This is a genomic window from Streptomyces sp. SD15 (assembly GCF_054462255.1).
This window is the reverse complement of record NZ_JBTLMO010000026.1, coordinates 56,901-113,923: the sequence shown is the minus strand read 5'-3', so window position 1 is coordinate 113,923 and position 57,023 is coordinate 56,901. Positions and strand designations below refer to the sequence as shown.

48 protein-coding genes and 3 pseudogenes (2 of these 51 cut by a window edge) are annotated in these 57,023 nt (G+C 70.4%); 24 read left to right on the top strand and 27 right to left on the bottom strand.

What is annotated here, in order from left to right:
• The 4 genes from ACX28W_RS25205 to ACX28W_RS25190 form a co-directional block, all read right to left on the bottom strand.
• A protein-coding gene (locus ACX28W_RS25205; protein ID WP_459001615.1) for an amidohydrolase crosses the window boundary here: on the bottom strand, positions 1–715 show its 5' end (the start). It extends 1,055 nt beyond the left edge of the window; only the first 715 of its 1,770 coding nucleotides appear in the window; the start codon lies at positions 713–715; its stop codon lies off the left edge, out of view.
• A gap of 315 nt (positions 716–1,030) precedes the next feature.
• Positions 1,031–1,300 (bottom strand): hypothetical protein, encoded by a 270-nt coding sequence (locus ACX28W_RS25200; RefSeq protein WP_362068873.1) that lies wholly within the window; start codon positions 1,298–1,300, stop codon positions 1,031–1,033.
• Between the two features lie 115 nt (positions 1,301–1,415).
• Positions 1,416–2,246, bottom strand: coding sequence for an anti-sigma factor (locus ACX28W_RS25195; protein ID WP_459001614.1), 831 nt, complete (start codon positions 2,244–2,246; stop codon positions 1,416–1,418).
• Positions 2,243–2,785, bottom strand: coding sequence for a sigma-70 family RNA polymerase sigma factor (locus ACX28W_RS25190; RefSeq protein WP_459001613.1), 543 nt, complete (start codon positions 2,783–2,785; stop codon positions 2,243–2,245). Before ACX28W_RS25190 ends, ACX28W_RS25195 begins: the two co-directional genes overlap by 4 nt.
• Positions 2,786–3,038: 253 nt before the next feature.
• Here ACX28W_RS25190 and ACX28W_RS25185 point away from each other — a divergent pair, with 253 nt between their 5' ends.
• The 4 genes from ACX28W_RS25185 to ACX28W_RS25170 all read left to right on the top strand — a co-directional run bounded on the left by ACX28W_RS25185 (position 3,039) and on the right by ACX28W_RS25170 (position 9,699).
• Positions 3,039–4,577 (top strand): DUF4331 domain-containing protein, encoded by a 1,539-nt coding sequence (locus ACX28W_RS25185; RefSeq protein WP_459001612.1) that lies wholly within the window; start codon positions 3,039–3,041, stop codon positions 4,575–4,577.
• A gap of 107 nt (positions 4,578–4,684) precedes the next feature.
• Positions 4,685–6,271, top strand: coding sequence for a tetratricopeptide repeat protein (locus tag ACX28W_RS25180; RefSeq protein WP_459001611.1), 1,587 nt, complete (start codon positions 4,685–4,687; stop codon positions 6,269–6,271).
• On the top strand, positions 6,268–7,980 hold the full coding sequence (locus tag ACX28W_RS25175) for an urease accessory protein UreH domain-containing protein (RefSeq protein WP_459001610.1): 1,713 nt from the start codon (positions 6,268–6,270) through the stop codon (positions 7,978–7,980). Before ACX28W_RS25180 ends, ACX28W_RS25175 begins: the two co-directional genes overlap by 4 nt.
• Before the next feature lie 57 nt (positions 7,981–8,037).
• Positions 8,038–9,699, top strand: coding sequence for a serine/threonine-protein kinase (locus ACX28W_RS25170; protein ID WP_459001609.1), 1,662 nt, complete (start codon positions 8,038–8,040; stop codon positions 9,697–9,699).
• A gap of 45 nt (positions 9,700–9,744) precedes the next feature.
• Here ACX28W_RS25170 and ACX28W_RS25165 read toward each other — a convergent pair whose 3' ends face one another.
• On the bottom strand, positions 9,745–10,551 hold the full coding sequence (locus ACX28W_RS25165) for an SGNH/GDSL hydrolase family protein (protein ID WP_459001608.1): 807 nt from the start codon (positions 10,549–10,551) through the stop codon (positions 9,745–9,747).
• Between the two features lie 316 nt (positions 10,552–10,867).
• On the opposite strand from ACX28W_RS25165, the gene ACX28W_RS25160 reads away from it, so the two are divergent.
• From ACX28W_RS25160 to ACX28W_RS25130, 7 genes are all read left to right on the top strand, one after another.
• The gene (locus tag ACX28W_RS25160; RefSeq protein WP_459001607.1) at positions 10,868–12,073 is read left to right on the top strand and encodes a S8 family peptidase; all 1,206 of its coding nucleotides are present in this window, start codon (positions 10,868–10,870) and stop codon (positions 12,071–12,073) included.
• Between the two features lie 177 nt (positions 12,074–12,250).
• Positions 12,251–12,700, top strand: a complete 450-nt coding sequence (locus ACX28W_RS25155; RefSeq protein WP_459001606.1) for a hypothetical protein — start codon at positions 12,251–12,253, stop codon at positions 12,698–12,700.
• 1 nt (position 12,701) lies between these two features.
• A complete protein-coding gene (locus ACX28W_RS25150) occupies positions 12,702–13,823 on the top strand; it encodes a GNAT family N-acetyltransferase (RefSeq protein WP_459001605.1) in 1,122 nt (373 codons plus the stop codon).
• 340 nt (positions 13,824–14,163) lie between these two features.
• Positions 14,164–14,982, top strand: a complete 819-nt coding sequence (locus ACX28W_RS25145; RefSeq protein WP_459001604.1) for a glycosyltransferase family 2 protein — start codon at positions 14,164–14,166, stop codon at positions 14,980–14,982.
• Positions 14,979–16,028: a glycosyltransferase family 2 protein gene (locus tag ACX28W_RS25140; RefSeq protein WP_459001603.1), complete on the top strand. Its 1,050-nt coding sequence runs from the start codon at positions 14,979–14,981 to the stop codon at positions 16,026–16,028. The genes ACX28W_RS25145 and ACX28W_RS25140 overlap by 4 nt, the downstream gene beginning before the upstream one ends.
• Before the next feature lie 46 nt (positions 16,029–16,074).
• Positions 16,075–16,875: a polysaccharide deacetylase family protein gene (locus ACX28W_RS25135; protein WP_459001602.1), complete on the top strand. Its 801-nt coding sequence runs from the start codon at positions 16,075–16,077 to the stop codon at positions 16,873–16,875.
• On the top strand, positions 16,868–20,680 hold the full coding sequence (locus ACX28W_RS25130; RefSeq protein WP_459001601.1) for a lipopolysaccharide biosynthesis protein: 3,813 nt from the start codon (positions 16,868–16,870) through the stop codon (positions 20,678–20,680). The genes ACX28W_RS25135 and ACX28W_RS25130 overlap by 8 nt, the downstream gene beginning before the upstream one ends.
• A 42-nt stretch (positions 20,681–20,722) precedes the next feature.
• On the opposite strand, the gene ACX28W_RS25125 is transcribed toward ACX28W_RS25130, so the two are convergent.
• Positions 20,723–22,144, bottom strand: coding sequence for a GH39 family glycosyl hydrolase (locus ACX28W_RS25125; protein ID WP_459001600.1), 1,422 nt, complete (start codon positions 22,142–22,144; stop codon positions 20,723–20,725).
• A 145-nt stretch (positions 22,145–22,289) separates the two neighbouring features.
• Here ACX28W_RS25125 and ACX28W_RS25120 point away from each other — a divergent pair, with 145 nt between their 5' ends.
• Together ACX28W_RS25120 and ACX28W_RS25115 are read left to right on the top strand one after the other, a co-directional pair.
• Positions 22,290–23,384, top strand: a complete 1,095-nt coding sequence (locus ACX28W_RS25120; RefSeq protein ID WP_459001599.1) for a DUF5925 domain-containing protein — start codon at positions 22,290–22,292, stop codon at positions 23,382–23,384.
• A gap of 37 nt (positions 23,385–23,421) precedes the next feature.
• Positions 23,422–24,192 (top strand): DUF72 domain-containing protein, encoded by a 771-nt coding sequence (locus ACX28W_RS25115; protein WP_459001598.1) that lies wholly within the window; start codon positions 23,422–23,424, stop codon positions 24,190–24,192.
• A 6-nt stretch (positions 24,193–24,198) separates the two neighbouring features.
• On the opposite strand, the gene ACX28W_RS25110 is transcribed toward ACX28W_RS25115, so the two are convergent.
• Positions 24,199–24,567: a GntR family transcriptional regulator gene (locus ACX28W_RS25110; RefSeq protein WP_459001597.1), complete on the bottom strand. Its 369-nt coding sequence runs from the start codon at positions 24,565–24,567 to the stop codon at positions 24,199–24,201.
• Between the two features lie 71 nt (positions 24,568–24,638).
• Here ACX28W_RS25110 and ACX28W_RS25105 point away from each other — a divergent pair, with 71 nt between their 5' ends.
• Both ACX28W_RS25105 and ACX28W_RS25100 read left to right on the top strand, forming a co-directional pair.
• Positions 24,639–25,568, top strand: coding sequence for a GNAT family N-acetyltransferase (locus tag ACX28W_RS25105; protein ID WP_459001596.1), 930 nt, complete (start codon positions 24,639–24,641; stop codon positions 25,566–25,568).
• A complete protein-coding gene (locus ACX28W_RS25100; protein ID WP_459001595.1) occupies positions 25,549–26,052 on the top strand; it encodes a DUF402 domain-containing protein in 504 nt (167 codons plus the stop codon). Before ACX28W_RS25105 ends, ACX28W_RS25100 begins: the two co-directional genes overlap by 20 nt.
• A gap of 37 nt (positions 26,053–26,089) precedes the next feature.
• On the opposite strand, the gene ACX28W_RS25095 is transcribed toward ACX28W_RS25100, so the two are convergent.
• Positions 26,090–26,728 carry a class I SAM-dependent methyltransferase gene (locus tag ACX28W_RS25095; RefSeq protein WP_459001629.1) on the bottom strand — a complete coding sequence of 213 codons (639 nt, stop codon included), beginning with the start codon at positions 26,726–26,728 and terminating at the stop codon, positions 26,090–26,092.
• A gap of 156 nt (positions 26,729–26,884) precedes the next feature.
• Here ACX28W_RS25095 and ACX28W_RS25090 point away from each other — a divergent pair, with 156 nt between their 5' ends.
• A complete protein-coding gene (locus ACX28W_RS25090; protein WP_362068809.1) occupies positions 26,885–27,019 on the top strand; it encodes a hypothetical protein in 135 nt (44 codons plus the stop codon).
• Between the two features lie 31 nt (positions 27,020–27,050).
• Here ACX28W_RS25090 and ACX28W_RS25085 read toward each other — a convergent pair whose 3' ends face one another.
• Positions 27,051–27,512, bottom strand: a complete 462-nt coding sequence (locus tag ACX28W_RS25085) for a GNAT family N-acetyltransferase (protein WP_459001594.1) — start codon at positions 27,510–27,512, stop codon at positions 27,051–27,053.
• 168 nt (positions 27,513–27,680) lie between these two features.
• Here ACX28W_RS25085 and ACX28W_RS25080 point away from each other — a divergent pair, with 168 nt between their 5' ends.
• The gene (locus ACX28W_RS25080) at positions 27,681–28,736 is read left to right on the top strand and encodes a lytic polysaccharide monooxygenase auxiliary activity family 9 protein (protein WP_459001593.1); all 1,056 of its coding nucleotides are present in this window, start codon (positions 27,681–27,683) and stop codon (positions 28,734–28,736) included.
• A gap of 58 nt (positions 28,737–28,794) precedes the next feature.
• Here the strand turns inward: ACX28W_RS25080 and ACX28W_RS25075 are convergent, their stop codons facing one another.
• Both ACX28W_RS25075 and ACX28W_RS25070 read right to left on the bottom strand, forming a co-directional pair.
• Positions 28,795–29,655 carry an esterase/lipase family protein gene (locus ACX28W_RS25075; RefSeq protein ID WP_459001592.1) on the bottom strand — a complete coding sequence of 287 codons (861 nt, stop codon included), beginning with the start codon at positions 29,653–29,655 and terminating at the stop codon, positions 28,795–28,797.
• Between the two features lie 184 nt (positions 29,656–29,839).
• Positions 29,840–30,286, bottom strand: coding sequence for a MarR family winged helix-turn-helix transcriptional regulator (locus tag ACX28W_RS25070; RefSeq protein ID WP_459001591.1), 447 nt, complete (start codon positions 30,284–30,286; stop codon positions 29,840–29,842).
• Positions 30,287–30,380: 94 nt separating this feature from the next.
• On the opposite strand from ACX28W_RS25070, the gene ACX28W_RS25065 reads away from it, so the two are divergent.
• The 3 genes from ACX28W_RS25065 (at position 30,381) to ACX28W_RS25055 (ending at position 35,344) form a co-directional block, all read left to right on the top strand.
• The gene (locus ACX28W_RS25065; RefSeq protein WP_459001628.1) at positions 30,381–30,755 is read left to right on the top strand and encodes a cupin domain-containing protein; all 375 of its coding nucleotides are present in this window, start codon (positions 30,381–30,383) and stop codon (positions 30,753–30,755) included.
• A gap of 156 nt (positions 30,756–30,911) precedes the next feature.
• Positions 30,912–34,367, top strand: coding sequence for a DNA polymerase III subunit alpha (locus tag ACX28W_RS25060; RefSeq protein ID WP_459001590.1), 3,456 nt, complete (start codon positions 30,912–30,914; stop codon positions 34,365–34,367).
• Positions 34,364–35,344, top strand: a complete 981-nt coding sequence (locus ACX28W_RS25055) for a DNA polymerase Y family protein (RefSeq protein WP_459001589.1) — start codon at positions 34,364–34,366, stop codon at positions 35,342–35,344. Before ACX28W_RS25060 ends, ACX28W_RS25055 begins: the two co-directional genes overlap by 4 nt.
• Positions 35,345–35,503: 159 nt before the next feature.
• Here ACX28W_RS25055 and ACX28W_RS25050 read toward each other — a convergent pair whose 3' ends face one another.
• Both ACX28W_RS25050 and ACX28W_RS25045 read right to left on the bottom strand, forming a co-directional pair.
• Positions 35,504–36,532 (bottom strand): zinc-dependent alcohol dehydrogenase, encoded by a 1,029-nt coding sequence (locus ACX28W_RS25050; RefSeq protein ID WP_459001588.1) that lies wholly within the window; start codon positions 36,530–36,532, stop codon positions 35,504–35,506.
• Positions 36,525–36,956, bottom strand: coding sequence for a tautomerase family protein (locus tag ACX28W_RS25045; RefSeq protein WP_459001587.1), 432 nt, complete (start codon positions 36,954–36,956; stop codon positions 36,525–36,527). Before ACX28W_RS25045 ends, ACX28W_RS25050 begins: the two co-directional genes overlap by 8 nt.
• A gap of 101 nt (positions 36,957–37,057) precedes the next feature.
• Between ACX28W_RS25045 and ACX28W_RS25040 the strand changes: the two genes are divergently transcribed.
• Positions 37,058–37,648 carry a TetR/AcrR family transcriptional regulator gene (locus ACX28W_RS25040; RefSeq protein WP_459001586.1) on the top strand — a complete coding sequence of 197 codons (591 nt, stop codon included), beginning with the start codon at positions 37,058–37,060 and terminating at the stop codon, positions 37,646–37,648.
• A gap of 268 nt (positions 37,649–37,916) precedes the next feature.
• On the opposite strand, the pseudogene ACX28W_RS25035 reads toward ACX28W_RS25040, so the two are convergent.
• From ACX28W_RS25035 to ACX28W_RS24985, 11 genes and pseudogenes are all read right to left on the bottom strand, one after another.
• Positions 37,917–38,969, bottom strand: a pseudogene (locus ACX28W_RS25035) (xanthine dehydrogenase family protein molybdopterin-binding subunit); the annotation flags it as partial.
• Positions 38,966–39,351 (bottom strand): annotated as a pseudogene (locus tag ACX28W_RS25030) (FAD binding domain-containing protein); the annotation flags it as partial. The pseudogenes ACX28W_RS25030 and ACX28W_RS25035, both read right to left, overlap by 4 nt.
• A gap of 128 nt (positions 39,352–39,479) precedes the next feature.
• On the bottom strand, positions 39,480–40,562 hold the full coding sequence (locus ACX28W_RS25025; protein ID WP_459001585.1) for a S1 family peptidase: 1,083 nt from the start codon (positions 40,560–40,562) through the stop codon (positions 39,480–39,482).
• Positions 40,563–40,793: 231 nt separating this feature from the next.
• A complete protein-coding gene (locus ACX28W_RS25020; RefSeq protein ID WP_459001627.1) occupies positions 40,794–41,774 on the bottom strand; it encodes a slipin family protein in 981 nt (326 codons plus the stop codon).
• Between the two features lie 178 nt (positions 41,775–41,952).
• Positions 41,953–42,861, bottom strand: coding sequence for a S1 family peptidase (locus ACX28W_RS25015; protein ID WP_459001584.1), 909 nt, complete (start codon positions 42,859–42,861; stop codon positions 41,953–41,955).
• 226 nt (positions 42,862–43,087) lie between these two features.
• Positions 43,088–43,879: a DUF1684 domain-containing protein gene (locus ACX28W_RS25010; protein WP_459001583.1), complete on the bottom strand. Its 792-nt coding sequence runs from the start codon at positions 43,877–43,879 to the stop codon at positions 43,088–43,090.
• Positions 43,880–43,883: 4 nt separating this feature from the next.
• On the bottom strand, positions 43,884–45,191 hold the full coding sequence (locus ACX28W_RS25005; RefSeq protein WP_459001582.1) for an NtaA/DmoA family FMN-dependent monooxygenase: 1,308 nt from the start codon (positions 45,189–45,191) through the stop codon (positions 43,884–43,886).
• Positions 45,188–46,267, bottom strand: a complete 1,080-nt coding sequence (locus ACX28W_RS25000) for an LLM class flavin-dependent oxidoreductase (protein ID WP_459001581.1) — start codon at positions 46,265–46,267, stop codon at positions 45,188–45,190. The genes ACX28W_RS25005 and ACX28W_RS25000 overlap by 4 nt, the downstream gene beginning before the upstream one ends.
• Positions 46,268–46,366: 99 nt before the next feature.
• Complete coding sequence (locus ACX28W_RS24995; protein WP_459001580.1) at positions 46,367–47,128, bottom strand: amino acid ABC transporter ATP-binding protein; 762 nt, start codon at positions 47,126–47,128, stop codon at positions 46,367–46,369.
• A gap of 62 nt (positions 47,129–47,190) precedes the next feature.
• Complete coding sequence (locus ACX28W_RS24990; RefSeq protein WP_459001579.1) at positions 47,191–48,957, bottom strand: FAD/NAD(P)-binding protein; 1,767 nt, start codon at positions 48,955–48,957, stop codon at positions 47,191–47,193.
• Complete coding sequence (locus ACX28W_RS24985) at positions 48,954–49,805, bottom strand: amino acid ABC transporter permease (RefSeq protein WP_459001578.1); 852 nt, start codon at positions 49,803–49,805, stop codon at positions 48,954–48,956. Before ACX28W_RS24985 ends, ACX28W_RS24990 begins: the two co-directional genes overlap by 4 nt.
• 410 nt (positions 49,806–50,215) lie before the next feature.
• On the opposite strand from ACX28W_RS24985, the gene ACX28W_RS24980 reads away from it, so the two are divergent.
• Positions 50,216–51,172: an ABC transporter substrate-binding protein gene (locus ACX28W_RS24980; protein ID WP_459001577.1), complete on the top strand. Its 957-nt coding sequence runs from the start codon at positions 50,216–50,218 to the stop codon at positions 51,170–51,172.
• A 37-nt stretch (positions 51,173–51,209) separates the two neighbouring features.
• Here the strand turns inward: ACX28W_RS24980 and ACX28W_RS24975 are convergent.
• A pseudogene (locus tag ACX28W_RS24975) lies at positions 51,210–52,077 on the bottom strand (hypothetical protein).
• A gap of 350 nt (positions 52,078–52,427) precedes the next feature.
• On the opposite strand from ACX28W_RS24975, the gene ACX28W_RS24970 reads away from it, so the two are divergent.
• Complete coding sequence (locus ACX28W_RS24970) at positions 52,428–52,868, top strand: cell division protein SepF (RefSeq protein WP_459001576.1); 441 nt, start codon at positions 52,428–52,430, stop codon at positions 52,866–52,868.
• 38 nt (positions 52,869–52,906) lie between these two features.
• Here ACX28W_RS24970 and ACX28W_RS24965 read toward each other — a convergent pair whose 3' ends face one another.
• Entirely contained in the window at positions 52,907–54,097 is a 1,191-nt protein-coding gene (locus ACX28W_RS24965) for an acyl-CoA dehydrogenase family protein (RefSeq protein WP_459001575.1), read from the bottom strand.
• Between the two features lie 179 nt (positions 54,098–54,276).
• Entirely contained in the window at positions 54,277–55,872 is a 1,596-nt protein-coding gene (locus ACX28W_RS24960; protein ID WP_459001574.1) for an MFS transporter, read from the bottom strand.
• 272 nt (positions 55,873–56,144) lie between these two features.
• Here ACX28W_RS24960 and ACX28W_RS24955 point away from each other — a divergent pair, with 272 nt between their 5' ends.
• On the top strand, positions 56,145–57,023 hold the 5' portion of the coding sequence (locus ACX28W_RS24955) for a glycosyltransferase family 39 protein (protein ID WP_459001572.1). Its footprint extends 291 nt past the window's final position; the window shows 879 of its 1,170 coding nt (coding positions 1–879); it begins with the start codon at positions 56,145–56,147; the stop codon falls past the right edge of the window.

Here is a 57,023-nt window from a genome sequence, read left to right as displayed (position 1 = left end):
GGGTCTCCTCGGCGGTGGAGCCGAAGAACTTCACGGTGACCGGGAGTTTGTGCTTCTTGGCGGCCTGGGCGACGGCCGCGGCCGCGGCTGCCGCTGCCGTGCCGAGCGCGCTGTGCCCGCAGCCGTGGCCAGGGCCGTAACTGGGTGCGAACGGGTCGTGGATGTACTCGCGCGGGTCATGGTGGCCGACGCCCTTGTGCTGCGAGAGGCCGGGCAGGGCGTCGTACTCGCCGCTGAAGCCGAGGACGGGGCCGCCGGTGCCGTACGAGAAGGTGGCGGTGAACGCGGTCGGGAAGCCCGCGGTGCCGAACGCGACGTCGAACCCGGCCTTTTCGAGGAAGCCGGCCTCGGCGATCGAGGACTTCCACTCGCGCAGGCTGAGCTCGGCGTTCTCCCAGATCTCGGAGTTGAGACCGGTGATCGCGTCGGAGTGGGAGGAGATCCAGTCCAGGGCCGCGGTCTTGGCGGGGCTGTCCTGGGCGAGGCCCTCAGGAGCGTCGTACGTCTCCGAGACCGCACCGGAATCGGACGACGCCGCCATCACCGGGTCCGCCTCGGCGGTCAGCACAGCCGTCGTGACACCGGCCGCGCCGAGCAACTGCATGATGCGACGGCGGCTGAGCGCCTGACCGTTCGCGGTCGTCGACTCGTGTTCATGCTGATCGTGCAGATCACACACGCGCACCTCCGGGGTGAGGTTGGGTGTATCGGCCAAATGAATCGTGTAAACGATCAGCCACCCTGGCCTCAGAAGATTGCCCCGTCAATATCCGTGCATGACGAAGGTGTTACGCAAGCCATCCGGGACTCGACGACTGCTCAGGGAGCCGGAGTTCACAGCGGAAGGCGGGAGGGAGGACGCACGCACACTGCCGGGCGGGGACGCGGCGCACGGAAAGGGGGGAGCACCCGCGCTCGGGGATCACACCGGAACGCCGCTGCGCGCCGTGGGGATGACGGGCGACGAGAGCGCAATGTGCGCCGGGACGGTGTGGTCACCTGAGCGCGGGTCAGGTACCGCGCGACCGTGCTAGTGGCCGCCGAACAGCGAACGGCGCAGCCGCTTCAGAGGCGCGAAGAGCGAGAGTCGTCGCACACGTGCACGCCTCCCACTGCTCTCGTGCGCACTGTCACGCGCCGTGAGCTCACGCATCAGCGAGGTCGCCTCGACCGTCTCGCGCTGCGGGATGGCAGGGCCACCCAGCACCGCCAGATGGCGGTCGAGCCGCGAACTGGTCGCACTGCTCCCGCAGGTGATCGCAGGGACACGTGCCCTGCTGCGCACTGTTATCTGTTCCATGTCACTCCCCACCCGTACGAGTACACCCAGCCCGGGCAGGCTAACCCTACCGCTCCCTCGTGGCACTCGTGTATCGCGGGAGAAGGATTCACCTTCCTCGTAAGGGTGTTGACGATTACTCTCCGAATCCGACCGTTTTCAGGGTGAGTTGGACAACTGGCTGGGTAGTGGGCTGCGCCGAGCCGCCCTGCGGCTCGACGGTCACAGCGAGTGACGTCGCGGTCGTACTCAGTCCACCGGCGACCAAGGGCGTGTCGGCCTCGAAGAGCCCGAGGGAGCGCGGTTGTACGCCGGGGCGCATGAGCCACAGTTGGTGCACGCGGCCTGCGGACGGGGTGCCGAGTCCGCTCAGTGTCACGACGGCGCGCCGCTCCGACGCGGAGGCGACCACGCCGATGCCGCGCCCCTGTGCGTCCCGGTCGCTGGTCGCCCGGGCGTCGGGCGCGGCGAGAACGTGGGCGATCTCACGTGCCTGGGCCCGCTCCTGGTCCAACTTGTCCTGGGTCTGCGTCGCCTGGACGGCGAAGAGGGAGGCCACGACGAGCGCCGCGGCGGCGGTGGCGGTGGAGAGCGGGGCCAGCAGCGGGCGGAAGCGGGGGGCTCGCGCACGTGCGGGCCCGTGCGCCGCACGGGTGTGTCCGTCTGCCGTACGGGTGTGTCCGTCTGCCGTACGCGCGCGTACGGCGCCGCCCGGCGACGCCTCCTGCGGGGTCGTGCGTACGGCGGTCAGGACCCGCTCCCGCAGTGCGGCCGGAGCCGGTGCCGCGGTGGACCAGGCGAGCCGCACCGCGTCCTCGCTCAGGGCCCGCACCTCGGCCGCGCACCGGGGGCAGCCACGCAGATGACGCTCGAAGCGACGGCGCTCGTCGGGTTCCAGCGCGTCGAGGGCGTAGGGCGCGGCGAGCGAGTGCAGATCGCGGCGCAGCAGACGGTCAAGGGCGCTCATGCGGCACCTCCCAGGCATTCGCGCAGCCGCGTCAGACCGTCGCGCATGCGCGTCTTGACCGTGCCGAGCGGCAGGGAGAGCCGTTCGGCGACTTCACGGTACGTATAGCCGTCGTAGTAGGCGAGGGTGACGGACTGTCGTTGAAGGGCGGTGAGCCGGTCCAGGCAGCGGCGTACCCATTCGCGTTCGAGTCCGGCCTCGACCTCCTCGGCGACCTGGTCGAAGGCGGGGTGGTGGGCGCGCCGGCCCTCGCGCTGCTCGCGCTCGGTGGCCGCGCGGGCGCTGCGGACCCGGTCGACGGCCCGACGGTGCGCGAGGGTGAGAATCCAGGACAGGGCGCTGCCGCGGCCGGGGTCGAACCGCGCGGCGGAGCGCCAGAGCTCGAGCAGCACCTCCTGGGCAACCTCCTCCGACTGGGCCGGGTCCCGCACCACCCGGCGCACCAGGCCGAACACGGGTCCGGACACCAGCCCGTACAGCTCCTCGAATGCCTTCTGGTCGCCTCCGGCCACCAGCACCAGGAGTTCGTCCGCCTCCACCCGTTCCCCCCTCTCCGGCCGCGCGCGGCCTGTCCCTGCACGTACATGTTCGTAGCGAGCGCTGTTTCGGATGGGGTTACGGATCTGCGAGCCCAAAAACGCGGGTCGACCGTCAAAGACGCGCGAATAAACCCGTTCGTCGCTGAAACAAGACGTCACAGCCGCCGTAAGAACGTTTGAGATTCGACCAATCCACCCCGGCGACCGCTCCGAATGGCGTGCGTCAGGCAACTGGAACATGAGGACGGACGGCATGACACCTATCTCCAGGAGTGGCGCGGGGCGCAGGAGTACCGCGACCCTCGTCTGTGGTGCGCTGGCCGCCGGGGGGCTCGTAGCCGCCGGCGTGACCGCGCTGGAACCGGGGGCGGCCTCCGCCTCCAGTCACCGGGAGGCCCCGCTGATCTCGGGCACTCCCCAGTACGACAACACCGACGTGTACGCGTTCGTGAGCCCGGACAAGTCGGATTCGACGACGATCGTGGCGAACTGGATCCCCTTCGAGGAACCGGCCGGCGGACCGAACTTCTACACGTTCGCCGAGGACGCCCAGTACGACATCCACATCGACAACAACGGTGACGCGCAGGGTGACCTGATCTACCGCTACACCTTCAAGACGCACATCAAGAACGGCGACACCTTCCTCTACAACACGGGTCCGGTCGACAGCCTCGACGACCCGGATCTCAACATCACGCAGACCTACGACATCGATCTGCTGAGGCTGCGCAAGCAGAGCATCGTCTCCAAGACCAAGGTCGCGGACGACATCCCGGTGGCGCCGTCGAACGTCGGCAAGGCGTCGATGCCGGACTACGCCAAGCTGCGCAAGCAGGCCGTCTACAAGCTCGCGGGCGACTCGAAGACGTTCGCCGGCCAGGCCGACGACCCGTTCTTCCTGGATCTGCGCGTCTTCGACCTGCTGTACGGCGGCAACCTGACCGAGGTCGGACGGGACACCCTCAAGGGCTACAACGTCAACTCGATAGCCCTCCAGGTGCCCAACGACATGATCCGGGAGTCGTCCGAGCAGCCCGTCGTCGGCATCTGGTCCACCACGCAGCGCAAGGACGCGAGCGGTTACTTCAGGCAGGTCTCCCGGCTCGGGATGCCGCTGGTCAACGAGGTCGTCAACCCGCAGAAGGACAAGGACAAGTTCAACGCGTCCTCGCCGTGGGAGGACGCCCAGTTCCTGAAGAACGTGACCAACCCGGAGCTGCCGAAGCTCATCGAGGCGATCTACAAGATCCCGGCGCCCGCCGAGCCGCGCAACGACCTGGTCGACGTGTTCCTCAAGGGCGTCGAGGGCCTCAACCAGCCGCCCCACGTCACCCCGTCGGAGCAACTGCGGCTCAACACCTCCATCAAGCCCGCCAAGCACCCCAAGCGGCTCGGTGTGCTGGACGGCGACAACGCGGGCTTCCCGAACGGGCGTCGGCTCACCGACGACGTGATCGACGCCTCGCTCCAGGTCGTCGAGGGTGAACTGCTCGGTGCCAAGAACGACTTGGGCGACGCGGTCGACAAGAACGACAAGAAGTTCGAGAAGGCCTTCCCGTACGTGGCCCTGCCGACCTCGGGTTCGCGCGGACCGCTCGCGAAGGGCACGACCAGCGGGACCGACGTCCGCAACTCGCTGGGTGACGCACTGTCGCCCGCGGGCTCGTCCGGCAGCAGCACCGACACCGTCCTGATCGCGGGCTCCGCGGCGGCGGGCGCGGCCGGGGTCCTGCTGATCGGCACCGGCCTGCTGTGGTGGCGCCGGCGCATCTCCCACCGGGCCTACTGACCCGGCTCACCGACTGGCGCGGCCCGCACCCACCATCCCCCACGGCGCGGGCCGCGCCGCCCCATCCCCCACAACGAACGTTCCCCCAAGAACTTTGAGGAGAGGGCATGTCCCCGCGTACGAACGAGAGCACGCCGGAGGGCGAGCCCGGCGAGCGGTCGATCGCCACGCCGGAGGGCGCCGCATCTGAGGCCTCCACGCCGGGGGCCCCGACATCCGAGGCGGACGCGCCGGAGGCCACCGCATCGGAAGCCACCACGCCGGAGACGGCCGTCGCGCCGGCTCCGGGCCCGGCCTCCGACACGGTGGCGGCGGTGGCGGCGGCCGACGAGCGCGTCGCCGCCGTCCGGCGGGTTTCGGCGTCGGCGCGGCGCTGGCGGGCGGCCCAACTCACCTTCTGTGCTGCCTCGTTGGCTGTCGCGCTGACCGCCGGGGCGGTGGTCCTCGGGGCCGTCCGCGACGACTCGGGCGGCCCCGTCACATCCGCAGCCGCGGGCTATTCGCCCCAGCTGCTCGCCAGCGGGGATCTCGACGCGAGCATCACCTCCCTGCAGGCCCATCTCCGCGCGCAGCCGAAGGACTACGGCGGCTGGGCGACGCTCGGGCTCGCGTATGTGGAGCAGGCCCGCACCCAGGGTGACCCCTCCCGGTATCCGCAGGCGCAACAGGCGCTGGACCGGTCCCTGAAGCTGCGCCCCGACAACGACCCGGCGCTCGCGGGACGCGCCGCCCTCGCCGCGGCCCGGCACGACTTCACCGGCGCCCTGAAGTACGCGGACGACGCGCTGAAGCAGAACCCGTACAGCGAGCGCGCCCTGTCCTCCCGGATCGACGCACTCGTCGAACTCGGCCGCTACGCCGACGCGTCGAAGGCCGCCGACCTGGCCGACTCACGCCGCCCGGGCGTACCGGTGTTCACGCGGTACGCCTATGTGCACGAGCTGCGCGGGGACGTGAAGACCGCCCGGCGGGTCCTCGAACAGGCCCTCGACACGGCGACGACCCGCGGCGACATCTCGTACGTGGCGACCGCGCTCGGCCAACTCGCCTGGAACCAGGGCGAGTACGCCGACGCCCTCACCTACTACGCGCGGGCGCTCGCCGCCGACGACGCCTACCTCCCCGCGCTCGAGGGCCGGGCTCGCGCGCAGGACGCGCAGGGCGACCGCGCGGCGGCGATCCGCGGCATGGAACTGGTCGTGGAACGCTACCCACTGCCCCAGCCCCTCGGAGAACTCGGCGAGTTGTACGAGGCTCGCGGCCAGAAGGGTGACGCACAGAAGGCCCGTGACCAGTACGCCCTGGTGGACGCCTGGGTCTCGCTGGCCCGCGCGGGCGGCGTCAACGCCGACCTGGACACCGCGCTGGCCGCCGCCGACCACGGTGATCGCACGACCGCGCTGAAGGCGGCCCGCGCCGAGTGGGACCGCCGCCACACCGTGCACACGGCGGACGCCCTCGCCTGGGCGCTGCACGTCAACGGCCGCGACGCCGAAGCCCTCCCGTACGCCCGCAAGGCCACGGCCACCGGCTACCGCAACGCGTCCTTCCTCTACCACCGCGGCATGATCGAGCGGGCCACCGGCCACGCGAAGGAGGCCCGCGCCTCACTGAAGGCGGCGCTCGACCTGAACGCGGGCTTCTCACCACTGGGCGCCCGCGCGGCCCGCGAGGCGCTGGGGGCGGCCAAGTGAGCTCCCCTCGCCGCCTGTTGGCCTCCTGCGCGGCTGTCTTCACCGCCGCCTGCACCCTAGTTCTGGTCCCCACCGGGTCCGCGAGCGCGCATCCGCTCGGCAACTTCACCGTCAACCGGTACGACGGCCTCGTCGCCGCCCCCGGCCAGCTGCGGGTCGAGCACGTCGAGGATCTCGCGGAGATCCCGGCCACCCAGGCGAAGCCCGACTTCGAGAAGCTGGGGATGACGGAGTGGGCCCGGCAGCGGTGCGCGACGGCCGCGCGGGACAGCGAGGTCACCGTCGGCGGGCGTGAGGTCCCGCTCTCCGTCGGCCGGAGCCAGGCGCGGCTGCGGCCCGGACAGGCCGGGCTCGACACCCTGCGCGTGGAGTGCCGGTTGACGGCCGCGCTCCCGACCGGGGACACGGTGTCCCTGGGCTTCCGCAGTGCCGGGGCCGACCGCGGACCCGGCTGGCGCGAGATCACCGCGCGCGGCGACCGGATGACGCTCGCCGCGTCGGACGTACCGAAGAAATCGGTGTCCCAGGAACTGACCGACTACCCCGAGGCACTGCTCTCCTCGCCCGCCGACACCGCGACCGCGTCCCTGCGGATACGCCCCGGCGGCCCCGCCCTCGTCGAGGACCGGCCGGACGCGCCCGCCGCCTCCGTACTGCCCCGTGGTGCCGACCGCTGGACCCGGGCGCTGGACGACCTGGTGGCCCGGCACGACCTCACCGTCGGCTTCGCCGCGCTGGCTCTGCTCATCGCGGTGGGCCTGGGCGCGATGCACGCGATCGCGCCCGGCCACGGCAAGACGCTGATGGCCGCGACAGCGGCGGCCCGCGGCGGCCGGGCGAAGCTGCGTGACGTCCTGCCCCTCGCCGCCTCCGTCACGGTCACCCACACCCTGGGCGTGGTCGCCCTCGGCCTCCTGGTGACGGCCGGTTCGGCGGCGGCTCCCTCGGTGATCACGTGGCTGGGCATCGCGAGCGGCGTCCTGGTGACGTGCGCGGGCGCGACGCTCGTACGACGCGCGTGGCGCAACCGGGCACACGGGCACGGGCACGGGCACGGGCACGGGCACGGGCACGGGCACACAAACGGACACGGGCACACACACGGCCACTCGCACAATCCTGATCACCCCCACGGACACACGCACGACCACGACCACGCGGACCACCCCCACGACCACGCCGAACAACACGAGCGCCCCCTCGTCCTCGCGCACGCCCACGCGTCTGCGGCAACGGAAACGGCAACCGCCTCGGGCAGCAAGCCCCCCGCACACCGGCCCACACACGAACACGCGCACCCCCACCCGCACCCCCACACCCTCGAACACACCCACGGCGGCTTCACCCACACCCACGCCACCGCCCCCACCCTCCGCGGCACGATCCTGCTCGGCTTCGCCGGCGGCCTGGTGCCCAGCCCCTCCGCCGTGGTCGTCCTCGTGGGCGCCGCGGCGCTGGGAAAGGCGTGGTTCGGACTTCTGCTCGTCCTCGCGTACGGCGTCGGCCTGGCCCTGACGCTCACCGCGGCCGGGTTCGCCGTCGTCAAACTGGGCGACGGGATGACCCGGGTGCTGGACAGGCGTCCCCGGTGGTCCGGGGGCCCGACCGCGGCCCTGATCCGCAGGACCGTGCCGCTGGGATCGGCGTTGGTCGTCGTAGCCCTTGGGGTTGGATTGGTGTTCAAGGGGGCGGCATCCGCACTCGGCTGAGCTACTTTTGGGGAGAAATCGCGCGGATGCGAAGCGGATACGAATGGGGGGACACCCGTGTCCGAAGAGCCGGGCAGTGAACGTGTGATCGCGGGCCGCTACCGCCTCCTCTCCCCGTTGGGTGAGGGCGGCATGGGTACCGTGTGGCGGGCCCATGACGAGGTGCTGCACCGCGAGGTCGCCGTCAAGGAGGTCCGCGCGCCCGCCGGACTCCCGGTGTCCGAGGTCGAGCGGATGTACGCCCGCCTGGAGCGCGAGGCCTGGGCCGCGGCCCGGGTCTCGAACCGCAATGTGGTGACGGTGTACGACGTCGCGGCCCAGGACGGCCGCCCCTGGATCGTGATGGAGCTGGTCCGCGGTGTCGCCCTGTCCGATCTTCTGGACGCCGAGGGCCCGCTGTCCCCGCAGCGTGCCGCGCACATCGGCGCCGAGGTGCTCTCCGCGCTGCGGGCCGCGCACGAGGCCGGAGTGCTGCACCGCGATGTGAAGCCCGGCAACGTGCTGTTGTCGAACGAGGGCCGGGTCGTCCTCACGGACTTCGGCATCGCCATGGTCGAGGGCAGCTCCGCGCTGACCATGACCGGCGAGGTCATCGGCTCGCCCGAGTTCCTGGCCCCGGAGCGGGCGCTGGGCCGCACGCCCGGACCGGAGTCCGACCTGTGGTCGCTCGGGGTGCTGCTGTACGCGGCGGTCGAGGGCAACTCGCCCTTCCGGCAGAACACCCCGCTGAGCACACTGCGGGCCATCGTCGACGAGCCGCTGCCGCCGCCCCACCGCGCGGGGCCGCTCACCCCCGTGATCGAGGGGCTGTTGATGAAGGACCCGGCGCAGCGGCTGAGCGCCGCGCAGGCGGAGTCCGATCTGCGGATCATCGGCGCGGGCGGCTCGCCGACCGCGGCTCCGCCGTCCCCGAGCGCGCAGGCGCCGACGATCTCGGCGTTCACCCAGCCCGCGCCCGCGCCGACACCACCGACACCGGGCCACGCGCCCTACCAGCCGGCCGCCGACGCCGTACGGGCCACCGGCCCCGGCTTCGGCCCCGCGCCGGAGTCGGCCCGCAATCGCCGCGCCGCAGTTGCCCTGGTCGCCGGTGTGGCCGCGCTCGCCCTCGCGCTGGCCGGACTGACGTACGCCCTGGTGAACCGCGACGACGGAGGCGGCACGGGCAACCCCACCAGTAGCGGCAACGGGGGCCCCAACAGCACTTCGAGTGGCGGAAATTCGACGTCGGGCGACAGCGAGAGCGGAAACGAGGACGACGAGGACGACAACGGCGCGCCCGGTGGCGCCGGCCCCTCCACCACCCCGCCCAGCAGCAGTCGTACGACCACCCCGCCCGCTCAGTCCGTGCAGGTGACGGTGACCGGTACGCACACCGAGTACTCCGGTGCCTGTCCGCCGCCGGACGCGCAGGCACCGGCCTTCACCGCGACGTTCTCGGTGGGCCGGGTGCCGGCGGAGGTCGAGTACCGCTGGGTGACGAAGACGGGCCAGGTGTCGGACCCGGGCTGGAAGACCCTGTCGTTCTCGGCGAACGACGAAAGGACCGCGCAGAAGAACGTCATCGTGACGACGTACGACGCGAGTGGGACGTATCAGAACGCGATCGGGGTGGAGGTCCGCAGCCCGGTGCGGACGACGTCCAACTCCGTGCCGTTCACCGTGACATGTGTGACGGAGGCCCCGACGGACGGGGCCTCCGCTTCCACTTCGCCGTGATACGTGGCGAACGGTATCTCGCCGTGAACGGAATGCCGCAGCGGGTCAGGCCACGCTGCTGAAGACCGGCAGATAGCCGCCGGACTGGCCGGACGCGGTCGGGTGGTACGACTCGCCGATGTTCAGCCAGTTGAGGCTGTTCAGCCAGGAGGCGCCGGAGCAGATCTCGTGGCCGGTGAAGGTGGTCCTGACGTCGCCGAAGGTGAAGCCGTGGTCGGCGGCTCGCTTGGCGAGGGCGCTGTTCAGGTGGTCGGCGGCGCCGTTGATCGCGGCGCGCTTGGTGTCGGAGAGACCGACGCAGGTCGCACCGATCTTGTAGAACCGGGGGTAGCCGATCACGACCACGTGGGCGGCGGGTGCCCTTGCGCTGATCGCCGAGTAGACGGTGTCGAGTTGGCCGGGCAGCGTCGAGTCGACGTACGCCTTGGCCGTGGCGATACGGGACAGGCAGCCGCTGTCGGTCTGGAGCACACAGGTCGTCATGACGTCGGCGAAGCCCGCGTCATTGCCGCCGACGCTGATGGAGACGAGGCCGGTGGAGGAGTTGAGCGGGGTCAGTTGGTTCGCCAGGACATCACCCGTACGAGCGCCCGAGCAGGCCGTGAAGCTGAACGACGAGGGCGAGTTGGCGGCGGCCCAGAGGTAGGGATACGCCTTCGTGCTGCGCTTGCAGTCGCCACTGGAGCTGATGTAGCTGCCGGTGCCGACACCCGAGGAGTAGGAGTCACCGAGGGCCACATAACCGGTAGCCGCGGCGGTTTGGGACGCCTGCGCCGTCGCCGCCCCGGTGAGGGCGACGCCGACGGCGAGGAGGAGCGAGGTCACGTATGCCGTAATTCGGGAACGTCTCATGGAACCTCCCTTTAGCAGGATCTCTGCCACAACTTTGGTACCAGCTACGCGTGTTGACAGGAAGTGTTCATGCCAAGACTGTTGGGACTTTCAAGATGTCACCCCAGTACGTTCACGGCATATTTCATTGCGGTTCCATGACAGGCGCATGACAGGCCGTCAACTCTCTTGATCGGCACGCGTAGATGACCCACTCTTTACTCAGCCCTGGACGGAACACGACGTTCCAGGGCCGTGTGCGCGATGACGCGCCCACCCCCCACAGTCGTGCGCCGCACCAACTGGCGCGCCGCTGCCCAGAGGAGGACTCCCTCGCATGGCACAGCTGCGTAGCAAGAAGATCCTGATCGCCGCCATAACCGGCGTGGCGACCGCCGCGCTCGTCGGCGGATTCACCGCACTTCCCGCCCAGGCCGCCCCGGCCGAGGGCACGGTGCTCGCCGCAGGTTCCCCCACCGCGATCAAGGACAGCTACATCATCACGCTCAAGAAGAACGCGGGCTTCAAGGCCGCGTCGAGCGTGGGCAAGAGCCTGATCAGCGAGTACGGCGGCACGGTGAAGCAGACGTTCGGCGCCGCGCTGAACGGCTACACGGCAACCCTCTCCGCGGCCGAGGCCAGGAGACTGGCCGCCGACCCGTCGGTGGCCACGGTCGAGCAGAACCAGACGGTGCAGCTCAACGCCACGCAGTCCAACGCCCCGTGGGGCCTGGACCGCATCGACCAGGCGGCGCTTCCGCTGTCCGGCACGTACACCTACCCGGACACCGCGGGCAGCGGAGTGACGGCGTACGTCATCGACACCGGCGTCCGCATCACGCACACCCAGATCAGCGGCCGGGCCACCAACGGCTACGACGCCGTGGACGGCGACAACGTCGCCCAGGACGGCAACGGCCACGGCACCCATGTCGCCACCACCATCGCGGGCTCGACCTACGGTGTCGCCAAGGCAGCGAAGATCGTGGCGGTCCGGGTGCTGGACAACGCCGGTTCCGGCACCACCGCGGGCGTCATCGCGGGCATCAACTGGGTGACCAGCAACCACAGCGGCCCCTCCGTCGCCAACATGTCGCTCGGCGGCGGCGCCTCCACCACGCTCGACACGGCCGTGTCGAACTCCATCGCGAGCGGCGTGACCTACGCGGTCGCGGCGGGCAACAGCAACGCCAACGCCTCCTCGTACTCCCCCGCCCGGGTCGCCGCGGCGATCACGGTCGGTGCCACCACCAGCACGGACGCCAGGGCCAGCTACTCCAACTACGGCGCCTCCCTGGACCTCTTCGCCCCCGGCTCCTCGATCACGGCGGGCTGGAACACCAGCGACACCGCGACGAGCACCATCTCCGGTACGTCGATGGCCACCCCGCACGTCGCGGGCGCGGCCGCCGTCTACCTGGCCGGCCACACCACGGCCACCCCGGCGCAGGTCGCCACGGCCCTGGTGAACGGCGCCACCACCGGCAGGGTCACCAGCCCGGGGACGAGCTCGCCGAACCGCCTCCTGCGGATCGTCCAGTAACACGTCAACTCGCCTGACATGAACGACGGTTCCCCGGAGGCAGTCGGCGCCTCCGGGGAATTCATGGGTGAAGTCGGCCGGGAAGCACGCGTGAGGGCCTACCGCATCTTGACGCCCCCCAGCCCGCTGCGCGACATTGAAGCCCGGCATCCGGCGCTTCGGGGGGCAAAGTCGCCAATGCAGACCATACGTATCAAGTCACGTTCCTCAGACGGCGAGGAGCCGTCGGGACAGGATCCGGGGTGGGGTCGGCCGAGGGATCCGGGGAAGAACCTGGTCCCGCTGCTCGCGGGCGTGGCGGTGGCCGTCGCCCTGGTCGGCGCGGTGCTCGCACTCGCCGACGTGGACTCGTCCCTGCGTGGCCCGTTCACCCTGTTCTTCCTGCTCGCCGCACCCTCGGCCGCCATCGGGGCCGCGCTGCGCGGGCTGGAACCCTTCGCCCGCACGGTGGTGTCCGTCGCGGGAGCGATCGCCGTCGACCTCCTCGTCGCCCAGGGCATGCTGGCGATGCACCGGTGGTCGATCCGCGGCGGAATCGCGGCCGTGACCGCGATCAGCTCCCTCCTGCTCCTGCTGGTACTGGTACGGCGGCTGCGCGGCCGCACGGCGAGAAGGCAGACCTCCTGACGTGGACATCAGCGTGTACCGCCCCGGCGAGCTGAGCGCCGCCGACCGGGCGGCCTGGACAGCCTTGCAGTCGAAGGCCCACCTCAACGGCTCGCCCGAGCTGGCGAACCCGTTCCTGTCCCCCGAGTTCGCGCTCGCGGTGGGCCGCTGCAGACGCGGCGTACGGATCGCGGTCGTCCGTGAGAACGGCGAAGCCGCAGCCTTCTTCCCGTTCCAGAAATCCACCACCGGCGTCGGCCGGGCCGTCGGCCTCGGCGTCTCCGACTGCCAGGGTCTGGTGCACCGCCCCGGCTTCACCTGGGACGCCCAGGACCTGCTGCGGGCCTGCGGGCTCGCCCTGTGGGAGTTCGACCACCTGGTGGAAGGCCAGGCGCCGTTCGAGGCGGGAGCCTCCGGCACCTTCCCGTCCCCGGTCATGGACGTCGACCAGGGCTACGAAGCGTATCTGGGCCAACTACGCGCCCAGTCCCCGAAGTTCACCCGGTCCACCCTCGCCAAGGAGCGCAAGCTCGGCCGGGACGCCGGCGGGATGCGCTACGTCCACGACGAGCGCGACCCGGCGGCCCTGCGCACGCTGATGGACTGGAAGTCCGCTCAGTACCGCAGGACCGGACGCAGCGACCGCTTCGCGCAGGCCTGGATCAACCACCTGGTCCAACAGCTCTACCACACCCGCTCCGAGTCGTTCTCGGGGATCCTGTCGGTGCTGTACGCCGACGGGAAACCGGTCGCCGCGCACTTCGGGCTGCGCACCGAGCGGGTGCTGGCGTGCTGGTTCCCGGCGTACGATCCGGCGTTCGCGAAGTACTCGCCGGGCCTTGTCCTGCATTTGCGGATGGCCGAGGCGGCCGCCGCCGACGGAATTGCCTATTTGGATCTTGGGCGAGGCCACAAGGAATACAAGGACTCCCTGAAGACACGGGAACTCACCGTCTCCGAGGGGTGGGTGACGCGCCGTCACCCGGTCGCGATCGGACACCGGGCGCGGCGCGCCCCGGTCCGGGCGCTGCGCAACATGGTGGTGTCGAGGCCCGAGTTCTTCGAGCCCGCCGACAAAATTCTCAAACGGATGGGAAAGATCCGTTCGAGTCGTCAGGTAACGGCCAAACCAACAAAAACGTGAGGCCTCGTTCCAGGTCTTGCCATACACGCGCAATCATCAATACCGTCGTACATCTCACCCGCATCGGTCCATCATCGAGCGGCTCTAGGGGAGGGCTCAAGGACCGCGATGGTTCCGGCGCGGGGCGCGGTAGGGGGGTGCCGTACTCGGTGACCAGACCTGTGCCGAGTCGTGCCGCGAGACCGGCTCCCATTTCCGGAGCCGGCCAGCTTTGCCAACTCACCCGGCATGCACGGAGATCGATTTCGTCATGCCGTAAGTGAGAACCCCCCTTTCGAACCGGACAAAGAGCCGGACCGCCCAGGGGCGGGCGGTCCACCGGACGAGAGGGACCAGACTCATGAGCTCAGTCCTGCGCCCAGCGATTTCGGGCGAAGATCCGCAAACGATCGGCAGGTATCGGCCGATCTCCTCTCACCTGGCCATCGCGCCGCCGGTGAGTGTCGTGATTCCCGCCATGAACGAGGCGGAGAATCTCCCGTACGTCTTCAAGACTCTTCCCGACTGGATACACGAAGTCGTTCTTGTCGACGGCAATTCCACGGACAACACCGTCGAGGTGGCCCGGGAGCTGTGGCCCGAGGTCAAGGTCGTCGAGCAGCGCGGCAAGGGCAAGGGCGACGCCCTGATCACCGGGTTCGAGGCGTGCACCGGCGACATCATCGTGATGGTCGACGCGGACGGCTCGGCGGACGGCAACGAGATCGTGTCGTACGTGTCCGCGCTGGTGTCCGGGGCCGACTTCGCCAAGGGGTCGCGGTTCGCCAACGGCGGCGGCACCTCCGACATGACGCCCATCCGCAAGCTCGGCAACAGAGTGCTGTGCGCTGCCGTCAACGCCAAGTTCGGCGCCCGCTACACCGACCTCTGCTACGGCTACAACGCGTTCTGGCGGCACTGCCTGGACCAGATCGACCTCGACTGCACCGGCTTCGAGGTCGAGACCGTGATGAACATCCGGGTGGTCAAGGCGGGGCTCAAGGTCCAGGAGATCCCGAGCCACGAGTATCTGCGGATCCACGGCACGAGCAATCTGCGCGCCGTGCGGGACGGGTTGCGGGTGCTCAAGGTGATCCTCAAGGAGCGCTCCAACCGGCGCGCGCTGCGCCGCACGCCGCACGCCGCTCAGCTCGACTCGGGGCGAGGAGAGGTGTCTTGAGCGAGCCGGACATCTCCGTGGTGGTCTGCGTCTACACCGAGGACCGCTGGGAGGACATCCTCTCGGCGGTCTCCTCGGTGCGGGCGCAGTCGCTGCCCGCCCTGGAGACGCTCCTCGTCGTGGACCACAACGCCACGCTGCTCGAGCGACTGAGCAGGGAGTACAAAGAAGCCGAGGATGTGCGGGTGCTCGCCAACGCGGGCCCCCGCGGTCTGTCCGCGGGCCGCAACACCGGGATCGCCACCGCACGCGGCGAGATCATCGCGTTCCTCGACGACGACGCCGTGGCCGAGCGGGACTGGCTGCGGCACTTCGCCGCGGGGTACGCGGACCCGCGTGTCATGGCCGTCGGCGGCCGTACGATGCCGATCTGGGCGTCGGGCCGCCGCCCGGCCTGGTTCCCCGAGGAGTTCGACTGGGTGGTGGGCTGCACGTACAAGGGGCTGCCGCCGGGCCGCGTCCAGGTCCGCAACGTCCTCGGCGGCAACGCCTCGTTCCGCCGTACGGCGTTCGCCGCGGCGGGCGGCTTCGCGACCGGCATCGGACGCGACGGCGACAAGCGTCCGCTGGGCTGCGAGGAGACGGAGCTGTGCATCCGCCTCACCCGTGCCCGGCCGGACGCGATCCTGCTGATCGACGACCGCGCCGTCATCCACCACCGGGTACCGGAGCCGCGCGAGCACTTCGCGTACTTCCGCACGCGCACCTACGCCGAGGGCCTGTCCAAGGCCCTGGTGGCCCGAAGCGTGGGCTCCGACAAGGGTCTCGAGTCCGAACGCCGGTACACCACCCGTGTGTTGCCCGCCGGAGTGGCGCGCGGCCTGCGCGACGCCCTGCTGGCCCGCCCGGGCGGTGCGGGTCGCGCCGGCGCCATCGTCGCCGGCGTGCTGGCGGCAGCGGGCGGGTACGTACTCGGCACCGTCCGGACCCGCAGGGGCGGCGCCGCGTTCTCCGTGGTGGAGATCGCGGAGAACGCAGAGGACACGGGGAACACGAAGAACACGGAGATCGACGACGGTCCCGAACGCGAGGGGGCGGCAGCATGAGAACAAGACCCGAGCCGACCGCGCCGCGCTGGGGAGGTGTGGTCGTATGAGCACCGCTGCCGTTCCCATCCTCATGTATCACTCGATCGCCACCGCGCCCAACGACGCGACGCGTGAGCTGTCCGTCGCGCCCGAGGCGTTCGCCGAACAGTTGGAGTTGCTCGGGGACCTGGGATTCACTCCGGTCAACACAGCCGATCTGGGAGCGGGTTGGCGCTCCGGTGGCCCGCTGCCCGAGCGTCCCGTGCTCATCACTTTCGACGACGGCTACGAGGGCGTGCACCGGCACGGGCTGCCCGTGCTCGCCAAGCACGGCTTCGCGTCCACGCTGTTCGTCTCGACGGGCTGGCTGCGCGGCGCGTACGACACCGGGGGCAGCCTCGACACCATGCTGGACTGGGACCAGGTGCGCCAACTCGCCGAGGAGCAGGTGGAGATCGGCGGTCACAGCCATACCCACCCGCAGCTGGACCAGCTCGACGACGACGCGCTCCGGTTCGAGGTGCAGCGCTGCCGGGAGATCATCGCCGACGAACTGGGAGTCCACCCCGCCTCGTTCGCGTATCCGTACGGCTACTCCAGCCGCCGGGTGCGCCGCACGGTGCGCGAGGCGGGCTTCGCCCAGTCGCTCGCCGTCGGCAACGCCCTGGCCCGCCGCCGTCAGGGCCCGTACGCCCTGCAACGCGTCACCGTGCGCCGCAGCACCGGTATCGAGGAGTTCGAGCGGCTGGTCGAGGGCCGCGCGATCGCCCGCAACTTCGCCCGGGACCGCGCCCTCACCAAGGGATACGCCATGGTCCGAAGAGCACGACAGGTCCGCCGGAAGGCCATCCGTTCCCGTGTCTGACACGACGACCACAGCCCAGGCTTCATCGCCCACGACCGACGCGCCCGAGCAGCGGTCCGGGCGCCGCCTCCGCCTGCCCGGCAGGGGCCGCAAGAACGGCAGCGGAGGCAACCAACTGTTCCGCAACGCCTACGCCCTGATGCTCAACACCGGCATCTCCGCGGTGCTCGGGCTCGGCTACTGGCTGGTCGCCGCCCGCTACTACACCGAATCGGCGGTCGGCCAGGGCTCCGCCGCCATCGCCGCGATGAAGCTGCTGGCCGGTCTGACCGCGGTGACGCTGACGGGCGCCCTGGCCCGCTTCATCCCCGTCGCCGGGCGCGCCACGGGACGCCTCATCTTCCGTACGTACGCGGGCAGTTCGGTGATCGTGGCGCTGGCCGCCGGCGTCTTCCTGCTCACCCTGAGCATGTGGGGACCCTCGTACCGCTTCCTGAGCAGCCCGCTGACCGGCCTCGGCTTCGTTCTCGCGGTCGTCGCCTGGTCGCTGCTGACGCTGCAGGACGGTGTGCTGACCGGGCTGCGCAGCGCGCTGTGGGTGCCGGTGGGCAACACCGTGTTCTCCGCGGTGAAGCTGGTGCTGCTCATCGTGCTCGCCGCCGCGATCCCCACGACGGGCGTCTTCGTCTCCTGGGTCGCCGCGATCGCCGTGTCGGTGGTGCCGCTCGGGCTGCTGGTCTTCCGGCGACTGGCCCCCCGGCATGTGAAGGCGACCGAGGAGCACGCCAAGCCGCCCTCGCTCAAGGAGATCGGCCGCTTCCTCGCGGGCGACTACACCGGCTCCCTCTTCTCGCTCGCCGTGGTCTACCTGGTCCCGGTGATCGTCGCCTCGCAGGTCAGCTCCACCGACAACGCGTACTTCTACATCACCACGACGATAGGCGGCACGGTCAATCTGCTCGCCATCAACATGGGCGCCTCACTGACCGTCGAGGGCTCGCACGACCCGGCGCGGCTCGCCTCGAACACCCGGGCCGCGCTGAAGCGGATGGCCCGGATCATGCTGCCGGTGTCCGCGCTGCTGTTCCTCGGCGCGCCGTTCATCCTGCGGGTCTTCGGCGACGGATACGCGGACGCGGCCACACCGCTGCTGCGCTGGTTCGCGGTCGGCGCGCTGCTGCGGGTCGTCATGGAGACGTACTTCGCGGTGCTGCGCGCCCAGAGCCGCACCTCCGGACTTGCCTATCTGCAAGGCCTGTTGTGCGCCCTCGTGCTCGGCCTGACGGTGATCCTGCTGCCCCGCATGGGCCTGACCGGGGCGGGCGTCGCCGAGATCTCCAGCCTCGCGGTGATCGTGGCCATCGCCGCGCCCAAGCTGTACAAGATCCTGCGGACCGCGCCGCCCGCCGAACTGCCGCAGGGCGCGGCGCCGGACGGGGACCTCGCCGACCTCGGGGCGCGCGACGTGCCCGCGTCCAAGCCGCGCGAGCCGAAGCGCGGCCCCGCCTGGGCCCTGGACTCCGACACCCTCGCCCTGGGCGTCCACGTCGACTTCGACCACCAGGAACGCAGGCCGGACGTACGCCCGGGACCGGGCACCCCGCCGGCCGGCACACCCAAGGCACGCCCGGACCACCGCCCGACCTGGGCACTACGCCCGCCCGTGGGCCTCCCGGTAGAGGCACGGGAGCCAGGATCGGAAGCCTCCCTGGGCCCGTCCGAGCCCCCGGAGATAGACGCCCCCTTTGAGACGGGCGATCAGGGCAGCGCCCCCTCAGAGGCGCGGGGCGTGACATCGAGCGGCTCCGCCACGTCGGCGCGACCATCCACACCCGACCCGCGCCCGACAAACAAACCGTCCAAACCCGGCGTCATCCTCGCCTGCCTACTGATCTCCGCCCTCCTCCTCTACTGGGTCCCGGCTCTCGACCTCAACGACGCCTCCCTCGCCCGCATGGGCGGCCTCGGCCTCATCTCGGTCCTCCCGCTGCCCACCCTCGTCGGCGCCGCCCTGCTGATCACGGTCTTCGCCTCGCTGCTCTGGATGAACCGCGAGCACAAGGGACTCCTGCTCATCACCCTGCTCGCCACCGTGGTCTCGCTGCACGCGCTCCCCGCGGTGATCGAGACCGAGCCACGGTTCGCGACGGCCTGGCAGCACCTCGGGTTCCTGGACTACATCGACCGCACCGGATCCGCCGTACCCGACCTGGACGCCCGCTGGAGCTGGCCGGGCTTCTTCGCGGCGGCCGCGTTCGTCGCGAAGGCCTGCGGTGTCACCGACCTCACCGAGGTGATCCGCTGGTGGCCGCTGACCATGCAACTCCTCTACCTGGCCCCGATGTTCCTGCTCGTACGTTCGATGAGGGCGAGCTGGCGCGCCAAGTGGACCGGCATCTGGATCTTCGTCCTGAGCGGCTGGGTCGGCCAGGACTACTTCTCGCCGCAGGGCTTCACGTATCTCCTCTATCTCGCCTTCGTGGCGATCCTGCTGGTCTGGTTCCGGGCCCCGCGCGTGCTGTGGGCGAAGGTGCGCCCCGGCGAGGCGGAGGTCGAGCCGACCGACCGACGGCAGCGGGCCGTGCTCCTCATGGTCCTGATCGGACTGTTCGCGGCGACCGTCCCGGCGCACCAGCTCACCCCGTTCATGATGCTGGGCGTCCTCACGCTCCTCGTCCTTGTCGGCCGCTCCGAACTGCGCGGCCTGCCCATCCTGTTCGCCGTCCTGGCCTGCGTGTGGATCGGCTTCATGGCCGAGCCGTACTGGTCGGGACACTTCAACGAACTCTTCGGCGGGGTCGGCGGCGTGGGCAGCAATGTGTCGACCTCCGTCTCCGGCCGTATCGAGGGCGGCAGTTCGACCCACAAACTCGTCCTCTACGCGCGCGTGCTGCTGGCCGGTGGAGTGATGGCGTTCGCCTGCTACGGCTGGTGGCGCCGGCGCGACCACAAGTACCGCGAGCGCTCGCTGCTCGTCCTCACCTTCGTGCCGTTCCTCGGCTTCGGTATGCAGTCGTACGGCGGCGAGATGGCCCTGCGCGTCTTCATGTTCGCCCTGCCGGGCGCGGCGCTGCTCGCCGGGCTCGCCTTCTTCCCGCGCACGGGCGTCACCGCGAAGGAACGGGACAAGGACCGGCTGAGCCTGGCCCCGCTCGCCGCCCTCATGGTGGGACTGCTCCTCATGGGCGGCTTCCTGGTGGCCCGTTGGGGCAACGAGTCCTTCGAGCGGATCCGGCCGGGCGAGGTCGCGGCCATGAACTACGTGTACGCGCACGACGATCCGACCGTACGGCTGCTGTGGCTCAGCAACGACACGGTCAACAACGTGACGCCCGCGATGCCGTGGGGCACCCGGGACATGGAGAAGGTGGAGTACCTGCCGACCCTGGCGCCGACCGATCCGGTCCTGGTGTCGGGGCTGGTCAAGTCCCTCAAGGACGCCGGGCCGAACTCGTACCTGATGATCAACCGCAGCCAGGTGATCTATCTTCAGCTGGACGTGGGCTATTCGGCCAGCTGGGAGTCGCGGCTCATCCGCAACCTCGACCACCGGCAGGACCTGAAGAAGGTCCTCGTCAACGACGACGTGACGATGTACACGCTGCGCACCCAGCCCGAGGGCAGGGTCCCGAAGGCCGATCCGGGACCGATCGGACCCCAGATCACCTGGACGCCGTGGTCGGTGGTCGGCGCTCTGGCGGCCGTGGCGCTCATCGTGCTGCTGACCGCGCGAGAGGTCGTACGGGTCGCGGTGCGGCCCGGCGTACGGCAGCTGCGGTGGCTGCAGAGCAGCTTCTGGTTCGCGCTGCCGCTGCTGGCGGTGTTGCTGGCTTCGCTGGTGCAGCGGTTCTTGACGATGAAGTAGTACCTCCGCACGTCCACGCGGTTGCTGAAGTGGCTCACCGTCTCATCGGGTGAGCCACTTCACGTCGTACGCCTTCATGTCGAACCTCTTGCCGTCCACCTCGGCGCTGAGGGAGCGGTCCAGGGTGTTCACGACCAGGACGGTCCTGTCGGTGGCGAGGACTCGGACGTCGGGCGCGTCGTCCGGGGCGACGGACACCGTCTTGTAGGTGGTGCCGGGCGGGAACTCCGCGCTGAAGCGGGAGAGGAGATCGAGCATGGGCAGGGCCGTGCCCCCGCCGGCGCCGTCGGTCGGCGTCCACAGGCAGCCAGGGCAGTCGGAGCCCTTCTCCTTCTCCGGGTTCCAGTAGAAGCCGGAGGTGGCGCCGCCGCGGGCCATCGCGATCAGTCCGGCGGCCTGGACGGCGCCGCGGTGGGTCTCGGACCAGCCCTTGCGCTCGTCGTTGCCGTCGGCCGGCTCGACGTAGTACTCGGCCCACCACAGCGGCAGGTCGTGGGTCCGCGCGCGCACCCACTCGCCGACGGCCGTGAACTTGTCGGTGGCCGCGAACTCGTCGGGCAGCAGGTCGTCGTCCTTGGTGTAGCTGGAGCCGTCGACCACGACGAAGTCGGCACCCGCCTTGTGTGTGTTCCAGTAGTCGAAGGCGTCGAGAACCCGCTGGTCCATGGCGCCCCAGGTGCCCTTCACCGTCGTGGACGCGTCGTGCTGCTGGCGCGGGTCGACGCTGTCCATGACGAGGTACGGCCCGCCGACCATGATGTCCTCATTGACCTTCTTCAGCGCCTTGTACACCAGGTTGTAGAGCTTGGTGTAACCCTCGTAGTCCCAGCGGCCCTCAGCGTCGTTCCAGAAGCCCTTGAACTCGTTCCAGACAACGAAGTGGCGGACGTCCGGATAGCGCTTGGCGACGGTCGCGGCGAGCGCGGCGAAGTCCTTGAAATGGGCGGGGTCCGGGGCGGTCTCCAGCGCGGCCTGGCTCCAGTTCGTGTTGTCCGCGCCGGACTTGCCGCCCTTCATCCAGTCCGGGGAGCAGCACAGGGTGACGACCGGGGTGCCGCCGGACCTGCGGACGAAGTCGACGCGGCTGTCCATCTCGGAGAAGTCATAACGCCCCTTGGACGGCTCGGGATTGCCGGCGCCCCAGCCCATGATGTGCTGGATCTGCGGCAACGACTGCTGCTCCAGCAGCCCCTGGACGCGCTCGGTGGCGGTGTCGTTGCCGGTATCGGCGCTGAACTGGGTGTGGGTGAAACCCCAGCCCACCTCCGGTTGCGGCGTTTCGGGCGGGGTGATCGGCGTGCCGTGCACCTTGTCCCCGTCGCGGGTCGTGCCCGCGGTGCTCCCGCCGTCCGAGGGCAGGGTGTTGAGCAGGGTCACCAAGAGGGCCAGAGCGGCCGCGCCCACGCCGAGCAGCGCGGTGAGCCGCCACCGCCGTGCCCCCGAATTCCACCCATGACGTCCCATCAAGGGCAACAGTAACGGCGGGGATCGGCCGTGGAACAGACTTTGTCGACGTACAGGCCGGTAATGGGACCGGCCGTCGGCCAACACGCCAGGCACACCCCGGAAACCGGGTGCACGCCGCGCCCGCGTGACCGATCATGGCGACATGTCTGCGAACCCACACGACGCTCTGCCGATCCGGCTCAACGTCGACGACAGCGACTCGCCGTCGGACGTCGTCGACGCGCTGTTCCTCGGCCGCTTCGCGACGGGCGAGCAGCCACACTCGCACGCGGCGAACATCGACCGCGTGCGGTCCGGGGCCACCCTGCTCCCGCCGGGCGCCCGCGTGCTGCGCTCGGCCCGCGACGACGACCGCAGCGCGACGCTCGCCGAGGGCGACGGCTGGACGCTGCTGGTGTCCCGCTGGAACCGGGGAGCCGACGTCACGGTCACCGCGACCACCGCCGAGCTGGCCGCGAAGATCGTCGACCAGGCCACGGACGGCGCGGCCGACGAGCCCGAACCCCAGCCGGAGAACGTGACGATGGGGTTCTGGTACGTGTCCCCGCGCCGGGGCCCGCACCGCACCACCCGCCAGATCTCGGCGGGCACGTGGGAAGAGGTGCGGGCGAACTACACCGCGCCGGTGGCGGACGCCATGGACCACCTGATGAAGACGACCCCGGAGGACATCGCGGGCCGGCTCCTCCTGCTGCACGGCCCGCCCGGCACGGGCAAGACGTCCGCGCTGCGGACCCTGGCCCGCTCCTGGCGCGACTGGTGCCAGGTGGACTGTGTCCTCGACCCGGAGCGGCTCTTCTCCGACGTCGGCTATCTGATGGACATCGCGATCGGCGAGGAGGACGGCACGGGGAAGGGCCGCTGGCGGCTGCTCCTGCTGGAGGACTGCGACGAACTCATCCGCGGCGAGGCCAAGCACACCGCGGGGCAGGCACTCTCGCGTCTGCTCAATCTCACGGACGGGCTGCTGGGCCAGGGCCGCAACGTCCTCGTGGGCGTCACCACGAACGAGGACCTGGAGCGCCTCCACCCCGCGGTGGTCCGCCCCGGCCGCTGCCTCGCCCGCATCGAGGTCGGGCCCCTGACCCGCGGCGAGGCGGTGAGCTGGCTGGGCACGGAGGAGGGCGTCCCCCGCGACGGCGCGACCTTGGCGGAGCTGTACGCACTCCGCCGGGGAACCACTCCGACGTCGGTACCCGATCAGCGGGAGGGTGCGGACGCGGGGCTGTACCTGTAGTTCCCCGGCACCCGCGCTCCGGTGCTTTGATGGAGGTATGACCCTGTTCGTCGGCACGTCGGGGTGGCAGTACAAGGACTGGCGCGACGTCTTGTATCCGGCCGGGGTGCCCATGCGGCTGTGGCTGGAGGAGTACGCGGCGCGGTTCGCCACGGTCGAGATCAACAACGCCTTCTACCGGCTGCCGACGCGGGAGACCTTCGAGGACTGGCGGGAGCGCACCACGCCGGACTTCGTCGTCGCCGTCAAGGCCAGCCGCTACCTGACGCACATCAAACGGCTACGCGACCCCGAGGAGCCGGTGCACCGGCTCCTGAGCCACGCCGCCGGGCTCGGCGACCGGCTCGGACCGATACTGCTCCAGCTCCCGCCCACACTGCGCGCCGACCCCGCTCTCCTCGACGGCTGTCTCGCCTGCTTCCCCGCCGACGTCCGCGTCGCGGTCGAGCCACGCCACGACTCCTGGTGGACACCGCAGGTGCGCAAGGTACTGGAGGCACGGGGCGCCGCCCTGTGCTGGGCCGATGTGCTGTCCCGCCCGGTGACCCCGCTGTGGCGGACCGCCGACTGGGGCTACGTCCGCTTCCACGTGGGCCGCGCCGCCCCGTGGCCGCACTACGGCCGCCGGGCCCTGACCACCTGGGCCCACCGCATCGCCGACACCTGGCCCGACGACCACGAGATCTACGCGTACTTCAACAACGACCCGCACGCGGCAGCGGTCCAGGACGCGGTGACTTTCGCCCGAGCGGCAACGACAACGGGCCTGACGGTGACCCGCACACCGGCCCACGTGCCCGCGACGTGAACCCTCCTACCCCCCGTAAGCCGCCCGCAGGGCATCCCGTACGGCGTCGAGCGCGGCGGACTCCGTCAGGCCGAGGCGGTGTACGCGCTCCGCGTAGACCTGGGCGGCGGTCGCGGCCTCGCGTTCGGCCGCCGAGCCGGCGGCGGCCACGAACGTTCCGTTGCGGCCCCGCGTCTCGATCACCCCGTCCGACTCCAGGGCCCGGTACGCCTTGGCAACCGTGTTCGCGGCGAGACCGAGTTCCTCAGCCAGCCCCCGTACCGTGGGCAGCTTGTAGCCGACCGGCAGCACTCCGGAACGGACCTGCTCGGAGATCTGGGCGCGCACCTGCTCGTAGGGCGCGGCCCCCTCATCGATGTGGATCTTCAGCGTCACGGAGCGATTGTCCCGCACCCGCCGGAAAATGAGAGGCATCGGGACACACCCCACGCGTAGCGTGCGACACCATGACTGTGATCGTTCGCGAACTGCGTCGCGGGGACCCGGCGGACGCCGAGTCCTTCGCCCGCATCCGTCACCTGGCTCTCCCTTTCATGCTCCACACCCCCGAGTCCATCGCCTACGACATGGAGTACGCCCACCCCGACGCCCACTACCAGCCCCTGCTGGCTCTGGAGGACGGCGAGCCCATCGGCACGGCGAACGTGAGCATGGTGTACGACAGCCCGGAACCCGGGCATGCGCTCGTCAACATCTATGTGCACCCGGAGCGGACGGGCCGCGGCGCGGGCTCCCTGCTGGTGCGCACCGCCGAGGAGCGGCTGGGCGCGCTCGGCGCGACGAGGCTCCACGCCTGGGTGCTGGACCAGCCCGCGAACCGTTCCTTCGCCCAGCGGCACGGCTACCGTCCGAGCCGCTCCGCGCACTTCCTCCGCCTCGACCTGGCGAACGGCGTCCTGCCGCCGCGCCAAGAGCCCCCCGCGGGCGTCGAGCTGCGCACGGCCGCGGACTTCGCGGACGACCCGCGCCCGCTGTTCGAGCTGGACGCGGAGACCCTGCTGGACGAACCGAGCGACGTCGAGCGCGAGTTCACGGACTACGAGGCCTGGCTGCGGGAGACCTGGAACCACCCGCTCCTCAGCCACGAGCTGACCTCGGTCGCGGTGGTCGACGGCCGCCCCGCCGCGTTCAGCGCGGCCCGCACCGATGGTGGCACCCGCTACGGCACCGTCATGACCGGCACCGCCCGCGCCCACCGCGGCCGCGGGCTCGCCAAGCTAGCCAAGAACGACTCCTTGCACCGCGCCCGCGCCGCCGGCCTCACAGAGGCGTTCACGGGCAACGACTCCGGCAACGAACCGATGCTGGCGATCAACAAGTGGTTCGGCTACGAGGTCTGCGCGACGGAGGTGCAATATGTCCGCGAACTCGGCTGACGCTCCGGGCCTGGTGGAGGTCGTCCTCGTCAAGTCCGGCCGTACGAAGATCCGCTACCCCGCCGAGCTGCTCGCCGACGACGGCACCCGCGTCACCGTGCGCGCCCCCTGGGCGGGCGACGGCGTCCGCGACTTCGGCTTCGTACGGTTCGAACCGGGCGACGTCTTCACCGAGTACTACTGGCGGGACCGCTGGTACGCGGTGAAGGAGGTCCGTGACGCGCGGGGCGTACGGAAGGGCTGGTACTGCGACATCACCCGCCCGGCCACCGTCTCGGGCGGTGAGCTGGTCGTCGAGGATCTCGACCTGGACCTGTGGCGCTCCGCGGACGGCACGGCCGTACTCCGCCTGGACGAGGACGAGTTCGCGGCGAGCGGTCTCGCCACCACCGACCCTCAGGCCGCGACCGCAGCGCAAGACGCCCTCGACACCCTCGAACGCCTGGCCCGCGAGGGCGGCTTCGAGGCACTGCTCGCCGAGTAGTGCCTCGTCAGGCCCTGTCCTGTCGGTCAGACCTCGGTCAGACCTCGGCCAGCACCGCGTACCGCTCGTCCGCCACCTCCCGCCCCCACAGCCGGGCGTCGTCCGACAGCCGCTCCACGCGCAGGTCCGACACGAAGGGCCGGAGGAGGGTGGTCAGCCGGTCGACAGGTATGCCGAGGGGGCTCACCGTCCCCCACACCCCCTCGACCAGGACGAGCCGCCCTCCGGGGCGCAGCAGCCCACGCCAGTGCCGCAGGACGCGCTCGGGGTCGGGCAGGGCCCACAGGACGTGCCGGACGAGCAGGACGTCGAACCGCTGCTCGCCGACGGGCGGCGCCGTCGCGTCACCCACGAGGAACACCGCGTCACGCCCGGCGAGCTTGGCGCGGGCGAGGTCGACCATGCGCGGCGAGAAATCGATCCCGGTGACGCGGTGTCCCCGCTCGGACGCGAGGAGCGACAGGCTGCCGGTGCCGCAGCCGAGATCGAGCACGTCGGACGGGGACTCGGGCAGCCACGCGCGCAGCCGCGCCGCCCAGGCCTCCCGCACGGCGGTGTCACGCAGCCCGTGGTCCGGCTCGTCGTCGAAGGTGGCCGCCTCGGCGTCCCAGTCGACGTCCACACGCGCATTGACATCGTTCTGACGAAGATTGACCCTGCTCCGACCTGGATTCATGTCGCTGTAACCCGCCATGTGCACCAGGGTGACACCCACCACTGACAGTCGAATCGTGACAGCCGCCACAGACAGATCGCGACCGATGAGGAACTCTCGCCGAAAGGGTCTGCCTCCGTACAACGACGGAATCAGGTAGACGCTAAGGAGGCAGCCATGCGCCGTGTGACCGTGCAGAAGCCCCTGAGGAAGTCGGACTCCCGCCGAGTGCGGGACGAGGCCGACGAGCGCCCTGCCGAGCGCCCGGAGGTCCGAAAGGACATCCACCGCACGTGGTGGCCGGACGGGTGAGCCGCCCGGGCGACCATCACCCGGGCAGCCGTCAGCCGAGCCGTTTGCGGTAGTGGATGCGGTCGTACGGGCCGTCCACGCGGCGCTCCACGACCTCGTACCCGTACTTCGGATAGAGCTCCTGGTTCTCCCACATCATCGCGTTTGTATAGAGCCGGATCTCGGCCAGTCCGAGCGCACGCGCGCGTGCGTCCAGGAACGCCAGCAGCCGTCGCCCCACGCCCTTCCCATGGGCGTCGGGGCGCACGGCGATGCTGTCGAGGAAGAGATGGTCCTCGTAGGCCTCGATCACCACGAGGCCCGTCACGGGCTCCCCCGTGACGAACACCCGCCCCGCGGCCACGTTCGCCGTGTGATCCGCCTCCATGGGTTGGGGCACCACGCCGATGCGCTCGATGTAGTGGTGATACGCGGCGTCGGTCACGGCCTTCACGGCGGCCACGTCGGTGGCGACGGCCGGGCGGATCTCCGGTTCGTTCGAAGCGTTCGTCATGGCCGGAACGGTACCTACCTGATCGCAGTCTCAGCGCTTCCTTAACGCGGCCATAAGGATCTCCCTCACCCGCCTCCAGCAGGCGATTTCGCGGTTTCTTGGGGCTAGTTTGCTGATCACCCCACGGGTTCAGCCCACGCATCCGGGACCGTTTCGAGGAGCTCCCCCATGACTGCACGCCGCAAGGCTGCCTTCGTCGCCGCCGGTGTCGCCCCGCTCGCTCTGACGGCGCTCACCGCCGCGCCGGCCGCCGCGCACGGCACGATGGGCGATCCGGTCAGCCGGGTCTCCCAGTGCTACGCGGAGGGTCCGGAGAGCCCCAGGTCGGCCGCCTGCAAGGCGGTCGTCGCGGCGGGCGGCACCCAGGCGCTCTACGACTGGAACGGCATACGTATCGGCGACGCGAACGGGCAGCATCAGGCGCTGATCCCGGACGGCAAGCTGTGCAGCGCGAACAGCGACGAGTTCAAGGGCCTGGACCTGGCCCGCGAGGACTGGCCGACCACGAGCGTGAGCAGTGGCTCGTACACCTTCAAGTACCGGGTGACCGCGCCGCACAAGGGCACCTTCAAGGTCTACGTCACCAAGTCCGGTTACGACCCGTCCCAGCCGTTGGCCTGGGACGACCTGGACCTCCGGAACCCGGTCGCCACGGCCACCGACCCGACCGCGTCGGGCGGCTTCTACACGTTCTCCGGCACTCTCCCGCAGCGCTCCGGCAAGCAGTTGCTGTATGCGATCTGGCAGCGGTCGGACAGCCCGGAGGCCTTCTACTCCTGCTCGGACATCACGTACGGCGGGAGCGACAGCGGCACCAGCGCCGGCAGCGGCGACAGCGGTGACAGCGGCAGTGGTGACAGCGGCAGTGGTACGACGAGCAGTTCCTCCCCGACCCCGACCGCCCCGACCGCCTCGGCACCCTCCGAGGAGCAGATCGAGGCCGGCGCCGACAAGTCGACCGTCGAGCATCACGGCCACGGCGACAACGACGCCAGTACGTCCGCGGAACCCACCACGGCCGCCCCGGTCGCGGAAACCTCCGCCCCGGCCAACCCGATCCAGGCCCAAGCGGCCGGTGCCTCCGAGAACCTCGCCGAGACCGGCGGCGACGGCACCACCCCGTACCTCGCGGTCGGCGGTGCCGCCGCCCTGGCACTAGGTGCGGCGGCGCTGTTCGCCTCGGTCCGCCGCCGCGCGGTGAGCAGCGGACGCCGCGGCCGCTAGCGCGAGGGAATCCGGGGTCTGTCCGGCGGCTCAGGCCGGACAGACCCCGGCCACGTGCTCAACCGAACACGGACGCACAGGTGGTCGCGGTGGCGTGCGCCGGGTCGAGGGCGTTGGCCACCTCGTGGAAGGCGATCCGGTCCAAGAGCCCGATCGCCGCGTGCTCGGAGAGGTCGAGCGGACACAGGTCCTGCACGAGCACGTTGTGGACGTCGGGTCCGGTGAGGAACTGCGAGCGGTACGGCGTGACCACCTCGTCGTACTTGGTGGCGATGACCGTGTAGTGGACGCCCGGGACGGTGTCTCCACCGGCGTTGAGCTTGGTCAGGAACGCGGAGCCGACGACCTGGTCGGCGAGCGCGGGCGTGGCCGTGGACAGCAGGTCCTCGGCGCCGGGGAAGTACGGCAGCAGGTTGGTGAGGCCGTTGAGGGTGGTGCCGTGATTGTCCGGCGCGATGCCGACGAGGGCGTTCACCTTGGCGGCCCCGCCGAGGAACTTGAGGTAGTAGCGGGGCATCAGGCCGCCCTGCGAGTGGCCGACGAGGTCGGTCTCGGCGGCGCCGGTCGCGGCGAGCACCTTGTCGACGAAGACCTGAAGCTGTTCGGCCGACTTGTCGATGGGCCCGAGGGCGTTGAAGAACGGGACACCGGGCAGTTGCCCGTAGTCGAGGGAGTAGACGCAGTACCCGCGGTTCACCAGGTAGGGCGCGAGGGCCAGCCAGTTGTCCACCGAGTTCGCGAACGTGCCGTGGACGAGGACGACAGGGCGGGGATGGGCGGCGGAGGGCTTGCAGGAGTAGTCGTTCCAGCCACTGCTCGGCGCGGCGGCCTGGGCGGTGGCGGCGGGACCGACGGCGATCGCGCCGGTCAGCAGCAGTGCGGCGAGGAGGGGTCTGAGCAGGCGCTTCCAAGGCAGCATCGAGTGATCTCCTTGCGGCTCAAGGGAGTGACGACGGCGTACGCCCTGTGATCCGGATCACGAGGATGCTGTTCACTCGTCAAGTTACGGACGAGTAGTCCAAGTGTGAAGTTACGCGTCAGTAAAAAATTTCAGTGATGGCCGACAACGCCGATGCGCACCAAAGAAACGTGATAATGGCCCGTCACCAGGTAGGCCTGATCGGCCCGTTGGGCGCGATACGCACCAACTGGTCACGCAACGCGCGCACTTCACCCTCCCCCAGCAGTTCGCCCCACGTCCGCACGGCGTCGGCGGCCGCCGCCTCCGCCGCGCGAGTGCAGGCCCAGCCACGCTCGGTCAGCACGATCAGTCGGGCGCGGGCGTCATCGGGGTGCGGCCGCCGCTCCACGTACCCCTTGCGCACCAGCTCATCGACGAGCTGACTCGCGGCCTGCTTGGTGACCCCGAGATGGGTGGCGAGGTCGGTGACCGTCGCGCCGTCCGGGGCGAGCCGGGTGAACGCGAAGCCGTGCGCGGGCCGCAGCCCCTCGAACCCACGGGCGACGACGCCCTCGTGAATGCGCTGCGTCAGCTCACCGGCGACGGCGAGCAGGGTGGCGGACAGGGCCATGGCGTCGGAGTTCTGCACGCATGAATTGAAACACCCTTGACGGATTGGTCAAGCAACTTGACCATAGACCCGGACATAGTCAAGCTTCTTGACCACTTACCTGGAGGCACCCATGCCCGTCATCCGCTCATCCGAAGCCGTCGTTCACGAGATCCACGGCGCCCGCTTCGTCTCGTACGCCACCCCCCTCAGTGGCAGCAAGGAGTTGTGCGCCTGGCGGGGCGAGATTCCCGCGGGGCACAAGGCTCCGGTGCACACCGTCAACCGCGAGGAGATCTTCCACCTCCTCTCCGGCGAGCTGCTGATCACGCTCGACGGCCGCGCCGAGCGGATCACCGCGGGCGACACGGTGATCATCAACCCCGGCGCGACACTCGGCGTCGTGAACCCGACCCAGGAGACCGCGGTTTCCTGGGTCACCACCTCCATCGGCCTCCAGGCGGAGCTCGCCGACGGCTCGGTCCTCACCCCGCCGTGGGCGAACTGACCTGACAGTCCGCCATCACTCCAGACACTCCATAACCGATCTCACGTTCGAATCATGTCGCTGACCGGGGTCGGTGAGAGTTAGAGTAATCGAACGAGCGTACGAGGAACGTTTCGGGCGAATTATCGAAAAGGGGTGGAGTGATGGAGGTGCGGCATGACGGGCTTCGCCCACGTGCACGTCGCGTCCGGTTACTCCGCGCGGTACGGGGCCTCCCACCCCGAGCAGCTCGTCCGGCGGGCGGCCGAGCGCGGCATGACAGCGCTCGCGCTCACCGACCGGGACACGGTCACCGGCGCCGTGCGGTTCGCCCAGGCCTGCGCGAAGGAAGGGGTCCGGCCGATCTTCGGCGTCGATCTGGCGGTGGAGGCCCTCGCACCCCCTCCCCCGGCGCAGCGGCGCCGCACCCCGGCGCGCGGCGGCGCGCATGTGGTCGAGCCGCCCCTGCGGTTCGTACTGCTCGCACAGAACCGGACCGGATGGGCGCGGCTGTGCCGCATCACCTCGGCCGCCCACGCCGGTACCGCGTCGGGGGCGGCGCCGGTGGTCGTGCCGTGGGAGGCACTGCGCGAATACGGCGGCCCCGGCCTGACCGTGCTGCTCGGACCGCTCTCCGAACCGGTACGGGCACTGGCGGCCGACCGGGAGGACGTCGCCGTACGACTGCTGGCGCCCTGGCAGGAGATCTTCGGGAGCGGGATCCGGCTGGAGGCTGTCGCGCATAAACGTTTCAGCATCGGACCCGGTTCCCTCCGCCTGGCCGCCCGCACCCTGGCGCTGGCCGACCGCACCCGCACCACCGCCGTACTCTCCAACGCCGTCCGCTACGCCGACCCCGACCAGCACCGCCTCGCCGACGTCCTGGACGCCGCGCGACTGCTGCGCCCCATCGACCGGCGCCGCCTCGACACCGGGCAGCGCTGGCTCAAGGACGAAGGAAGGATGGCGGGCATCGCGCGGCTGATCACCGAATGCGCCGGAGTGGACGCCCGGCGGGCGCACCGCCTGCTCGCCGACACCGCTGCCACGGCGGCCGCGTGCACCGTCGACCCCGCGGCCGACCTCGGCCTCGGCACGGCCCACCTCCCGGAACCGGAGATGTTCGGCGCCGAGCCCGGGACGGGCGGCGCGGCCGGGGTGCTGCGCGAGCGGTGCGAGGACGGTATGGCCAGGCGCGGCCTCGACCAGGACCGGACCGCGCGCGACCGGCTGGACGAAGAGCTCTCCGTGATCTCCAAGCTGAACTACTCCTCGTACTTCCTCGCCGTCGGACAGGTCGTCGCCGACATCCGCGCCCAGGGCATCCGGGTCGCGGCCCGCGGCTCGGGCGCGGGCTCGATGGTCTGCCACGCGCTGGACATCGCCACGGCCAACCCGCTCGACCACCGCCTGCTGTTCGAACGCTTCCTCAGCGAACGGCGCGGGAGTCTGCCCGACATCGACATCGACGTGGAGTCCGCCCGACGGCTGGAGTGCTACGACGCGATCTTCGAAAGGTTCGGCAAGGAACGGGTGGCGGTCACCGCGATGCCCGAGACCTACCGGGCCCGCCGCGCCCTGCGCGACACCGGCCTCGCCCTCGGCATCGCACCGGCGGACGTCGACCGGATCGCCAAGAGCTTCCCGCACCTGCGGGCCTCCGACATCACCAGTGCGCTCGCCGAGCTGCCCGAGCTGCGGCAGCTGGCGGCCGAGGCGGGTCGGTACGGGCCGTTGTGGGAGCTGGCCGAAAGCCTCGACTCCCTGGTCCACGGCATGGCCATGCACCCCTGCGGCGTGGTCATCAGCGACGCGACGCTCCTGGACCGGCTGCCGGTGCAGCCGACTCCGCAGGGCGACTACCCGATGGCGATGGCGGCGAAGGAGGAGATCGAGGCGCTGGGCAACATCAAACTGGACGTCCTGGGCGTACGGATGCAGTCCGCGATGGCCCATGCCGTCACCGAGATCGAACGCACGACCGGCAACCGCATCGACCTGGACGATCCACGGCAGGTGCCGCTCGATGACGTCTTCGCCTTCAAGCTCATCCAGGAGAGCCAGACCCTGGGCCTGTTCCAGCTGGAATCGCCCGGCCAGCAGGACCTGTTGTCCCGGCTGCAGCCCCGCGACCCGCAGGACGTCATCGCCGACATCAGCCTCTTCCGCCCCGGACCGGTCGCCGGCGGTATGCCTGAGCGGTACATCGCGGCCCGCCACGGCGGCACACCGCACTACGCCCACCCGGACCTCGAACCCGTGCTCGCCGACACCTACGGCGTGACCATCTGGCACGAGCAGATCATCGAGACCTTGCATGTGATGACCGGGTGCGACCGGGCGATGGCCGAGGTTGCCCGCCGGGCCCTCGGCGACAAGGCCCGACTGCCCCGGATCAAGGACTGGTTCGACCGCCTGGCACGCGCCCGCGGCTACACCGCGGCCGTCCGGGATCAGGTCTGGAAGACCGTCGAGGCCTTCGGCGCCTACGGCTTCTGCCGCGCGCATGCGGTCGCGTTCGCTGTACCGGCTCTGCAGAGCGCCTGGCTCAAGGCCCACTACCCGGCGTTCCTGCTGGCCGGTCTCCTCGAACACGACCCCGGTATGTGGCCCAAGCGCGTCCTGGTCTCCGACGCCCGCCGCCGCGGCGTACCGATCCTGCCCGTCGACGTCAACCACTCCAGGGCGACGCACACCGTGGAGCAGACCGCCGATCGGCAGTGGGGTGTACGGCTCGCGCTGTCCGCGGTGCACGGCATCAGCGAGGAGGAGTGCGCCCGGATCGAGGCGGGGCAGCCGTACGGATCGCTGTCGGACTTCTGGCAGCGGGCCCACCCCAGCAGACCGGTCGCCGAACGCCTCGCCGAGATCGGCGCCCTGAACTGTCTCCACGACGGCCGCCTCACGCGCCGTGACCTGCTGCTGCAGATCGCCGAACTCCACCGGGCCTCCCGCACCCGGTCCGCCGCCAAGGGCCAGCTGCCCCTCGACGCGGGCGCCGTCGGCGGAGCGGAGCCCAGCGGCCTGCCCGAGATGACCGGCCGCGAAGCCCTGAGCGCGGAGCTGAACACGCTCGGCATCGACGTCTCCAAACACCTGATGGAACATCACCACCGGCTGCTGCGGGAGATCGGCGCGACCGACGCGGCCCACCTGGCCGGCCTGCGCGCCGGTCAACAGGTCCTCGTCGCCGGCGTGCGGGCCTCGACCCAGACCCCGCCGATCGCCAGCGGCAAGCGCATCATCTTCGTCACCCTGGAGGACGGCTCCGGCCTGGTCGACCTGGCCTTCTTCGAGGACTCCCACCCGGCCTGCGCGCACACCGTCTTCCACAGCGGGCTGCTGCTGGTCCGCGGCACGGTCCAGGTGCGCGGCACCCGCCGTACCGTCGTCGGCACCATGGCCTGGGACCTGGACGAGATTGCCGCGGCTCGCCGAGACGAGGGTCCCGAGGCTGCACTTGCCCTCCTCGGCGCCAGCCACCCGCACCCGACCCCTGCACAGCCGCAGCGGACCCTGGTCAACGGCACCACAGGCGCTCGGCTGCACCCGTATGCCGACCTGCAGCCCGCCGGTAACCGTTCGGCCGACCTGAAGAAGTTCGGCTACACCAGCCCGGGGAGCGCAGGATGACCACCCGTCAGCGGCACATCGCCCACCTCCATCTGCACGCCACACTGACCGAGGATCAGCATGCTGACATAATCGAACTGATGTCCGGCATCACGCCTCATGTCCAGGCCGTCCCGCCCAACGCTGTCCAGCTCGATCTGACATCGGCACTCAGATACTTCGACCTGTCCCCCTACGACGTGGTCCAGCTGGCGAAGATGAGGCTGAAGGCCCTCTATGGCATCGACAGCAGCGCCGGCCTCGCCGGCAACCGCATGCTGGCCGCCATGGCGGCCGACGCGTCGGCGCCGGGTGACACCACCTGGATCCGTGACGGGCAGGCCGCCGACTGGCTCCGCCCCCGCCCCGTCACCGCACTGCCGGGCATCGGCCGCGCCACGGCGGAAACGCTCAACAGGTATGGGCTGCACGCCATCGGTCAGGTCGCCGACCTGCCCGCGGCAACCCTGCAGCGACTCCTCGGAGCCGGCTCGGCCCGTCTGCTGGCCGAGCGCGCCCGTGGCCATGATCCCCGTCCGGTCACCCCGTCGGAACCGGCAGCGCACCTGGTCGCCGACCTCGTACTGGAACGGGACTGCCTCGACCCGGCGCGGCATCACCGAGCGGTCCTGGGACTCGCCGACCAGATCGGCCAACGCCTGCGCGGAGAAAGGCAGATCGCCAACCGACTCACGCTCACCGTGCGGTACGCCGACCACAGTTCCACCACGCGTACGCGCACGCTGCCGGAACCGACCAACCACTCACCCGCCCTTGCCACAGCCGCTCTGGGGCTGCTGACCGCCCTCGAACTCCAGCGAGCACGAGTCCGCGCCTTCGCGATCCGTGCCGACAGCCTGCTGCCGGCCGGCAGCGCCTACTGGCAGCTCTCACTGGATCCTGGCGATGCTCGTGCCCGCGCAGCCGAAGCCGCCGCAGACCGTGCCCGCCGACGTTTCGGGCCGGGGGCTGTACGTCCGGCCGCTCTGGCGGACTGATCGCTTGTGCCAAGAACCACTGGTTCCTGGTGAAGGCGGTCATGTGGGGCACGGAAGTCCGGATGGGCGTCATAGCACTGCAAATGCCTCTTCCGTTTCACGGAAGGGATTCGGTACTGGGTGTCCTTGCGCCGCGTGCCGCGGCCCGGTGGTGTGGGGTCAGCCTGCGGTGGGGGACGGGACGTTGTCGCGTACGAAGACGGGCTTGAGGCGCTTCTCGGGTAGTGCGTCCGGGAGTTGTTCCCAGTCGAGGACGTGGGAGACGACGCGCTCGGGGGCGACCCTTCCCGAGGAAGCGAGTTCCAGGGCGTCGGGGATGTGGTTGCGGACGTTGTCGCGGGCGATGCGCAGGGTGACGCCGGTGAGGTACATGTCGAGCAGGGGCAGCTCGCCGGGGCGGAAGTGGTTGCCCGCGGACTCGCAGATGCCTTCCGGGGCCAGACACTTGACGGCCAGGGCGAGCTGGTCGACCCGGCCGGTGGCCTCGACGGCGATGTCGAAGCCGTGCCGGACGGGTTCGAGCGCCTCGGCGGTGGTGGCGCCGTAGCCGCGGGCGATCTCGCGGTGTTCGGGGTTGGGGTCGACGTACAGGACTTCGGAGGCGCCGAGCGCGCGGGCGATGTCACACACGTACAGACCGATGCTGCCGCGGGCGACTACCAGGACGCGAGCGCCGGGCTTGTTCTTCAGGTGGGGTGCGACCAGGCGCCACGACAGCGACCAGTTGTCGCTGGCCGAGGCCATGGCGACGGGGTCGAGGCCGGCGGGCAGGGGGACGAGCATGGCGTCCGCCCAAGGGACGCGGACCAGGTCGGAGAACAGGCCGCCCCAACTACCGCCGATCGGCGCGCCGTACATGGCCATGTGCGGTACGGCCGTGCAGTGCGCGGTGAGTCCGGCGCGGCAGTGGTCGCAGGTGCCGCAGTTGATGGACCAGGGGACGACCACGAGGTCACCGGTGGCCACGGCCGTGACGGCGTCGCCGGTCTCTACGACCCGGGCCACGCATTCGTGGCCGAGGGCGAAGGGCGGGTCGATGAAGCCGTGCCCGGCCAGGATCGCGGAGTCGACGTCGCAGGAGGTGGCGGCCACCGGGGCAACGATCGCCTCCTGGTCGGACTGGAGCTTGGGGTCGGGCGCCTCGCGCCATTCGAGGGTATGCCGGGCGACATAGGTCAGCTCACGCATCGGCCTGCTGCCCCTTCGCCAGTGCCACCAGGTCGGCGTAGCGGATCACGGAGCCGCCCGCGCCCCAGGTGCCGTCGGGCTGCTCGTGCACCAGCACCCACACGCGCAGGGCGTCGGCGGGGGAGAGCCCGGCCGCGTCGAGCACGGTCTTGGTGGCGTCCTCGACCAGGCCGGCCTTGCGCCGCTCGGACAGCGCGCCCTGCGGAACCGTCACGTCCACGAGGAAGCGCGGCGTGTCGTCCTCGGCGGTGGTCTGCGCCCCTTCGGGCAGCTCGACGAGGTAGCTCCATGCCTGGGCGCGGAAGAACGTGGTGTCGGGCGCTCCCTCCCAGCGCAGCAGGACGGCGGCCAGGTCGCGCTGGACGGTCTTGCGGCCCTCCTCGGTCAGGGAACCGGACGGGACGGTGAGCCGGATCATCGGCATGACGAAGTCTCCCTTCAGCGGGCGCACGGTCTATGACGACCGTTATAACTGGAGATCACGCTAGACTATGACGAGCGTTATATCCAGAGGGGAGTACGGTCTTGGCCAAAGCCAGCGCGCCGTCACGCGACCGCATCGTGGCCGGTGCGGCCGACCTGATCAGCAGGCGCGGCCTGAACGCCGCGAGCATCCGGAACCTCGCCAAACACGCCGGAGCGCCGCTCGGCTCGACCTACCACTACTTCCCCGAGGGCAAGCAGCAACTGGCCACCGAGGCCGTGCGGTACGCGGGCGGGGCGGTCGCCCGCATCCTGCGCAAGGAATTGGACGCGGGCCCGGTCGCCGGTTTGCGCGCCTTCCTGGCCCTGTGGCGCGGCATCGTCGTCGAGAGTGACTTCCGTGCCGGCTGCCCCGTACTGGCCGTCTCCGTCGAGGAGCCACAGGCCGACGAGATCCCGCCGGCGCTCGTCGCCGCAGCCGAGGTGTTCGAGGACTGGGAGAGACTGCTCGCCCAGGCGCTACGGGACCGGGGCGCCGACCCCGAGCAGGCTACGGGGCTCGCGGCCCTCATCGTGGCATCCGTCGAGGGCGCCATCGCCATGTGCCGCGCGAAGCGCACGATGCGACCCCTGGACCAGGTGGCGCAGCAGCTCGAGGCCCTGATCGACGGCGCGCTCGACCGCTCGGCCTGACGGCGGAGGGCTTCCGGGGTCAGGCCTGTCTCTCTTGGTGCCGGCATCGTCCGGGCGCAGGTCACGGGGCCACCATGCTTCTTCCGTCTCGTGGAGCCACCGCGTGTTTCGCTCAGGACATGGGATGAGTTGAGAGTTTCCTTGGCCCACACGGTTGTTTCGGCTGGGCCGAGGGCTTCCTCGTGGACGGGCAGGCTCGTCCGTGATCACTGGTTCGGTATGGGGCGGACGGTGAGGATCTGTTGTGCGTGTCCGACGGGGCCGTGGCGGCGAAGCCCGGCCCGCGCATGGGAACGGGAGTGTTCACGTCCAGGCGCACCGTCCGGTACGTCTGGCTCACGTCGGGTGTGCTGTAGAGATGTTGCCCCACCGGCAGGATCCCGCCTTCGCCGTACGGCTCGTAGGTCGAAGTCTCGGACCGTATAACGTGGGTCATGGCGCTCACGCGCCCGTTGCGGTCGCTGCCCAATCGCAATCGGTACTCGTACGCAGGCCGGAAGCCTGTCCCGAAGTACTGCTGCCTGCGGCTCAGTGCGACCTTGACCGGCCGTCCCGTCTCGCGGGCGGCCAGGGCCGCGACGGTGACGTGCGGCCAGGTCCGCAGACCGCTGCCGAAAGCGCCGCCGACGAACGGCGAGATGACCCGCACCGACGCCACCGGGATCCCGAACACAGCGGCAAGTTCCGTCTGGGTGCCGCCGATGACCCACTGGGTCTTGTCCCACAAGGTCAGCCGGTCGCCGTCCCAGCGGGCAATGGTGGCGTGTGGCTCCATCGGGTTGTGGTGGTTGCGGGCGAGCCGGTACGTCATCTCCATGCGTACGTCCGCGGCGTCCAGGGCCGCCTGCGCATCGCCGCGCGCGTAGGTGACGGGGGTGTTCGTCGGAGCGTCGTCGTCGCTCAGGTCGGTCGACGGCATCTGGGCGTCGTAGATGACCTCGACCAGGCTCGCCGCGTGCTGTGCGGCCTCCAGCGTGGTGGCCACCGCGACGGCGACGGGTTGGCCGTGGAAGAGAACCTGGTCGTCCTGGAAGACCCGCAGACGCCGCCCGCCCGGAGGGTTGTTCGAGCCAGGGTTGTCCCGGTATGCCAACGTGGGCGCGTTGCGGTGCGAGATGACCTTGAGGACGCCTGGCTGCGCCTCGGCGGCACCGGTGTCGATACCGGTGATCCGCCCGCGACCGATGCTCGCGTCGATGACGGCGTGGACCACGCCCTCGATGTCGTGGTCGGCGGCGTAGTCGGCCCCGCCGGTGACCTTCAGGCGTCCGTCGACCCGGGAGAGCGGTGCGCCGACGGCTGCGTTCGGCTGGGGGCTCATCGGCTTCCTCCTATGATGCGCAGCTGGCGTTCGACGGTGCGTTTGAGCAACTCGACCTTGAAGCGGTTGTGTTCCAGCGGGCGGGCGCCGTCAGCTGCCTGGTCGGCGGCCTCCGTCCACAGGGCGTCGGAGGGCCGCTCGCCGATGAGATGCCGCTCGACTGCGGGCAGCTTCCAGGGGACGGTGCCGACGCCCCCGGCGGCGACCTTCGCCTCCCGGATCACCCCGCCCCGCACATGCAGGGCCACGGCGGCGGAGGTGAGGGCGAACTCGTAGGACTGCCGGTCACGTACCTTCAGGTAGCCCGACTTGAGAGGCGCGGGTGGGCCGGAATCTCCACTGCGGTGATCAACTCGCCCCTACGGAGTGCCTGTTCGCGTTCCTGTCGTCCCCGGGCGAGCGCGCCCTGCGCCCGTTCGGCCCGGATCGCGGTGGAGGCCGGCCAGGCGGGGGGCACGATGTTCGCGCCGCCCCGCCACCCCGCCGCTCCCCGACGGCGGGCGGCCGCCGTCAGCCGATCCCGGCGCCGAAGACCGAAAGCGCCTCGGTGACCGGCTGGAAGAAGGTCTCACCGCCCGAGGTGCAGTCGCCGCTGCCGCCGGAGGTGAGGCCGATGGCGGTGGAGCCCGAGAAGAGCGATCCGCCGCTGTCGCCGGGCTCGGCGCAGACGTCGGTCTGGATGAGTCCGTCGACGATGTCGCCGTTGCCGTAGTTCACCGTGGCGTCCAGGCCGGTGACCGTGCCGCTGTGCACCTGGGTCGTCGAACCGCTGCGGGTCACCGACTGCCCGACGGTCGCGTCGCCCGCCTGGGTGATGGCCTGCGTGGAGCCGTTGTAAAGATTGACCTCGCTCGGGTGGGCGACGTCCGAGGTGTACTTGACCAGGCCGAAGTCGTCGCCGGGGAAGCTGGACTGCTCGTTCGTGCCGATCTCGGTGCCGTCGGCGTCCGACCAGGTGGAGATCTCCTCGGTGCAGTGCCCGGCGGTGATGAAGTACGGCTGACCGTCCTTGACCACGTTGAAGCCGAGCGAGCAGCGCCCGCCGGAACCGGTGATCGCGTCACCGCCCGCGACGAAGGGCTTGAACTCCCCCTTCGTCTGCTTGAGTTCGGCTTTGCCGCCGAGGGCGTCCACGACCTCGGTCAGCCGGGTGAGGGCCGCGCCCTTGACCGTACGGTCCGCGGTGACGACGACTCTGTTGGTCGCCGGGTCGGTCGCCCAGGACGTGCCGGGGATGGTCGCGTCCTTCTTGAGTGCCGTACGGGCGTTCGTCAGCTCGGCGAGGGAGTTCTCGACGATTCGGGCCTTGGCGCCGGCCGCCTCGACGGTGTGCGCCGCGTCCTCGCCGAGCACATTGACGACGAGGTGCTCGGCCTTCGCGTCGTAATACGTTCCCGCCGCGTCGGCGCCCAGGTCCGCGCCGAGCGTCGAGGCGAGCTTTCCGGCCGCCGCGATCGAGAGAGTGTGGGGCGCCGCGGTCTTCGCGCTCTCGCTCGCGTTCGCAGTCTGGAAGGTCACTCCCGCGGCGACCAGGGCGGCGATACCTGCGCCCGCAACGGCTGCACGCCGCTTGGGTATGCGTCGGTGCTTCAACTCGCGTCCTCCTGTGGGGGGCCGGTCGGGGAGGTTGTGGGGACCCCCGGGACCGGAAGGTACGTTGGGCGCCCACTATTCCGAGGCTCACAGGGGACATACAAGGTCGACTTCAGGACGCGCGTGCGCCAAGGGGCGCACGCCCCCGGTGCGTTGACCGTGCGTGGTCACACCACGTGGGTTCGCAGTGCAAACACTGAGCGCGAGTGACCGCTGTGCGGTCTGCGAGGTCTAGTCCTGTCCGAATCTCGACCCTTCGGGGTCCGGGTCCGACGGGGGCGCGAGGGGCGGCAGTTGCTCCTGCACCGGTTGCCGAGCACCCTCGGCCGACCACTGAGGCCCGGTCGCCGCTTCCTCGGGCGCCCTCTGCCCGGCCGTCGCCTGCCCGGCCGTCGCCTGCCCGGCCGACGCCTGCCCGGCCGACGCCTGCCCGGCCGACGCCTGCGCGACCGGCTGCTGCGCCCGCTCCAGGAACCGCAGCAGCTCCACCGGGAAGGGCAGCACAAGCGTCGAGTTCTTCTCCGCCGCGACCGCCACCACCGTCTGCAGCAACCTCAGTTGGAGCGCGGCGGGCTGATCGGACATCACCCCGGCGGCCTCCGCCAGCTTCTTCGACGCCTGGAGCTCCGCGTCGGCGTTGATGACCCGCGCCCGCCGCTCACGGTCGGCCTCCGCCTGTCGCGCCATCGACCGTTTCATCGTCTCCGGCAGCGATACGTCCTTGATCTCCACCCGGTCGATCTGCACACCCCAGCCCATGGCCGGACTGTCGATCATCAACTCGAGCCCTTGGTTGAGCTTCTCGCGGTTGGACAGCAGGTCGTCCAGATCGCTCTTGCCGATGATCGACCGCAGTGAGGTCTGCGCCATCTGCGAGACGGCGAAGCGGTAGTCCTCGACCTGGATGACCGCGTCGGCCGCGTCCACCACCTTGAAGTACACGACCGCGTCCACCCGCACCGTCACGTTGTCCCGGGTGATGCCCTCCTGCCCGGGCACCGGCATCGTCACGATCTGCATGTTGACCTTGCGCAGCCGGTCGACGAAGGGCACGACCATGGTGAAGCCGGGGCCACGCACCTCCGAACGCAGCCTGCCGAGGCGCAACACCACACCGCGTTCGTACTGTTTGACGACGCGAGCCCCGGCCATCACGTAGACCAGCCCCACGGACGCGACGGAGACTCCCGCCACCACCAGTTCCTCGACCATCACGGCCCCCCAGGGTCCGAAGTGGCTCACCAGGCGTGCACAGCGCACACAGCGTGTACTTCGACGGTAACTCCGTCACCCGAACAAGGGCGAGCCCCCGCACGCCGGTTGCGTGCGGGGGCTCGCCTGCTGCTGGCTGCACGTCAGGTCGTGCGGATACCGATGCGGTGCGTGCCGGTCAGAAGACGCTCACGCCGTAGGCGCTCAGGGCCTCGGTCACCGGCTGGAAGAAGGTCGTACCGCCCGAGCTGCAGTTGCCGCTTCCGCCGGAGGTCAGACCGTAGGCGATGCCGCCGTTGGAGTACAGCGGGCCGCCGGAGTCGCCGGGCTCGGCGCAGACCGTGGTCTGGATCATGCCGTAGACGACGTCGCCGCCGCCGTAGTTGACGGTCGCGTTGAGCGCGGTGACCCGGCCGCTGTGGGTGCCGGTGGTGGAACCGCGACGGTAGACCGTGGTGCCCACGGACGGGGTGGCGGCGCTGGTGATGTCGACGCTGCCGACAGTGCCCGAGATCGAACTCGTGGGGTAACTGGTGGAGTACCTGACGATCCCGTAGTCGTTGGTCGGGAAGCTGGAGCCGGACGTGGCGCCGAGCAGCGTCGTACGGCCGGAGTTGGACCACCAGTTGCCCGCACCGTCGGTGCAGTGACCGGCGGTCAGGAAGTAGTACGTGGAGCCACTGCGGACGTTGAAGCCCAGGGAACAGCGCCAGCTACTCGCATAGATTGCGTCGCCGCCGGAGATCAGTTTGCTGAACTTGCCCGGGGTCGACTTGATCTGAAGGGCGCCGGCGTTGCTGCCCGCGGCCTCCTTGATCTTCGCGATCTCCGCCTTGGACACGGTGCTGTCGACGGTGACGACGACCTTGCCGGTCTTGGCGTCGGTCGCCCAAGCGGTGCCCGGCACATCGGCCTTGAGCACCGAGGAGCTGGCGCTCTTCAGCTGGGACGCGCTGAAGGTCTGCACGTCGCTCGCGTTGGCGGTGGGGATGGTGACGGCAGCCGCAGCCACGAGTCCGGTGGTCACGGCGATCAGCCGGGTCCGTCTCGCTATACCGCTACGGGGGGTGGTGCGCTTGATCCTCACTTTTCGTTCCTCCCAGGGGGAAGTAGGGGGCCCGCGTGGGGTCGGGGCCCGTGAGGCGCAGCCGAGGGCCGCCCGTCCGGATTCCGGACAAGCCGTGCCCCTGACAAGCGCTGAGGGGGAGTATTCGGCCGCACGACCGAACGGCGCAAGGGCGCCTTTCGGCCGCGCAACGTTCAACTCACGTACCACCAGCTGAAGTTGATCACACTCCCCACAGCAGACACCACTAGCGCAGCTTGCGCTCCCCCGCGGCAATGGCCACGGCCAACGTATTCCCGGAAGGCGGGAAAGGGCAGATGAAATGGTCGGCGAATGCGCACGGTGGGAGCACGGCCCGGTTGAAGTCCACCGTCGTACGCCCCTCGGCGTCGGGAGCCGCGGGACGCAGGAACCGGAAGCGGTAACTGCTGTCCCCGCTGGTGGCGTCGGCGAGCACCGCCCACAGCGAGCCGTCGCTCTCGACCGACACCTGGAGGGTGAGGTCCGCGCCGTCCAGCGTGAAGGCGAGAACACCACCGAGCCCGAGGCCACGCGTCCGCCCGTCCGCGTTCTCCACGCGTACGGTGCGGCCCTCTCCGTATGGCGTGAAATGCCCCGGCACCGACCAGCGCGGATCGTACGGCGTCGCCTCGATGCCCTTGAAGGCCGCCCGCGCCGCGGCGGCGGGGTCGAAGTCGCGCACACCCCAGACCCCTTCGCGCGCGAGGACGACGAAGCGGCGCTCACCGTGTCCCGCCCGGGCCGTGGCCGCCGATCCCAGGTCGGCCGTCAGACGAACCTCGCCGGTGAAGGGCTCCCCGTCCACGCTCAGACCGTCTTCGGCGGCGGCCGTCAGCACGACCCCCTCCTCCCCCACAGCCCACCGCCCGGGGATGTCCGGAAGTCGCCCGTCCGAATAGTCCTCGAGCCAGTGCGTGCCCAAGAGAGCCAGCGGCCCGTAGGGCGCGGACACCGTCTCGATGCGGTGCTCGTGCCACTGCTTCCAGTCCTCGTCCGCCGAGGATGCGTCCGTCGTCATGTGATCAACCCTTCCATACGGGCTGCGCCAACCCGAGGTGCGAGCGCAGCGTCGTCCCCGTGTATTCCGTGCGGAAGGCGCCCCGCTCCTGGAGCAGCGGCACCACCCGGTCCACGAACTCGTCGAGTCCGCCGGGGGTCAGATGGGGGACGAGGACGAAACCATCGGCGGCGCCGGTGCCCACGAATGCGTCGAGCTCGGCGGCGACCGCCTCCGGGGTGCCGATGAAGGACTGCCGCCCGGACGCCTCGATCACGGTCTGCCGGATGGACAGCCCCTTGGCACGGGACAGCGCCCGCCACTTTTCGGCGACCGCGAGGGGATCGGCGATGCGCACCCGCCCCTGTACGAGGTCCGACTCAGGCTCCGGGTCGATGTCGGGAAGGGGCCCGTCCGGGTCGTACGAGGAGAGGTCGGCGCCCCAGATCTGCTCCAGCACGAGGATCGCGTTCTGCGGCGAGATCTGCTGCCGACGGATCCCGGCGGCCCGCTCCTGCGCCTCGGCCGCGGTGTCGCCGAGCACGACGCTCACCCCGGGCATGATCTTCAGGTCCCCGGGCGCGCGCCCGTACTTCGCGAGCCGCCCCTTCACATCGACGTAGAACTCCCGGCCCGCCTCCAGGGTCCCGTGCCGGCTGAAGATCACGTCCGCCGTGGACGCCGCGAACTCCCGGCCCTCGCCCGAGTCGCCGGCCTGGATGACGACGGGGTGACCCTGCGGCGAGCGCGACAGGGTGAACTCGCCCGCGATGTCGAAGTGCCGGCCCTGGTGCGCGAACGGCCCGGGTAGCCCGTCCGGAGTCCAGGAGTCCCACAACTCTCGTGCCGTGGCAACGAATTCGGCGGCGCGTGTGTATCGGTCGGCCCGGTCGAGGAAGCCGCCGCGCCGGAAGTTCTCCCCGGTGAAGGCGTCGGAGGAGGTGACCACGTTCCAGCCTGCCCGGCCGCCGCTGAGGTGGTCCAACGTCGCGAACCTGCGGGCGAGTTCGTACGGCTCGTTGAAGGTCGCGTTGACCGTGGCGGCGAGCCCGATCCGCTCGGTGACGGCGGCGAGTGCGCCCAGGACGGTGATCGACTCGGGGCGTCCGACGACGTCCAGGTCGTGGACGCGGCCCTTGTGTTCGCGCAGCCGCAGCCCCTCCGCGAGGAAGAAGAAGTCGAACAGCCCGCGCTCGGCGGTGCGGGCGAGATGCTCGAAGGAGGAGAAGTCGATCTGGGACTTCGACCGCGGGTCCGTCCAGACGGTGGTGTTGTTGACACCCGGAAAGTGCGCGGCGAGATGCATGCGTTTGCGTGCGGTCGGTACGGTCATGACGTTCCCCCTGTCACGGCGTACCGGTTGGCGGGCCGGGCCAGCCGCAGGTGCTCCCTGAGCGTGCTGCCCGGATAGAAGGTGCGGAACAGACCACGGTGCTGGAGCAGCGCCACCGTTCCGTTCACGAGCCGCTCCAGGTCGCGGCGCGGCTCGACCGGGGTGAGGTGGAAGCCGTCGACGGCCTCGGACTCGTGCCAGGCGCCGATCAGCTCGGCCAGGTCGACGGGGCCGCCCCGGTACAGCGGGCCCTGTACGGTCTGCCGGGGACCGCCGCCGCCGTGACCGGGCTCGGCCGCATGCTCGCCGCCGCCGAGATCGACGGTGAGCCCGCCGAGAACACGCAGGGTGTCGGGGTCGCGGCCGAACTCCCCTGCGGCTTCCCGGAGTTCCGTCCTGAGGGCAAGGGCCTGCGCGGGTCCCGCGACCCGGACGAGGGCCACATCGGCATACCGGGCGGCGGTCCTCCGGGCGGGTTTCTCGGTGGCGTCGACGATCCGGACCGGGTGCCCCTGCGGGGGCCGCGGCACGATCGAGGGACCCTTGACGGAGAAGGTGGCGCCCTCGAAGTCGACGTAATGCAGCTTGTCCCGGTCGATGAAGCGGCCGGTCGCCTCGTCACGTATCTCGGCGCCGTCCTCCCAGCTGTCCCAGAGCCGGGCGGCCACGTCGGCGACCTCACCGGCCTCCCGCCACAGCGCGTCGGCGGGGGCCGCGTGCCGACGGCCGAAGAGCCGGGCCTCGCCCTCGGTCGTCGACACGTCCAGCTGCCAGCCGGCCCGGCCGCGGCTGACCCAGTCGAGGGTCGCCACGCCCGCCTGGACGTGGAAGGGCTCGGTGTGCGTCGTGGTCACGGTCGGCGCCAGACCGATCCGGCGGGTGGTGGGCGCGATGCGGGCGAGCACGGTGAGCGCGTCGGGCCCGGGGCGCGCGAAGGTGTCGCCGAGCGTCACGAAGTCGAGCGCGCCACGCTCCGCGAGCTGTGCCGACTCGATGTACGAGGCGGCGTCGAAGGCCGCCTGTCGATCGAGGGCGGCGGCCAGGTGCAGCAGCCCCCGGCCGTGCGGTGCGGTCATGTGGGGTGAACCCTTTCTGGGGAAGCTCAGAAGCTCAGAGGAGAATCTGGGGGAGCTCAGGAGAAAATCTGGGGGAGCTCAGAGGAAACCGGGGCGAGTTCAGAGGACCTTGGAGAGGAACGCCCGTGTGCGTTCGTGCCGCGGCCGGTCCAGTACGTCATCGGGCGCGCCCCGCTCCACGATGCGCCCTTCGTCCATGAAGACCACCGTGTCGGCGACCTCGCGGGCGAAGCCGATCTCGTGCGTGACGACGATCATCGTGGTGCCCTGGTGGGCCAAGTCCTTGATGACGTCGAGGACTTCACCCACCAACTCGGGGTCGAGGGCCGAGGTCGGCTCGTCGAAGAGCAGCAGCTTCGGCTCCAGGGCGAGCGCGCGGGCGATGGCGACCCGTTGCTGCTGCCCGCCGGAGAGTTGCTTCGGGTAGGCGTCGGCCTTGTCGGTGAGCCCGACCCGGTCGAGCAGCCTGCGCGCCGCCTCGACGGCGTCCTTGCGCGGGCGTTTCAGCGCGGAGACCGGCGCCTCCACGATGTTGTCCAGCACGGTGAGGTGAGGGAAGAGGTTGAAGTTCTGGAAGACGAAGCCGATCCGGGTGCGCTGCTTGAGGATCTCGCGCTCACGCAGTTCGTACAGCTTGTCCCCGGAGCGCCGGTAGCCGACCAGCGAGCCGTCCACGCTGATCCGGCCCCGGTCCACCTTTTCCAGGTGGTTGATGGTGCGCAGCAACGTGGATTTGCCGGAGCCGGAGGGCCCCAGGACGACCGTGACCTCGCCGGCCCGCACTTCCAGGTCGACGCCCTTGAGCACCTCCAGCGAACCGAAGCTCTTGTGCACGGACTTGATGTCGACCATGACGCTCATCGCGGGGACTCCTTCATACCGTTTCGGTGAAAACTGGGCTCGTGGCTGCAGCGCAACAGGCGTCACGCGGCCGTACGACGGGCGAGCGCGCGCAGGAACGACAGCGCGGACCGTGCCGCCGCGTCGTTCTGCCGGAACGCCGGGCCGCCGGTACGGGGCCGGGTGAACGCGCCCGAGCCCCGGGCGTCGGTGTGCGGGCCGAGCGCGAAGCGCCGGGGGTGCGGGGTGCCGGAGCGGTCCAGGACGCGGCCGTCGGCGGGGTCGACGGCCAGCAGCCCCTCCGGGGTCCCGGCGGCCCCCTCGGCGTACAGCTCGCGCAGCAGGGTGTCGCGGGTGCGCTCGACCGTGGGGTGCGGCAGCCGGGCTTCGACGAGCGCGCGGGCCTGGATCGTCGCGCCGGGCACGGTGGCACTGCCCGCCCGGAAGACCCCGTCCTCGGCGGAGACCGTCATGTCCGCGCCCACGAACTTCAGGATCCCGGCCCGCGACAGGGCGAGCATCTGCCGCAGCCGCGGTCCGGGCGGCCCCGACGCGAGACAGCTGAAGAAGCCGTGCCACCAGGAGCCGATGTCGCCGAGCCGGACCAGCTGGCCGTAGACGGAGAGCAGTCCGAGGAAGACGGCCAGGTCCGAGCTGTGTGAAGGATCGTGACGTCGTCTCAGATCGTCCTCGATGTACGTGCGCAGTCCGGTCTGGAGTTCCTCGTACGAGGTGTGGCGCACCCCGTCCAGCGGCCGGTCCAGCGCGGCGAGGTCGAGCCGGTCGGCGGGGTCGGGCACGGCGGCCGCCACCAGGGCCTGGATCTCGGCACCGCCGTCGGCCGCCGCGTACTTCTCCTCGAAGTCCGTCCAGGCGATCCGGGTCCGCTCGGGGTGCGCGGCGAACAGCCGGTGGTAGTGCGCGAACCCCAACTCCTTCTCGACCAGCGGCCAGACGTCCCGCCGGAAGTCGAAACCGTCCGTGCGCGCGAGCAGCCCGTCGACCTCGCTCGGCCCGAAGAATCGTGGCAGCGGCGGCCGTTCGCCCACCCAGTCGTAGCCGATCTTGGAGTGGTAGGGAACGCCGCGCCGGGAGCCGACGTACAGCACGGGCTCACGCCCGGACGGGAGGTACGTCTCCCCCTCGTAGCGCCCGCCGCGCCCCTCCGTGAGCAGCACCATCAGGTCGACGAAGGCGAGGCCGAAGCCGCGTACCAGTACCGGTTCGCCGGGCGCGAGGGCGGACAGGTCGCTGTCGGCGGTGAAGTCCGGCGGCAGGTGGACGAGGTCGTGTTCGCGCGCGTACGCGGCCAGATGGCGCTGTTCGTCGTCGAGTTCGGCGTCGAGATGGCCGAGCGTGAGGACGACGAGATCGGCGAGGAGCGGCCGGCTACGGCCCTCCAGCCAGACCTGCTGACGGCCCTCGCGCGGGCCGCCGACCCGCAGGGCGCGGCGCGCGTGGTGCCGGACCGTGATGCCCGGCGGCAGGGCGGCCACCGTCCGTTCGTACACCCAGCGCAGATAGGCGCCCTGCCGCTGCCGGTCGGCGAAGGTACGCCCGTCGAGCTCCGCCCATTCGTGCAGCGTGGGGCCTTCGCGGACCGGTCCGGCCATGTCCACCGTCTCGTCGGTGAACATCGTGACGTCCTCGGCCTGCGAGTTCATCCACAGCAGCGGTGACTGCTCCTCGCGCCAGATGCGTCCGGCGCCCACCGGATACGGGTCGACGAGATGGATGTCGAGACCTGAACCGGCGTACAGCTCGGGCGCGTTGGCGGCGATCCGCTCCAGGAGGCCGGTCCCCCGCGGCCCTGCCCCCACGATCACCAGCGACGGGCGTCCGGTACTCATCGGCTGCGCTCCGAACCGCGCGCGTAGTGCCGCTCGACGTAGTACTGGCCGACGCTGAGGACGGAGGTGACGACGACGTACCAGAGCGTGGCCACCATCAGCAGCGGAATGACCTGGTAGGTGCGGTGGTACACGAGTTGCACGGAGTAGAGCAGGTCCTGCACGGCGATGACACTGACGATGGAGGTGCCCTTGAGGGTGCCGATCAGCATGTTGCCGGCGGGCGGCACGATCGAGCGCATGGCCTGCGGCAGCACGATCTTCCACCAGCGGCGCCACTGGCTCAGGCCCAGCGCCTGGGCGGCCTCGATCTGGCCGCGGTCGACGGCGAGGATACCGCCGCGCACCACCTCGGCCGCGTAGGCGGCCTCGTGCAGTGTGAGGCCGATGATGGCGACGGTGACCGGGCCGAGCAGGTTCACCGTCTTCACGCCGAGGATCTGCGGGTACAGCACCCCGATGTTGAACCAGAACAGCAGCTGCACCAGGATCGGCATCGACCGGAACAGCCAGACGTATCCCCAACTGGCCGCCCGCAGCACGGGGTTGGCGGAGAGTCGGCACGCGGCGAGCAGCGTACCCAGCGTGAAGCCGAGCGCCATCACGACCGCGGTCAGCCAGAGGGTGAGCCACAGGCCGCGCAGCACGGCGGCCGAGGTGAAGTAGTCGGCGACGACGCCCCATTGGAACGCGTCATTGCGCGCTACGGAGTTGACGGCGAACCCGAGCAGGATGAGGACGACGACGGCGGCCGTCCATTGACCGAGACGGCGCCGCGGGACGATGCGGGGCGGCGTGGCGTCTTCCGGTGCGGCCGCGGCGACCTTGGTGAGGGTGTCGGATGACATGCAAAGGCTCCGTGATGCGTCGAGTCGAACACACGGGTGCCTTCACACAGGGCGCCACGAGGACGCCGTACGGCCGAGCCCCTCAGCAGGGCCGTCCGTCGAGACTACGGGGCCGTTTCCCCTCACTGTCAAGGCTGTCCATACTGTGAGCCGTACGTCTCAAGCCAGTTGACGGGGAAACGGATGCCTGTTCCACTTATGCGCATGCATTCGCAGCAGTGGCTGGTCACGCGCTCCCACATCGACTTCGGTCGCGTGTGGTCCGCATCCTGTTGAGCTGACCTCCGGCGCCCTTTCTGACGGGCGCCTTCTGCGTTTTTCCGGCGCTCGGGCGCCGTTGCCCACGCCTTCACACGCGCACCCCTCCCCTCGCGCTTCCTCGCCTTCTGCTGCCCAGGAGACCACTCACCATGCGAACGTCCATGCGTACCCGCCATCGGCATTTTGCCCCGTTTGCCCTGATCACGTCGGTGACCCTGCTCCTCACGGCGTGCGGCTCCGGCTCGAACGACTCCACCGGTGGTACCGCCCAGGCCGCGGCCCACAGCGACGACGGCATCCCCACCACTGATGTCGTCTCCGCCATCAAGAAGGACGGGGCCGCGGCCGGGCTGCTGCCGTCCGGGGTGCGGAGCCTCACCGTCGCGGTCAGTGTCGGCGGTACGCCGCCCGGCACCGCGTACCTGGCCGACGGCAAGACGCTGACCGGCCAGGACGTCGACTTCACGAACGCCGTCGGCAACGTGCTCGGCATCGAGCTCAAGACGGAGCAGGCCTCCTTCGAGGCGATCCTGCCGGCGCTCGACAGCGGCAAGTACGACTTCGGGGCCAGCAACTTCGGTGTGACCGACGAGCGCCGCAAGGTGATCGACTTCGTCACCTACATCAATGACGGCCAGGGCTTCGCCACCCGCGCGGACAGCAAGCTGTCGAAGATCACCGATCTGAAGCAGCTGTGCGGACTGAACGTCGCGACCGGCGCGGGCACGACCTTCGAGGCGACGCTGGAGGACAACAAGAAGGTCTGCACCGACGCCGGCGAGAAGGCGTATCAGGTGCAGACGTACAGCGAGCAGGGCGCGATCTGGTCCTCGCTGCAACAGGGCCGCAGCGACATCGTGATGAGCACGATCAACGGACTGCGCTACGCCGTCGCCCACCAGCAGGGCGTCAAGTTCCTCAACGAGTACCACCGCCTCGACGTCGGCTTCGCCTTCAAGAAGGGCACCAAGCTTGCGCCCGCCTTCCAGGCCGCGGTGAACAAGCTCATCGCCGACGGCACCTACGCGAAGATCCTGAAGAAGTGGGGCACGACGGGTTCAGCGATCACAAAGTCCCAGATCTCCCCACCGGAGCTGAAGGACTGAGGGTTCTCCCGCAGCCCACGAACCGACACACGGCCCGTCAGAGCCCACAGTCACCACACGAGCAGCACCCACAGCATTCGCAGCACGAGCAGTCACAGTCCCGGCAGCAGCCCTCCCGCTTCTGTCGCGACCACGGCCCCTCGTATTCGTCGGCACAGCACACCTGGCAGGTGCAGCACAGCCCGATCGCGGCCGCGCACCCCGCCCAGAAACCACGCCTGCCGGGCCCCGGCGGCTGGAAGGAGGACTCACCACCGAAGGGGTTGCCACCGTCGCCGTACGGATTCCGGGCCGTGCGGCGCAGCCTGCTGCAGCGGCGGCCCGGCAGGGAACGGGGTTGTCCTCCACGGCGTCCAGGAGATGCGCGAGCCGCCCGAAGAGCCGCCCGGCCTCGGCGAGCGGCTCGGCGTTTCCGGGGCACCCGGCCAGAACCGCCGTGTGCGCGAAGGCGGCGGCGGTCGCGGTCTCGGTCGGCTCGGTGACGGTCAGCAGCGGCGTCCCGGGGCCCGCGAGCGCCTCGATGCCGAGCTGCCGGTCCGCCGCATCGACCAGCACGGCGGTGTCGAAGCCCACATCGGATCCGGTACGCGCACCCGCGGGCCCCCAGCTCGTGGCGACCCGGCGCGCGGCGAGCGCCACGGGCCTGCGGGCCAACAGCCCGTCCCCGTCGGCCACGTGGTCGCGCACCTTGGCCGAGGCCGGCACCAGCGAGACGGCGGCGGCGAGCCGCGCGCCCTCGCCCTGCGCAACGGACACGGCCCCGCCGTCCGCCGCCGCCCTCCCCCGGGCTCGGCCTGAGCCTCCGTCAAAACGGATATGAGCAGCCCGTCATAATGGGTGACGACCCGAACGAACTGCCCGTGGTCCCCGCGCAGCGCGAGGCACAGCCCGCACAGATGCGCCATCCACTGGGTCTTGAGCCCTTCACCGAGGCGATGACTGCAGGGCCTCACGATTCCGAACACGACACTCCCCCGTGCTGCGTACGACGTTGAGCCGCGGCATCGCACCGACCCCTTCGTTCACCCGTACGCCCCACCCATCACCCGAACACCGTCGAGAATCATATTTCACTCTTAGTCAGCAGCTGTACGCAGCAAGACCCTTGGGGCACGCGGGCTCTCGACGAATTCGCTGTGCACCAGTACCGTCACGAAACCCCCGCGCGGCGTCTATCCACTTGGCGCGACATCCGCATCATGGACGACCATGGGGATGCGGAAAGCAAGAAAGACCGCTGTGAGAGGAGGCGTCCATGGGATCGGTGCGCAAGGCGAGTGCCTGGCTTGGCCTCGTCGACGACAACGATGACGAGCGTTACTACGACGACGACAACTACGCCGAGGGGCAGGACTCCGGCGATGCCTGGGTCACCGACCCGCGCGTGAGGGTCGCGTCCGATACGGCGGAGGAGAAGGGCCGCCGGATCGGCACGGTCACCCCGGACAGCTTTCGGGACGCACGCGGCATCGGCGAACTCTTCCGGGACGGTGTCCCGGTCATCATCAACCTCACGTCCATGGAGCCCGCCGACGCCAAGCGCGTGGTGGACTTCGCGGCCGGCCTGACCTTCGGCCTGCGCGGCACCATCGAGCGGGTCGCCACCCGAGTCTTCCTACTGACCCCCGCCAACACCGAGATCGTCAGCGGCGAGGCCGCGGGCCGTCAGACGGGCGGGTTCTTCAACCAGAGCTGAGGCAGGGCCGCTCACCGGCCCTGCTCTCCGCGCTCGGCTCACCGGAAGGCGTCGAGTCCGGTGAGCGCCTTGCCCAGCACGAGCTGATGCATCTCGACGGTGCCTTCGTAGGTCAGCACCGACTCGAGATTCGTGGCGTGCCGCATCACCGGGTATTCGAGCGAGATCCCGTTGGCGCCGAGGATGGTACGGGCGGTCCGGCAGATCTCGATCGCCTCCCGTACGTTGTTGAGCTTGCCGAAACTGACCTGCTCGGGACGGAGCCGTCCCGCGTCCATGCGTCGCCCCAGGTGATGGGCGAGCAGAATCCCCTTGTGCAGTTCGACCGCCATGTCGGCGAGCTTGGCCTGGGTGAGCTGGAAGCCGCCGATGGGCCGCCCGAACTGCTCACGCGTCTTGGCGTACGCGACAGCGGCCTCGAAACTGGCCCGCGCGGCGCCCATCGCGCCCCACACGATCCCGTACCGCGCGTGCGACAGACAGCTGAGCGGCCCCTTGAGCCCGCTGACCTCGGGCAGCACGGCAGCGGCGGGCAGCCGCACGTCGTCGAGGATCAGCTCACTGGTGACGCTGGCCCGCAGCGACCACTTGTGCTTGATCTCCGGCGCGGAGAACCCGGCCGTGTCGGTGGGCACGACGAACCCGCGAATCCCGTCGTCGGTCTGCGCCCACACGACGGCGACCCCGGCCACCGACCCGTTGGTGATCCACATCTTGCGCCCGTTCAGAACCCAGTCCCCGCCATCGCGCTTGGCGTACGTCCGCATGGCGCCCGGGTCGGATCCGTGGTCGGGCTCGGTCAGCCCGAAGCACCCGATGACGTCACCGGCGGCCATGCGGGGCAGCCACTCCCCCTTCTGCTCCTCGCTCCCGAACCGATGAATCGCGTACATGGCGAGCGACCCCTGCACGGAAACGAGGGACCGGATCCCGGAGTCGGCGGCCTCGAGCTCCAGACAGGCGAGCCCGTACTGCACGGCACTGGCCCCGGCGCACCCGTATCCCTCGAGCGACATCCCGAGCGCCCCGATCCCGCCCAGCTCCCGCGCCAGCTCCCGGATCCCGGGCAGTTCCCCCTTCTCGTACCACTCGGCGACGTACGGCAGCACACGCTCCGCGGCCCAGGCCCGCACGGTGGCCCTGATCGCCAGGTCCTCCGCGTCCAGCAGGTCGTCGATGCCGAGGGGGTCGGCGGGGTCGAAGGACGGGAGCTTGGGGGACGCGGACATACGACAGCCTCCAGCACACTGAAACTAGCACCGCTAGTTACGATTCGCCCTGACGCTACGACGCAGTGTCCCCCACGTCCAGTACCTCCCACAGCCCGCGGCCGCCAACGACGCCCCACCCCCACAGGCAACGCCCACCTGCCGACGAACCCGAAACGGGCGCTGCGCGGGTGGGAGAACTACACAGACACGCGGGACTCCGCGACGTCCCGAGGCGCCGGAATAGCGGCAGGCGCCCCGCACTCCATCACCCGCGGCAACCGCAACGCCATCACCGCCCCCAACAGCAACAACCCCGCACTGACCAGCAACGTCACATGCAGCCCGTGCACGAAGGAGTCCCGAGCCGCATGCCGCAGGGCCTCCCCCCGAGCCCCGCCCAGCCGCGCAGCGACGTCGTACGCCTCCCCCAGCGAGTGCCCCGCCGCCGCGGAATCGCCCGCCGGAACCCCTCGAACGGACGACAGCCCCGGCGCGTATGCCGCGTTCATCACACTTCCCAGGAGCGCGATCCCGATCCCGGCACCCAGTTGGTACGAGGTCTCACCGATCGCCGCGGCCCCACCCGCCTGCGCGGGCGGCGCCTCGCTCAGCATCGACTCGTACGCCCCGAAGAGCGTCGTCTCCAGCCCGAACCCCAGCAGCAGGAACCCGAAGAGCAGCAGCCAGGTGTTGTCGTCCTTGCCCATCGCGGTGAGCGCGACCACCGCGGCCGCGGTGAGGCAGAACCCGGAGCTGACCATCGTGCGCGGCCCGAACCGCCGCAGCATCTGCGCGCCCGCGAGCCCCGCGGCCATCGCCGCGAAGGTGAGCGGCAGCAGCCGCAGCCCGGTCTCCAGCGGTGACAGCCCGAGCACCAGCTGCAAGTACTGCGCAGCGATCAGCTCGAGCCCGACAAGGGCGAGCATCGCCAGCACGATGCACCCCACCGACGTACTGAACGCGGGCCGCGAGAACATCCGCAGATCCACCAGCGGATGCGCGCGCCGCCGCTGCCGCCGTACGAAGCCGGCCATCAGCGCACCGCCCACGAGCAGCGGTGCCAGCGTGAACGGGCTGAACGGCGCCTCGCCGCCGCCGAGCCGTTTCACGCCGAGCACGAGCCCGAAGAGCCCGGCGGCGGCCATCAGAGCGCCCACCACGTCCCAGGGACCGTTGCGGTCGCCGCGCGACTCGGGCAGCAGCAGCCGCCCGATCGGCAGGCTGATGAGCATCAGCGGAATGTTGATGAAGAAGACGGACCCCCACCAGAAGTGCTCCAGCAAGAACCCGCCCAGCAAGGGCCCCACGGCCGCGCCGACCGCGGCGACCGCGCTCCAGATCCCGATCGCGAGCGCCCGCTCCCGCCGGTCGGGAAAGACCTGGCGCAGGATCGACAGCGTCGCGGGCATGATCATCGCGCCGCCGACGCCGAGCAGGGCCCGGGCGGCGATCAGGACCTGGGCGTTGTCGGCTAGCGCGGCGATCCCCGAAGCGACGCCGAAAAGCGCGTATCCCAGAAGGAGGACCCGTCTGCGGCCGACCCGGTCGCCGAGCGTGCCGAAGAGGATCAGCAGCGAGGCGCAGACGAGCGGGTAGACGTCGACGATCCAGAGCAGCTCCATCGCACCGGGCTTGAGGTCCTCGGTGACGGCGGGCACCGCGACATGCAGCACGGTGGCGTCGAGGGCGACCAGCAGGAGACTGACGCAGAGGACGACGAGGACGACCCAGCGGTTGGCACCGGCCCCGGCCTCCCGACGGCACCGCGCAGCGGCCGTGGTCGTCCCGGACATGTACGTACCTCCCAGATGTTCCCTCGCGTTCGGCGGATCCGCTGGGTGGGGACTCCCTGCGGCTGCGGCCCGGAAGATGAAGGACGAGGAGCGGTGTCCCGGGCGCACGCAACAAAGGCGAGTGAGCGGCCAGCGTACGCGAGTTCCCGTCGATGACGGGTGGCGGACCTCTCACGTTCTGCTCGCCGGGCGTGTGGCGTGCGCCACGCTTCCCCTGGTCCACCACGCACCGCGTGACCGGCCGGTTCCGTGCGCCGTCGATAATCGAGCGCGTGACCGATCTTGAGACGCCCGTCGTGACGCCTCCCCGCGGGGGCGCCCTGCGCCGCGCCGCGCCCGCCCTCCTCGGGTACGTGGGCGTCCGCGCCCTCGGCCTGATCGTCCTCGCCCTGTGGAGCGCGGCGAACGACAAGCGCGCCCACCAGCTGCTGACGGCTCGCTGGGACTCCCTCTGGTACACCCGGGTCGCCGAGTTCGGCTACGGCTGGGAGGTCCGGCTGCCGAACGGCGACGTGCACTCGAACCTCGCGTTCTTCCCGCTGCTGCCCTGGCTGGAGCGGCTCGTCTCGGCGCTCACTCCGCTGTCGTACGCCGATGCGGGCCTGCTGGTCAGCACGCTCGCCTCCCTTGCCGCGGCCTGGGGGATCTTCGCGGTCGCGGACCAGGTGTACGGGCCCCGCGTCGGCGTCTGCGCCGTGCTCGTGTGGGCGGTGCTGCCCGTCGGCGTCGTGCAGTCGATGGCGTACAGCGAGTCCTTGTTCACGGCGCTCGCCGCCTGGTCGCTCTACGCGGTGCTGACCGGCCGCTGGGTGACGGCGGGTGTGCTCGCCTCACTCGCCGGGCTGACCCGTCCGGTGGGGGCCGCGGTGGTCGCGGCCGTGTGGGTGACGGCGATCGCCTCGTTCGTGCGGGAGCGGAGCGCGCCGCCCGCAGACCGCGCCCCTGTGTGGCGACGCGCCCTCGGCATGCTCCTCGCGCCGCTCGGCGCCGTCGGCTACGTCCTGTGGGTCGGCCACCGCACCGGAGAGGGGATGTTGGGCTATCTGGACGTCCAAGGGCAGTGGGGCAACGGCTTCGACGGCGGATACGCCTTCGCCCGCTTCGTCGGCGCCAAGTTCACTTCGTTCCCCTCGGCCCTGGCCGGCATGGGG

What these genes read in the sequence shown, in the direction of transcription:
- ACX28W_RS25200 (WP_362068873.1), bottom strand. Translation starts at nt 1,300, where the DNA reads ATGGAACAGATAACAGTGCGCAGCAGGGCACGTGTCCCTGCGATCACC.
- ACX28W_RS25195 (WP_459001614.1), bottom strand. Translation starts at nt 2,246, where the DNA reads ATGAGCGCCCTTGACCGTCTGCTGCGCCGCGATCTGCACTCGCTCGCC.
- ACX28W_RS25185 (WP_459001612.1), top strand. Translation starts at nt 3,039, where the DNA reads ATGACACCTATCTCCAGGAGTGGCGCGGGGCGCAGGAGTACCGCGACC.
- ACX28W_RS25180 (WP_459001611.1), top strand. Translation starts at nt 4,685, where the DNA reads ATGTCCCCGCGTACGAACGAGAGCACGCCGGAGGGCGAGCCCGGCGAG.
- ACX28W_RS25165 (WP_459001608.1), bottom strand. Translation starts at nt 10,551, where the DNA reads ATGAGACGTTCCCGAATTACGGCATACGTGACCTCGCTCCTCCTCGCC.
- ACX28W_RS25160 (WP_459001607.1), top strand. Translation starts at nt 10,868, where the DNA reads ATGGCACAGCTGCGTAGCAAGAAGATCCTGATCGCCGCCATAACCGGC.
- ACX28W_RS25155 (WP_459001606.1), top strand. Translation starts at nt 12,251, where the DNA reads ATGCAGACCATACGTATCAAGTCACGTTCCTCAGACGGCGAGGAGCCG.
- ACX28W_RS25145 (WP_459001604.1), top strand. Translation starts at nt 14,164, where the DNA reads ATGAGCTCAGTCCTGCGCCCAGCGATTTCGGGCGAAGATCCGCAAACG.
- ACX28W_RS25135 (WP_459001602.1), top strand. Translation starts at nt 16,075, where the DNA reads ATGAGCACCGCTGCCGTTCCCATCCTCATGTATCACTCGATCGCCACC.
- ACX28W_RS25125 (WP_459001600.1), bottom strand. Translation starts at nt 22,144, where the DNA reads ATGGGACGTCATGGGTGGAATTCGGGGGCACGGCGGTGGCGGCTCACC.
- ACX28W_RS25120 (WP_459001599.1), top strand. Translation starts at nt 22,290, where the DNA reads ATGTCTGCGAACCCACACGACGCTCTGCCGATCCGGCTCAACGTCGAC.
- ACX28W_RS25115 (WP_459001598.1), top strand. Translation starts at nt 23,422, where the DNA reads ATGACCCTGTTCGTCGGCACGTCGGGGTGGCAGTACAAGGACTGGCGC.
- ACX28W_RS25105 (WP_459001596.1), top strand. Translation starts at nt 24,639, where the DNA reads ATGACTGTGATCGTTCGCGAACTGCGTCGCGGGGACCCGGCGGACGCC.
- ACX28W_RS25100 (WP_459001595.1), top strand. Translation starts at nt 25,549, where the DNA reads ATGTCCGCGAACTCGGCTGACGCTCCGGGCCTGGTGGAGGTCGTCCTC.
- ACX28W_RS25095 (WP_459001629.1), bottom strand. Translation starts at nt 26,728, where the DNA reads ATGAATCCAGGTCGGAGCAGGGTCAATCTTCGTCAGAACGATGTCAAT.
- ACX28W_RS25090 (WP_362068809.1), top strand. Translation starts at nt 26,885, where the DNA reads ATGCGCCGTGTGACCGTGCAGAAGCCCCTGAGGAAGTCGGACTCCCGC.
- ACX28W_RS25085 (WP_459001594.1), bottom strand. Translation starts at nt 27,512, where the DNA reads ATGACGAACGCTTCGAACGAACCGGAGATCCGCCCGGCCGTCGCCACC.
- ACX28W_RS25080 (WP_459001593.1), top strand. Translation starts at nt 27,681, where the DNA reads ATGACTGCACGCCGCAAGGCTGCCTTCGTCGCCGCCGGTGTCGCCCCG.
- ACX28W_RS25075 (WP_459001592.1), bottom strand. Translation starts at nt 29,655, where the DNA reads ATGCTGCCTTGGAAGCGCCTGCTCAGACCCCTCCTCGCCGCACTGCTG.
- ACX28W_RS25065 (WP_459001628.1), top strand. Translation starts at nt 30,381, where the DNA reads ATGCCCGTCATCCGCTCATCCGAAGCCGTCGTTCACGAGATCCACGGC.
- ACX28W_RS25060 (WP_459001590.1), top strand. Translation starts at nt 30,912, where the DNA reads ATGACGGGCTTCGCCCACGTGCACGTCGCGTCCGGTTACTCCGCGCGG.
- ACX28W_RS25055 (WP_459001589.1), top strand. Translation starts at nt 34,364, where the DNA reads ATGACCACCCGTCAGCGGCACATCGCCCACCTCCATCTGCACGCCACA.
- ACX28W_RS25050 (WP_459001588.1), bottom strand. Translation starts at nt 36,532, where the DNA reads ATGCGTGAGCTGACCTATGTCGCCCGGCATACCCTCGAATGGCGCGAG.
- ACX28W_RS25045 (WP_459001587.1), bottom strand. Translation starts at nt 36,956, where the DNA reads ATGCCGATGATCCGGCTCACCGTCCCGTCCGGTTCCCTGACCGAGGAG.
- ACX28W_RS25020 (WP_459001627.1), bottom strand. Translation starts at nt 41,774, where the DNA reads ATGGTCGAGGAACTGGTGGTGGCGGGAGTCTCCGTCGCGTCCGTGGGG.
- ACX28W_RS25010 (WP_459001583.1), bottom strand. Translation starts at nt 43,879, where the DNA reads ATGACGACGGACGCATCCTCGGCGGACGAGGACTGGAAGCAGTGGCAC.
- ACX28W_RS25005 (WP_459001582.1), bottom strand. Translation starts at nt 45,191, where the DNA reads ATGACCGTACCGACCGCACGCAAACGCATGCATCTCGCCGCGCACTTT.
- ACX28W_RS25000 (WP_459001581.1), bottom strand. Translation starts at nt 46,267, where the DNA reads ATGACCGCACCGCACGGCCGGGGGCTGCTGCACCTGGCCGCCGCCCTC.
- ACX28W_RS24995 (WP_459001580.1), bottom strand. Translation starts at nt 47,128, where the DNA reads ATGAGCGTCATGGTCGACATCAAGTCCGTGCACAAGAGCTTCGGTTCG.
- ACX28W_RS24990 (WP_459001579.1), bottom strand. Translation starts at nt 48,957, where the DNA reads ATGAGTACCGGACGCCCGTCGCTGGTGATCGTGGGGGCAGGGCCGCGG.
- ACX28W_RS24985 (WP_459001578.1), bottom strand. Translation starts at nt 49,805, where the DNA reads ATGTCATCCGACACCCTCACCAAGGTCGCCGCGGCCGCACCGGAAGAC.
- ACX28W_RS24980 (WP_459001577.1), top strand. Translation starts at nt 50,216, where the DNA reads ATGCGAACGTCCATGCGTACCCGCCATCGGCATTTTGCCCCGTTTGCC.
- ACX28W_RS24970 (WP_459001576.1), top strand. Translation starts at nt 52,428, where the DNA reads ATGGGATCGGTGCGCAAGGCGAGTGCCTGGCTTGGCCTCGTCGACGAC.
- ACX28W_RS24965 (WP_459001575.1), bottom strand. Translation starts at nt 54,097, where the DNA reads ATGTCCGCGTCCCCCAAGCTCCCGTCCTTCGACCCCGCCGACCCCCTC.
- ACX28W_RS24960 (WP_459001574.1), bottom strand. Translation starts at nt 55,872, where the DNA reads ATGTCCGGGACGACCACGGCCGCTGCGCGGTGCCGTCGGGAGGCCGGG.